General features: G+C 73.1%; 54 protein-coding genes (2 of these 54 only partly in view). 20 read left to right on the plus strand and 34 right to left on the minus strand.

Annotated elements, in window-relative coordinates:
* The 3 genes from A3Q37_RS09740 to A3Q37_RS09750 form a co-directional block, all read left to right on the plus strand.
* On the plus strand, window positions 1-1,248 hold the 3' portion of the coding sequence (locus A3Q37_RS09740; RefSeq protein ID WP_065480902.1) for a carotenoid oxygenase family protein. Its footprint begins 123 nt before the window's first position; only the last 1,248 of its 1,371 coding nucleotides appear in the window; its start codon lies off the left edge, out of view; the stop codon is at window positions 1,246-1,248.
* Between the two features lie 41 nt (window positions 1,249-1,289).
* Window positions 1,290-1,922, plus strand: coding sequence for an ABC transporter permease (locus tag A3Q37_RS09745; RefSeq protein ID WP_065480904.1), 633 nt, complete (start codon window positions 1,290-1,292; stop codon window positions 1,920-1,922).
* Between the two features lie 87 nt (window positions 1,923-2,009).
* On the plus strand, window positions 2,010-2,912 hold the full coding sequence (locus A3Q37_RS09750) for an MBL fold metallo-hydrolase (protein ID WP_065480906.1): 903 nt from the start codon (window positions 2,010-2,012) through the stop codon (window positions 2,910-2,912).
* Window positions 2,913-2,943: 31 nt separating this feature from the next.
* Here the strand turns inward: A3Q37_RS09750 and A3Q37_RS09755 are convergent, their stop codons facing one another.
* Window positions 2,944-3,270, minus strand: coding sequence for a chorismate mutase (locus A3Q37_RS09755; protein WP_065480908.1), 327 nt, complete (start codon window positions 3,268-3,270; stop codon window positions 2,944-2,946).
* Window positions 3,271-3,295: 25 nt separating this feature from the next.
* A complete protein-coding gene (locus A3Q37_RS09760) occupies window positions 3,296-4,174 on the minus strand; it encodes an AraC family transcriptional regulator (RefSeq protein ID WP_065481082.1) in 879 nt (292 codons plus the stop codon).
* Window positions 4,175-4,345: 171 nt separating this feature from the next.
* Here A3Q37_RS09760 and A3Q37_RS09765 point away from each other — a divergent pair, with 171 nt between their 5' ends.
* On the plus strand, window positions 4,346-6,187 hold the full coding sequence (locus tag A3Q37_RS09765; protein ID WP_065480911.1) for a beta-galactosidase family protein: 1,842 nt from the start codon (window positions 4,346-4,348) through the stop codon (window positions 6,185-6,187).
* 64 nt (window positions 6,188-6,251) lie between these two features.
* Here A3Q37_RS09765 and A3Q37_RS09770 read toward each other — a convergent pair whose 3' ends face one another.
* Window positions 6,252-7,022 (minus strand): trypsin-like serine protease, encoded by a 771-nt coding sequence (locus A3Q37_RS09770; protein ID WP_065480914.1) that lies wholly within the window; start codon window positions 7,020-7,022, stop codon window positions 6,252-6,254.
* A gap of 392 nt (window positions 7,023-7,414) precedes the next feature.
* On the opposite strand from A3Q37_RS09770, the gene A3Q37_RS09775 reads away from it, so the two are divergent.
* Together A3Q37_RS09775 and A3Q37_RS09780 are read left to right on the plus strand one after the other, a co-directional pair.
* On the plus strand, window positions 7,415-8,317 hold the full coding sequence (locus tag A3Q37_RS09775; RefSeq protein WP_176711385.1) for a hypothetical protein: 903 nt from the start codon (window positions 7,415-7,417) through the stop codon (window positions 8,315-8,317).
* 38 nt (window positions 8,318-8,355) lie between these two features.
* Entirely contained in the window at window positions 8,356-9,105 is a 750-nt protein-coding gene (locus tag A3Q37_RS09780) for an ankyrin repeat domain-containing protein (protein WP_065480925.1), read from the plus strand.
* Between the two features lie 36 nt (window positions 9,106-9,141).
* Here A3Q37_RS09780 and A3Q37_RS09785 read toward each other — a convergent pair whose 3' ends face one another.
* Window positions 9,142-9,702 (minus strand): GNAT family N-acetyltransferase, encoded by a 561-nt coding sequence (locus tag A3Q37_RS09785; protein ID WP_065480934.1) that lies wholly within the window; start codon window positions 9,700-9,702, stop codon window positions 9,142-9,144.
* Window positions 9,703-9,838: 136 nt separating this feature from the next.
* Window positions 9,839-10,792 (minus strand): SDR family oxidoreductase, encoded by a 954-nt coding sequence (locus A3Q37_RS09790; protein ID WP_065480937.1) that lies wholly within the window; start codon window positions 10,790-10,792, stop codon window positions 9,839-9,841.
* Between the two features lie 94 nt (window positions 10,793-10,886).
* Between A3Q37_RS09790 and A3Q37_RS09795 the strand changes: the two genes are divergently transcribed.
* Genes A3Q37_RS09795 through A3Q37_RS09810 form a run of 4 tightly spaced genes read left to right on the plus strand, consistent with a single transcriptional unit; the run spans window position 10,887 to window position 14,373 of the window.
* A complete protein-coding gene (locus A3Q37_RS09795) occupies window positions 10,887-11,636 on the plus strand; it encodes an enoyl-CoA hydratase family protein (RefSeq protein WP_065480940.1) in 750 nt (249 codons plus the stop codon).
* Between the two features lie 3 nt (window positions 11,637-11,639).
* Window positions 11,640-12,530 (plus strand): CoA transferase subunit A, encoded by an 891-nt coding sequence (locus A3Q37_RS09800; RefSeq protein WP_065480944.1) that lies wholly within the window; start codon window positions 11,640-11,642, stop codon window positions 12,528-12,530.
* Complete coding sequence (locus tag A3Q37_RS09805; protein WP_065480948.1) at window positions 12,527-13,276, plus strand: CoA-transferase subunit beta; 750 nt, start codon at window positions 12,527-12,529, stop codon at window positions 13,274-13,276. Before A3Q37_RS09800 ends, A3Q37_RS09805 begins: the two co-directional genes overlap by 4 nt.
* Window positions 13,276-14,373, plus strand: coding sequence for a nitronate monooxygenase family protein (locus A3Q37_RS09810; RefSeq protein ID WP_065480952.1), 1,098 nt, complete (start codon window positions 13,276-13,278; stop codon window positions 14,371-14,373). Before A3Q37_RS09805 ends, A3Q37_RS09810 begins: the two co-directional genes overlap by 1 nt.
* 306 nt (window positions 14,374-14,679) lie before the next feature.
* Here the strand turns inward: A3Q37_RS09810 and A3Q37_RS09815 are convergent, their stop codons facing one another.
* The 5 genes from A3Q37_RS09815 to A3Q37_RS09835 form a co-directional block, all read right to left on the minus strand.
* Complete coding sequence (locus A3Q37_RS09815) at window positions 14,680-16,323, minus strand: DEAD/DEAH box helicase (RefSeq protein WP_065480956.1); 1,644 nt, start codon at window positions 16,321-16,323, stop codon at window positions 14,680-14,682.
* Window positions 16,324-16,519: 196 nt separating this feature from the next.
* Window positions 16,520-16,723, minus strand: coding sequence for a cold-shock protein (locus tag A3Q37_RS09820; RefSeq protein WP_006123767.1), 204 nt, complete (start codon window positions 16,721-16,723; stop codon window positions 16,520-16,522).
* Window positions 16,724-16,907: 184 nt separating this feature from the next.
* On the minus strand, window positions 16,908-18,065 hold the full coding sequence (locus tag A3Q37_RS09825) for an acetyl-CoA C-acetyltransferase (protein WP_065480959.1): 1,158 nt from the start codon (window positions 18,063-18,065) through the stop codon (window positions 16,908-16,910).
* A 32-nt stretch (window positions 18,066-18,097) separates the two neighbouring features.
* The gene (locus A3Q37_RS09830; protein WP_065480963.1) at window positions 18,098-18,709 is read right to left on the minus strand and encodes a TetR/AcrR family transcriptional regulator; all 612 of its coding nucleotides are present in this window, start codon (window positions 18,707-18,709) and stop codon (window positions 18,098-18,100) included.
* Window positions 18,710-18,739: 30 nt separating this feature from the next.
* Window positions 18,740-19,522, minus strand: coding sequence for an SDR family oxidoreductase (locus A3Q37_RS09835; RefSeq protein ID WP_065480966.1), 783 nt, complete (start codon window positions 19,520-19,522; stop codon window positions 18,740-18,742).
* A 115-nt stretch (window positions 19,523-19,637) separates the two neighbouring features.
* Here A3Q37_RS09835 and A3Q37_RS09840 point away from each other — a divergent pair, with 115 nt between their 5' ends.
* Both A3Q37_RS09840 and A3Q37_RS09845 read left to right on the plus strand, forming a co-directional pair.
* The gene (locus tag A3Q37_RS09840; RefSeq protein WP_065480971.1) at window positions 19,638-20,783 is read left to right on the plus strand and encodes an acyl-CoA dehydrogenase family protein; all 1,146 of its coding nucleotides are present in this window, start codon (window positions 19,638-19,640) and stop codon (window positions 20,781-20,783) included.
* Window positions 20,783-21,820 (plus strand): acyl-CoA dehydrogenase family protein, encoded by a 1,038-nt coding sequence (locus A3Q37_RS09845; RefSeq protein WP_065480973.1) that lies wholly within the window; start codon window positions 20,783-20,785, stop codon window positions 21,818-21,820. Before A3Q37_RS09840 ends, A3Q37_RS09845 begins: the two co-directional genes overlap by 1 nt.
* A gap of 25 nt (window positions 21,821-21,845) precedes the next feature.
* Here A3Q37_RS09845 and A3Q37_RS09850 read toward each other — a convergent pair whose 3' ends face one another.
* The 6 genes from A3Q37_RS09850 to A3Q37_RS09875 all read right to left on the minus strand — a co-directional run bounded on the left by A3Q37_RS09850 (window position 21,846) and on the right by A3Q37_RS09875 (window position 31,246).
* Window positions 21,846-22,337, minus strand: a complete 492-nt coding sequence (locus A3Q37_RS09850; RefSeq protein WP_065480975.1) for a pyridoxamine 5'-phosphate oxidase family protein — start codon at window positions 22,335-22,337, stop codon at window positions 21,846-21,848.
* Window positions 22,338-22,392: 55 nt separating this feature from the next.
* Window positions 22,393-22,962, minus strand: coding sequence for a HutD family protein (locus tag A3Q37_RS09855; RefSeq protein WP_065480978.1), 570 nt, complete (start codon window positions 22,960-22,962; stop codon window positions 22,393-22,395).
* Complete coding sequence (locus A3Q37_RS09860; RefSeq protein WP_065480980.1) at window positions 22,959-23,711, minus strand: VWA domain-containing protein; 753 nt, start codon at window positions 23,709-23,711, stop codon at window positions 22,959-22,961. Before A3Q37_RS09860 ends, A3Q37_RS09855 begins: the two co-directional genes overlap by 4 nt.
* A gap of 276 nt (window positions 23,712-23,987) precedes the next feature.
* Window positions 23,988-25,448, minus strand: a complete 1,461-nt coding sequence (locus tag A3Q37_RS09865; protein WP_065480982.1) for a glutamate synthase subunit beta — start codon at window positions 25,446-25,448, stop codon at window positions 23,988-23,990.
* Complete coding sequence (gene gltB / locus A3Q37_RS09870) at window positions 25,441-30,000, minus strand: glutamate synthase large subunit (RefSeq protein ID WP_065480984.1); 4,560 nt, start codon at window positions 29,998-30,000, stop codon at window positions 25,441-25,443. The genes A3Q37_RS09865 and gltB overlap by 8 nt, the downstream gene beginning before the upstream one ends.
* A gap of 514 nt (window positions 30,001-30,514) precedes the next feature.
* On the minus strand, window positions 30,515-31,246 hold the full coding sequence (locus A3Q37_RS09875; RefSeq protein WP_065480986.1) for a VIT1/CCC1 transporter family protein: 732 nt from the start codon (window positions 31,244-31,246) through the stop codon (window positions 30,515-30,517).
* A 270-nt stretch (window positions 31,247-31,516) separates the two neighbouring features.
* Here A3Q37_RS09875 and A3Q37_RS09880 point away from each other — a divergent pair, with 270 nt between their 5' ends.
* The 7 genes from A3Q37_RS09880 (at window position 31,517) to A3Q37_RS09910 (ending at window position 39,933) form a co-directional block, all read left to right on the plus strand.
* Window positions 31,517-32,608 (plus strand): ADP-ribosylglycohydrolase family protein, encoded by a 1,092-nt coding sequence (locus A3Q37_RS09880; protein WP_065480988.1) that lies wholly within the window; start codon window positions 31,517-31,519, stop codon window positions 32,606-32,608.
* A 458-nt stretch (window positions 32,609-33,066) separates the two neighbouring features.
* Window positions 33,067-34,260 (plus strand): ADP-ribosylglycohydrolase family protein, encoded by a 1,194-nt coding sequence (locus A3Q37_RS09885; RefSeq protein ID WP_065481084.1) that lies wholly within the window; start codon window positions 33,067-33,069, stop codon window positions 34,258-34,260.
* Entirely contained in the window at window positions 34,187-35,380 is a 1,194-nt protein-coding gene (locus A3Q37_RS09890; RefSeq protein ID WP_065480990.1) for an ADP-ribosylglycohydrolase family protein, read from the plus strand. Before A3Q37_RS09885 ends, A3Q37_RS09890 begins: the two co-directional genes overlap by 74 nt.
* On the plus strand, window positions 35,377-36,987 hold the full coding sequence (locus A3Q37_RS09895; RefSeq protein WP_065480992.1) for an ADP-ribosylglycohydrolase family protein: 1,611 nt from the start codon (window positions 35,377-35,379) through the stop codon (window positions 36,985-36,987). The genes A3Q37_RS09890 and A3Q37_RS09895 overlap by 4 nt, the downstream gene beginning before the upstream one ends.
* Window positions 36,984-37,874, plus strand: a complete 891-nt coding sequence (rbsK, locus tag A3Q37_RS09900; RefSeq protein ID WP_065480994.1) for a ribokinase — start codon at window positions 36,984-36,986, stop codon at window positions 37,872-37,874. Before A3Q37_RS09895 ends, rbsK begins: the two co-directional genes overlap by 4 nt.
* Window positions 37,871-39,070: a CaiB/BaiF CoA-transferase family protein gene (locus A3Q37_RS09905; protein ID WP_065480997.1), complete on the plus strand. Its 1,200-nt coding sequence runs from the start codon at window positions 37,871-37,873 to the stop codon at window positions 39,068-39,070. The genes rbsK and A3Q37_RS09905 overlap by 4 nt, the downstream gene beginning before the upstream one ends.
* A complete protein-coding gene (locus A3Q37_RS09910; protein ID WP_176711386.1) occupies window positions 39,067-39,933 on the plus strand; it encodes a CoA ester lyase in 867 nt (288 codons plus the stop codon). Before A3Q37_RS09905 ends, A3Q37_RS09910 begins: the two co-directional genes overlap by 4 nt.
* A 64-nt stretch (window positions 39,934-39,997) precedes the next feature.
* On the opposite strand, the gene lgt is transcribed toward A3Q37_RS09910, so the two are convergent.
* The 11 genes from lgt to hisI all read right to left on the minus strand — a co-directional run bounded on the left by lgt (window position 39,998) and on the right by hisI (window position 49,282).
* On the minus strand, window positions 39,998-40,975 hold the full coding sequence (lgt, locus tag A3Q37_RS09915; RefSeq protein ID WP_065480999.1) for a prolipoprotein diacylglyceryl transferase: 978 nt from the start codon (window positions 40,973-40,975) through the stop codon (window positions 39,998-40,000).
* Between the two features lie 98 nt (window positions 40,976-41,073).
* Complete coding sequence (locus A3Q37_RS09920; protein ID WP_065481001.1) at window positions 41,074-41,994, minus strand: thioredoxin domain-containing protein; 921 nt, start codon at window positions 41,992-41,994, stop codon at window positions 41,074-41,076.
* Between the two features lie 75 nt (window positions 41,995-42,069).
* Window positions 42,070-42,882: a tryptophan synthase subunit alpha gene (trpA, locus tag A3Q37_RS09925; RefSeq protein WP_065481003.1), complete on the minus strand. Its 813-nt coding sequence runs from the start codon at window positions 42,880-42,882 to the stop codon at window positions 42,070-42,072.
* Window positions 42,879-44,165 carry a tryptophan synthase subunit beta gene (trpB, locus tag A3Q37_RS09930; RefSeq protein WP_065481005.1) on the minus strand — a complete coding sequence of 429 codons (1,287 nt, stop codon included), beginning with the start codon at window positions 44,163-44,165 and terminating at the stop codon, window positions 42,879-42,881. Before trpB ends, trpA begins: the two co-directional genes overlap by 4 nt.
* Before the next feature lie 143 nt (window positions 44,166-44,308).
* Complete coding sequence (gene trpM, locus A3Q37_RS35545) at window positions 44,309-44,521, minus strand: tryptophan biosynthesis modulator TrpM (protein WP_079137722.1); 213 nt, start codon at window positions 44,519-44,521, stop codon at window positions 44,309-44,311.
* Window positions 44,522-44,539: 18 nt separating this feature from the next.
* Window positions 44,540-45,349 (minus strand): indole-3-glycerol phosphate synthase TrpC, encoded by an 810-nt coding sequence (trpC, locus tag A3Q37_RS09935; protein WP_065481007.1) that lies wholly within the window; start codon window positions 45,347-45,349, stop codon window positions 44,540-44,542.
* Window positions 45,350-45,487: 138 nt separating this feature from the next.
* Window positions 45,488-45,976, minus strand: a complete 489-nt coding sequence (locus A3Q37_RS09940) for a DUF2752 domain-containing protein (protein ID WP_079137723.1) — start codon at window positions 45,974-45,976, stop codon at window positions 45,488-45,490.
* A 375-nt stretch (window positions 45,977-46,351) separates the two neighbouring features.
* Window positions 46,352-46,603 carry an HGxxPAAW family protein gene (locus A3Q37_RS09945; RefSeq protein ID WP_065481009.1) on the minus strand — a complete coding sequence of 84 codons (252 nt, stop codon included), beginning with the start codon at window positions 46,601-46,603 and terminating at the stop codon, window positions 46,352-46,354.
* Between the two features lie 112 nt (window positions 46,604-46,715).
* A complete protein-coding gene (locus A3Q37_RS09950) occupies window positions 46,716-47,390 on the minus strand; it encodes a TIGR02234 family membrane protein (RefSeq protein WP_065481011.1) in 675 nt (224 codons plus the stop codon).
* Window positions 47,391-47,404: 14 nt separating this feature from the next.
* A complete protein-coding gene (locus A3Q37_RS09955) occupies window positions 47,405-48,898 on the minus strand; it encodes an anthranilate synthase component I (protein ID WP_065481013.1) in 1,494 nt (497 codons plus the stop codon).
* A gap of 9 nt (window positions 48,899-48,907) precedes the next feature.
* Complete coding sequence (gene hisI / locus A3Q37_RS09960; protein ID WP_065481015.1) at window positions 48,908-49,282, minus strand: phosphoribosyl-AMP cyclohydrolase; 375 nt, start codon at window positions 49,280-49,282, stop codon at window positions 48,908-48,910.
* An 84-nt stretch (window positions 49,283-49,366) separates the two neighbouring features.
* Between hisI and A3Q37_RS09965 the strand changes: the two genes are divergently transcribed.
* A complete protein-coding gene (locus A3Q37_RS09965; protein ID WP_065481017.1) occupies window positions 49,367-49,999 on the plus strand; it encodes a TIGR03085 family metal-binding protein in 633 nt (210 codons plus the stop codon).
* A gap of 77 nt (window positions 50,000-50,076) precedes the next feature.
* Here A3Q37_RS09965 and A3Q37_RS09970 read toward each other — a convergent pair whose 3' ends face one another.
* From A3Q37_RS09970 to hisH, 7 genes are all read right to left on the minus strand, one after another.
* Window positions 50,077-51,333, minus strand: coding sequence for an MFS transporter (locus A3Q37_RS09970; RefSeq protein WP_065481019.1), 1,257 nt, complete (start codon window positions 51,331-51,333; stop codon window positions 50,077-50,079).
* A 55-nt stretch (window positions 51,334-51,388) separates the two neighbouring features.
* A complete protein-coding gene (locus A3Q37_RS09975; RefSeq protein WP_065481021.1) occupies window positions 51,389-51,976 on the minus strand; it encodes a transcriptional regulator in 588 nt (195 codons plus the stop codon).
* Window positions 51,977-52,042: 66 nt separating this feature from the next.
* Complete coding sequence (locus tag A3Q37_RS09980) at window positions 52,043-53,326, minus strand: CdaR family transcriptional regulator (RefSeq protein ID WP_065481023.1); 1,284 nt, start codon at window positions 53,324-53,326, stop codon at window positions 52,043-52,045.
* 213 nt (window positions 53,327-53,539) lie between these two features.
* A complete protein-coding gene (gene hisF / locus A3Q37_RS09985) occupies window positions 53,540-54,295 on the minus strand; it encodes an imidazole glycerol phosphate synthase subunit HisF (protein WP_006123807.1) in 756 nt (251 codons plus the stop codon).
* A complete protein-coding gene (locus A3Q37_RS09990; protein ID WP_065481027.1) occupies window positions 54,292-54,699 on the minus strand; it encodes a RidA family protein in 408 nt (135 codons plus the stop codon). Before A3Q37_RS09990 ends, hisF begins: the two co-directional genes overlap by 4 nt.
* Entirely contained in the window at window positions 54,696-55,421 is a 726-nt protein-coding gene (gene priA, locus A3Q37_RS09995; protein WP_006123809.1) for a bifunctional 1-(5-phosphoribosyl)-5-((5-phosphoribosylamino)methylideneamino)imidazole-4-carboxamide isomerase/phosphoribosylanthranilate isomerase PriA, read from the minus strand. Before priA ends, A3Q37_RS09990 begins: the two co-directional genes overlap by 4 nt.
* On the minus strand, window positions 55,421-55,906 hold the 3' portion of the coding sequence (gene hisH / locus A3Q37_RS10000) for an imidazole glycerol phosphate synthase subunit HisH (RefSeq protein WP_065481029.1). 159 nt of this gene lie beyond the right edge of the window; the window shows 486 of its 645 coding nt (coding positions 160-645); its start codon lies off the right edge, out of view — the gene reads right to left on this strand; it ends in the stop codon at window positions 55,421-55,423. Before hisH ends, priA begins: the two co-directional genes overlap by 1 nt.

The raw sequence follows: 55,906 nt of genomic DNA on the forward strand, positions 1-55,906 counted from the left end.
CACAACCCCAAGCCCGGTATCACCCCCACCCACTGGTTCAAGGGCAGCGGCATGGTCCACGGCATCCGCCTGCGCGAAGGCCGCGCCGAGTGGTACCGCAACCGCTGGGTCCACACCCCCGCCCTCGACGGCGCCCCCTACATGACCGACAAGGGCCCCGACCTCACCGCCAGCACCGCCGGCACCCACGTCATCGAGCACGCCGGACGCCTCCTCGCCCTGTGCGAGGCCAACCTCCCCTTCGAGCTCACCGCTGACCTGGAGACCGTGGGCGCCCACGACTTCGACGGCCGGCTGCGCACCGCCATGACCGCCCACCCCAAGGAGGACCCGGTCACCGGAGAACTCCATTTCTTCGGTTCCTCCCCGTTCCCGCCGTTCCTGACCTACCACGTCTGCGACGCCAAGGGCGAGCTCGTCCACAGCGCGGAGATCCCGGGGGCGACCGCGTCCCTCAAGCACGACTTCGCCCTCACCCGCCACCACGTGGTCTTCATCGAGGGCAACGTCACCTTCGACCCGGCCGAGCACTCAGGCATCCCCTACGGCTGGAGCGACACACAGCCTTCTCGTATCGGCGTCATGCCCCGGGGCGGGAACGGGGCCGGGCACATCCGGTGGTTCTCCATCGAACCCGGGAACATGCTGCACGTCGGCAACGCCTATGAGGACGGCCAGGGCCGGATCGTCCTGGAAGGGCCCACCGTCGACCGCGAGGGGTTCCGGCTCTCCTGGAACTGGTGGGTGGGCGCGCCGGGGCGCGGCGCGGAGCCCAACGCCCGGTCCTACACCCGCCGCTGGGTGATCGACATGGCCGCCGGAACCGTCGACGAGCAGATCATCGACGACCTCGCGGTGGAGTTCCCCACCCTCAACGAGGACTACCTGGGGGCCGAACACCGCTACCAGTACGCGGTGTCCTTCCCCGACCAGGAAGGCTACGGCGGCTACGGCGTGGTCAAGTACGACCGTGTCACCGGGGCCCGCCGCATCCACCGGGTCGGTGACGCGCGGCTGCCCAGCGAGGCCGTCTTCGTCCCCGCGGCGGGTGCGGCCGGCGAGGACGACGGCTACCTCCTGACCGTCGTCTCCGACCTCAAGCAGGACGCCTCACAACTTCTGGTCCTGGACGCCTCCGGGCTCGACCGGGTCGCCGCCGTCCACCTGCCCCGCCGGGTCACCGCGGGCATCCACGGTTCCTGGATCCCCGACGACGCCCTGGACGGTCCGGACGGTATCCGGCCCTGACGTACCCGTTTGCCCGCCCCTCTTGACCTCGAAGGACCCCTGTGACCAGTACCGCCACCGCCCCGCCGCCCGTCCCCACAGCCCTTCCGACGCCGCCGGCGCCTTCCGTCGGCGAGGTCGACAACCGCGCGGCCTACGTCAGTTTCGGACTCGCCTACGTGCTCGGCCACGGCGCCGCCGCGCTCTCCGAGGGCGACACCCCTTTGAACCGCCTGCCCGGCTGGCTGCCCGTGACGCTCCTCGGCACCGGGCTCGTGACCGGCGTCGTCCTGGCCACCCGCGCCGCCCTGCGGGCTCAGCGCGGGGCCGCCGCCCCGGACGTGCTGTCCGGCAAACTGCTCGGCGCCGCCTGGATCGTCGCGTTCACCGCCCTGTTCCTCGCCATCACGGGTCTCACGTCCGTCCTCGGCGAGCCGGAACTCCAGGAAGTCCTCTGGCCCGCCGGCTCCGGCCTGGTCGTCGGGCTGGTCTACCTCGCCGAGGGCTCGGTGCGCCGCAACCTGCTGCACTACGGTCTCGGCGTCTGGCTCGCCCTGGTCTCCACCGCGGCGCTCTCGCTCGCGTCCCCCGGCCTCTTCCAGGTCCTCGCGGTGGCGGGCGGCGGTGCGTATGCGCTCGCCGCCCTTCTCGAACACCGCCGCCTCCGCTCCCTCGCGCGGTCTTCCCGGAACTGACAGCCCGCCGTGGGGGCGAGTGCGCGGCACCCGCCCCCACGGCGGCCTTCTCCCTTTTCATGACGAGACCCAGAGGTTCGACCGACCATGAGCAGTACATCGTCCCCCGCCCCGTCCTGGACCGTCGGCGACGTCACCGTCCACCGCATCGACGAGATCCTCCTGCCGCCCTCCACCGGACCGTGGCTGCTGCCCGACGCCACCCCGGACCTCGTCACCGCACAGGACTGGCTGCACCCCCACTTCGCCGACCACGAGGGCACCCTCCACATCAACAGCCACAGCTTCGCGTTCGCCGTCGGCGGTCTGCGGGTCCTGGTCGACACCGGTATCGGCAACGGCAAGGAACGGGCCAACCCCGCCTGGCACAACCTGGACACCGGATATCTCCAGCGCCTCGCTTCCGCCGGATTCCCCCCGGACTCGGTCGACCTGGTGATCCTCACCCACCTGCACGCGGACCACGTCGGCTGGAACACGCGGTGTGCGGACGGTGAGTGGACTCCTACCTTCCCCCACGCCCGCTACCTCACCTCCCGCACCGAGCGGGAGTTCTGGTCCGATACCGCCATGGACGAAGCGCGCCGGCAGATGTTCCGCGACTCCGTGATCCCGGTCGAACGGGCCGGACTGCTCGACCTCGTCGACATCCACGCCGAGGGCACCGAGGTCGTCCCGGGCCTGCGCCTGCTCCCCACTCCCGGGCACACCCCCGGCCATATCGCCGTCGAGCTGACCAGCCGCGGCCGGACCGCTCTGATCACCGGCGACTTCCTCCACCACCCCGTCCAGTTCGCCCACCCCGGCATCGGCGCCTGTGTCGACATCGCCCCCGAACAGTCCGAGGCCTCGCGCCGCACGCTGCTGGCCTCGCTCGCCGGTACGGACACCCTCGTCCTGGGCACCCACTTCGCACCGCCCACCGCAGGCCGCGTCGTCGCCCATGACGGCGCCTACCGGCTCTCGCCCGTCCCCACCGGCTCGCCCTGATCTTCCGCGTGGTCGGTGGCCCGGAGGTTCGTCAGGCCCCGGCGCCGTTCTCCGCCTCCTCGGCGATGCGCTCGTGGTGGCGGATCACCTCGGCGATGATGAAGTTCAGCAGCTTCTCGGCGAACGCCGGGTCCAGGTTGGCGCTCTGTGCGAGCTCTCGGAGCCGGGCGATCTGGCGGGTCTCGCGGGCGGGGTCGGCGGGCGGCAGCTTGTGGTCGGCCTTGAGACGGCCGACCTGCTGGGTGGCCTTGAAGCGTTCGGCCAGCATGTGGACGACGGCGGCGTCGATGTTGTCGATGCTCTCGCGCAGCCGGTTCAGCTCGGCCAGGACGTTCGCGTCGATCTCGCTCGTACTCATGGTGAGCGAGCTTAGACGTCCGCCCTCACGGCCCGATCGTGGGTGGGTCGTCGGGGTCGGGCACCTGGTCGCTCCAGCCGCCGGGCACGCTGCGGCCCTGCTGTTCGCGGAAGCGGACGGGGGCGGTGCCGACCCGGCGGGCGAAGAGCCGGGAGAAGTAGGCGGGGTCGTCGTAGCCGACGCGGCGGGCCACGGCGGCGACCGGGAGGTCGGTGGCGGCGAGGAGTTCCTTGGCCCGGCCGAGGCGGATGCCGAGCAGATAGTCCTTGGGGCTGCACCCGGCGCCGCGCCGTACGGCGGTACGCAGTTCGGCGGGGGTCATGCCGTGCCGGGAGGCGTGCTGGGCGACGGTGAGCGGCTGGTAGGCGTCGCGGGCGAGCGCCTGGAGCACCGGGTCGCCGTCGGGGCCGATGTCGGCGCGGGCGCGGCGCAGGGAGACGAGGAGTTCATGGACGGCGGCCCCGGTCTCGACCTCCAGGAGGGGGTTGCCGCGGCGGGCGGCGCGCACGATGCGTGTGACGGCGGCGCGGGGGGCGGCGGTGTCGGCCAGCGGGACGAGGGGGCGGTCGGGTTCGATGTAGCCGAGTTCGGTGTACGTGGCGGTGGCGGGGCCGGTGAAGTCGACGAAGCTCTCGTCCCAGCCGGTGCCGGGATCGGCGCCGTAGTGGTGGGGGGTGCCGGGGGTCAGCCAGATGAGGCTGGGGCCGGTGACGGGGGTGCGGCGGCCGTCGGGACCCTTGAACCAGCCGGTGCCGGAGCTGACGATCACGGCGACGTGGTGGTCGAGGGTGCGGGGTCCGACGGTGGGCAGCGCGCCGTGCTGAAGGCCGACGCCGAGGCAGACGAGGCCCAGGCGGTGGTGGAGCGGGCTCGGGGTGAAGAAGCGCATCCAGGTGTGGTACATCGCGACCTTCCCCTTCCACATGGTCCTTCGCTGCCGGACCCGGCCGGTCCGTTGCGTCCAATCAACAGCGATCTTTGTCCATGGACCCGATGGACGCCAGAGGTGAAAGTGGTCGGACCAATCGACCCGGGGGCCGCCGGGTGCGGCCGAGCACAGGAGCGTAACTGCACCATGACCGACTTCACCGTGGGGGACGACGGCTTCCGGTCCGACGGGAGGCCCGTGCGGCTGCTGTCGGGCGCCCTGCACTACTTCCGGGTGCACGAGGAGCAGTGGGGGCACCGGCTCGCGATGCTCGCCGCGATGGGCCTGAACTGCGTCGAGACGTACGTGCCGTGGAATCTGCACGAGCCCCGGGAGGGCGAGGTCCGGGACGTCGGCGCGCTCGGCCGGTTCCTGGACGCGGTGGAGCGGGCGGGGCTGTGGGCGATCGTGCGGCCGGGTCCGTACATCTGCGCCGAGTGGGAGAACGGCGGCCTCCCGGTGTGGGTGACGGGCCGGTTCGGGCGGCGGGTGCGGACCCGGGACGCGGAGTACCGGGCGGTGGTGGAGCGGTGGTTCCGGCAGCTGCTGCCGCAGGTGGTGGCGCGGCAGGTGGCGCGGGGCGGGCCGGTGATCCTCGTCCAGGCGGAGAACGAGTACGGGAGTTTCGGCAGCGACGCGGTGTATCTGGAGTGGCTGGCGGGGCTGTTGCGGGAGTGCGGGGTGACGGTGCCGCTGTTCACGTCGGACGGCCCGGAGGACCACATGCTGACCGGTGGTTCGGTGCCGGGGCTGCTCGCGACGGCGAACTTCGGGTCGGGGGCGCGGGAGGGCTTCGCGGTGCTGCGCCGGCATCAGCCGAAGGGTCCGTTGATGTGCATGGAGTTCTGGTGCGGCTGGTTCGACCACTGGGGGGCCGAACCGGTGCTGCGGGACGCGGAGGAGGCGGCCGGGGCGCTGCGGGAGATCCTGGAGTGCGGGGCGTCGGTGAACGTCTACATGGCGCACGGCGGGACGAACTTCGCGGGCTGGGCCGGGGCGAACCGGGGCGGCCCGTTGCAGGACGGGGAGTTCCAGCCGACGGTGACGTCGTACGACTATGACGCGCCGGTCGACGAGTACGGGCGGGCCACGGAGAAGTTCCACCTGTTCCGGAAGGTGCTGGAGGGGTACGCGCAGGGGCCGTTGCCCGATGTGCCGCCGGAGCCGCGGGGCCTGGCCGGGCCGGTGCGGGCGGAGCTGACCGGGTGGGCGGGGCTCGGGGACGTACTGGAGGCGCTGGGCGATCCGGAGACGGAGTCGGGGGTGCCGCCGACGTTCGAGGAACTGGGCGTGGACCGGGGTCTGGTGCGCTACCGGGTGGCGGTGCCGGGGCCGCGCCAGGCGTATCCGCTGGGCGCGTCGGGGCTGCGGGACCGGGCGGTGGTGTACGTCGACGGGGTGCGGGCCGGGGTGCTGACCGAGGAGTCCGGCCCGCTGCCGGAGCCGGTGGCGGGACCCGCGGAGGTCGAACTGTGGGTGGAGTCGCTGGGCCGGGTCAACTACGGGCCGCGGCTGGGTGAGCCGAAGGGGATCACGGGCGGGGTGCTGCACGAGCGGCAGTATCTGCACGGGGTACGGGCCCGGGGGCTCCGGCTGGACGCCTTCGAGGCGCCGGGCGCGGTGGAAGCGGTTCCGTTCGGGCCGGTACCGGAGTCGGCGGGGGCGGGGGCGGCTGGTCCGGGGCCGGGCGACGCGGGGCTGACGGGGCTGTTCCGGGGGGCGTTCACGGTCGAGGGCGCGGCTGGTATCGGCCACGCGGGGCTCGAACTGCCGGGCTGGACGCGCGGGTTCGTCTGGGTGAACGGCTTCTGCCTGGGCCGGTACTGGTCGGCGGGCCCGCAGCGGATCCTGTACGTACCCGGCCCGGTGCTCCGCGAAGGGGCCAACGAGGTGTGGGTGCTGGAGCTGGAGGGCGCGGGCGAGCCGTGGGTGGAACTGGGCCCGGGGGCACCCGTTCGAGCGGGCACCCCCGGGGTGGTTCAGCCGTGATCAGCGGACCGGCGTCCGACGGCCGACCGGACCGGATCCGGGCCGGCCGGTCGCTCCGAGCGGGTCAGAGCGAGTCGGCGGCGGAGGCGATGTCGGCCGCGAAGTGCGAGACCTGGGCGTAGACACCCGGGTAGTTCGGGCGGGCACAGCCCTGGCCCCAGCTGACGATGCCGACCTGGACCCACTCGTCGGAGTCGTCCTTGCGGAACATCGGGCCGCCGGAGTCGCCCTGGCAGCTGTCGACACCGCCGGTGCCGAGGAGGCCGGCGCAGATCTCCTCGTCGGCGACGAGGTCGCCGCTGTAGGCGGACGAGCAGTCGGCGTCGGAGACGAAGGGCACGTCGGCCTTCAGCAGGTGGCGCTGCTGGCTGCCGCCCTCACGGTCGGCGCCCCAGCCCGCGACGGTGAAGGTGCCCTCGTCGTAGGTGCCGTCGGTGGCGATGTTCAGGGTGGGCTGGTCGATCGGCCGGTCGAGCTTGATCAGCGCCCAGTCCTTGCCGGTGCCGTTGTAGCCCGGGGCCTGGAGGACCTTGGTGGACTTGACCGTGATCGCGTCGGGCGACTGGAGGTCGGCGACGCCGCCGGTGACGGTGATCGAGGTGTCGTTGCCCGAACCGTCCACGCAGTGGGCGGCGGTGAGGACGATGTCCTGGGCGTAGAGCGAACCGCCGCAGCCCATGGAGAGCCGGACCATGAAGGGGAATTCGCCCTGCTCGGCGCGTTCCCCGCCGACGATCGGCTGGGGGGCGGCGGAGGCCGGCTGGAGGCTGACGGTCGCGAGGGCGACGGCGGCTATGGCGACGGAACACCTTTTCAGCGCGCTCAGAAGCTTCACAGATGCCTACTTTCGTGGGGGGATTTCGTGTGGGGGGTTGCTGTGGGAGGTTGCCGTACCGCGTTGCCGTGCAGGAGTTCCGGTACGAGGTACTGGACGTACGGGAAGCCCCGCGGAGGCGGAGTACGGGTCGTGCTGACGTACGGCAGTGCTGGTGTGCTGACGTGCTGTGGGGTGCGCGGTCCGGCACGCATGCCCCTGCCGGGTGACGGCCTCCGGCACGGAAACCGAATTGGTCATGTACCCGACAAGAACACTCCGATTATCGGTGCCGGGTGACCGCTGCCACAAGGTGCAGTTTTCGGCCAAGGTCTCAGGTGGCTTTCCGGCCGCTCTCCCCCGCCCGGCATACAGTGGAGATCCGTCGACCGTCGCGGATGGGGGATTCCGGCGTGACGAACAGTCCTCCGGGCGCACCCGTCGCCCATGGCTTCCCACACCTGGACACGGTCCGCTCCGCGATCACCGCGCTCTACCGGCGGCTGTCCGCGGACGGCGTCCGCAGCTACGCCACGAGCCTCGCGCCCGTCGACGCGGCGTTCGGGGACGAGGACGATCTGCACCTGGGAGCCCAGCGGGTGGCGCGCTCCCTGGTCCAGCATCTGCGCCTCCCCGACGCCCGGATGATCGTCGGCTTCCGGACGATGGAGCACGCGGCGAGCGTGGAACTGACGGCGGGCCCCGAGTACTTCATCGAGCTGAACGACCGCTTCCGCACCCATCGCAGGGACATCGGGGCGGCGCTCGCGCACGAGATCACCCATGTCCTGCTGCACCGGCTGGGCCTGGAGTTCCCCGGCACCCGCGCCAACGAGATCCTGACCGACACGACGACGGCCTACCTCGGCGCGGGCTGGCTGCTGCTGGACGCGTTCCGGGAGGACGCCACGTCCCGGCAGAAGCTCGGCTATCTGACGCCCGAGGAGTTCGGATACGTCCTGGCCAAGCGGGCGTTCGCCTTCGACGAGGACCCCTCCCCGTGGTTCACCAGCCCCCAGGCGTACACGGCGTACACGAAGGGGCGCCAGCGGGCGCTGGAGGATCTGCGCAGGCCTCCGCTGACCGCCGCGGGCTGGACGGGCCGCCGCCGCTACGCCAAGGACCGGCGGTACGCCCAGGACCACCCCGAGGCCGGCCCGGACCCGCATGTTCCGTACGTCTTCGAGACCGGCGCCGAGGGGCTGCGCGTCTCCTTCCCCTGCCCCACCTGCCACCAGCGCATCCGGCTCCCCGTCCGGGGCCGGGTCAGCGCACGGTGCGGGCTGTGCCGTACGCGCCTGGAGTGCGACACCTGACCTGGGGCGTTGTCCGTGGCCGGCCGTAGGGTCGAAGGATGACGAACGAGCCGATCAGGGACGAACCAAGCCTGTTCGACGCGCTGTACGAGGACGAGAACACGGTCGTACGCGCGCTGCGGGCGGGTGCGCGGGCCGAGGCGACCGACGAGGAAGGCACGACCGCGCTCTACACGGTGGCGGTCCAGGACCGCCCCGAGATGGTGCGGCTGCTGCTCGCGGCGGGGGCCGACCCCAACCGGGCGAGCGGGCCCGAGGCCGGCGATCTGCCGCTGTGCGGGGCGGCGTGCGGCGGGCACACCGAGGTGGTGGAGGCGCTGCTGTCCGCCGGGGCCCGGCCGGATCTGCGCGAGGAGTTCGGCTTCACCGCGCTGCGCTGGGCGGTCGGTCTGGGGCACGCCCCGACGGTCGAGGCACTGCTCGCCGGGGGCGCGGACCCGCTGCTGCCGGGTCCGCAGGGCGAGGCGATGCTGGTGCTGGCGGCACAGCGCGGCTCGGCGCGGACGGTACGGGCGCTGCTCGCGCACGGCGCGGCGGCGGAGGGACAGGAGTCCGCGGTGGCGTGCGCGCTGGCCGAGGCGCGGCGCATCGCGGGCCTCGATCCGGAGCGGGAGCTGCTGGGGCGGCTGGAGGAGATGTACGGCTCGGGGCTCGACACGGTGGTGCTCCGCGAACGGCGGGACGGCGAGGAGACCGTGGCGGTGGAGCTGCTCCGGGACGGGGTGCCACAGGCGGGGGTCGACCAGCACACGGGACACGCGGAGATCGTGGCGCTGCTGGAGGGGTGAGCGTGAGCGGGACCCGTCCCCTCCCCTCCTCTCCCCTCACCGACCGCGCTGCCACGCCTCCCGCGTCAGTTCGTACTCCACATCGCCGTGCTCGGAGCCCTCGATGGCCTCCGGCCAGTCCTCGAAGTAGGTCCGCACGAAGGTCAGTCCCGCCTTCTCCATCACGCGCCGGGATCCCGTGTTGACGGTCATGGTGTTGGCGGTGACACGCTGCACCCCGAGGTCGGTGAACCCCTTGTCGACCAGGGCGCGTGCGCCTTCGGTGGCGTATCCGCGGCCCCACGCGGCCCGGGCGAGCCGGTAGCCGAGCTCGACCACGGCGGGGTCGTGGTCGGCCAGGGGCCGGAGGCCGAACCAGCCGAGGAACACCCCCGTGCCCTTCTCCTGCGCGATCCAGTAGCCACGGCTGCCCGTGCACGGGTAGTCGTGCAGGAGCCTCGGCAGGGTCCGGTCCCGGATGTCCTCGGCGCTCGTGGGCCGGCCGCCGTTGATGTACCGCATGACGGCGGGGTCGTTGTCGAGCGCGAGCAGGTCGGGGGCGTCGGCGGCCGTGGCGGGGCGCAGGACGAGCCGGCCGGTCTCCAGGAAGGTGCGCATGGGGCGATCCTCACCAGGGCCGCCCGGACCGCGCCAGCGGATTTACGCGGGGGCGTCGGGGGGAGGCGGTGTCGCGACGGGCCTCAGGGGGGGTCCCGTACACCGCGCCCCTAATGCGACTCGTACACCGCACCCCTCACGGCGCCCCGTACACCCGCCCCGGCTTCTCCGCGTCCGCCAGCAGCCGGCGCACCGTTTCGCCCGCCTCGGCCGGGGATCTGCGCGCGCCCCGGTCGTCGGTGGGGCCGGGGCGCCAGCCCTCCATGACGGTGATGCGGCCCGCCTCGGCCTCGAAGACGCGGCCCGTCACCCCGTCGCTCGCGGCGGAGCCGAGCCAGACGACGAGGGGCGAGACGTTGGCGGGGGCCATGGCGTCGAACTCCCCCTCCCCCGGGGCCGCCATCGCCTCGGCGAAGGTCAGCTCGGTCATCCGGGTCCGGGCGGCGGGGGCGAGGGCGTTGACGTGGACCCCGTACCGGCCCAGCTCGGCCGCCGCGACCAGGGTCAGCGCGACGATTCCGGCCTTGGCGGCCGCGTAGTTGCCCTGGCCGACGCTGCCGAGGAGCCCGGCGCCGGAGCTGGTGTTGATCACCCGGGCGACCGGCGTGCGGCCCGCCTTCGTCTCGGCGCGCCAGTGGGCGGCGGCGTGCTTGAGGGGCAGGAAGTGGCCCCTGAGGTGGACCCGTACCACCGCGTCCCAGTCGTCCTCGTCCAGGTTGACCAGCATCCGGTCGCGCAGGAAGCCCGCGTTGTTGACCAGGGTGTCGAGGCGGCCGAAGGCGTCCAGGGCGGTGGCGACGAGGGAGGCCGCGCCCTCGGCGGTGGCGATGTCGCCGCCGTGGACGACGGCTTCGCCGCCCGCCGCCACGATCTCGTCGACGACCGCGCGGGCAGGTCCGCCGGAGTCCCCGGTGTGGATTCCGCCGCCGTCCGGTGCGACGCCGAGGTCGTTGACGACGACCCGGGCCCCTTCGGCGGCGAAGGCCAGCGCATGGGCCCGGCCGAGCCCGCGCCCGGCGCCGGTGACGGCGACGACCCGGTCCGCGCAGAGTCCGGCGCGGGGTGCGGTGGGTGCGGCGGGTGCGGTCATCTCATCTCCCGTGGAAGTGGGCCTGGTTGGCGGGCGGGGAGGCCTGCTACCGTCCACCTAACAAATGTTTGGTGGAAAGGTAGCTGATCCTCCGATGACTGTCTCCACCTCCTCCCCCGCCGGGACCGACGGCGTCCGCGTCGTCACCGTCGACCATCCGCCGGTCAACGCCCTGCCCGTACAGGGCTGGTACGACCTGGCCGACGCCGTACGCGCGGCGGGCCGCGATCCGGAGGTGCGCTGCGTCGTGCTGGCCGCCGAGGGGCGCGGCTTCAACGCGGGCGTGGACATCAAGGAGTTGCAGCGCGACCCGGGACACGCGTCCCTGATCGGCGCCAACCGGGGCTGCGCGGAGGCGTTCGCGGCGGTGTACGCGTGCGAGGTGCCGGTCGTCGCGGCGGTACGGGGGTTCTGCCTGGGAGGCGGCATCGGGCTCGTCGGGAACGCCGACGCGATCGTGGCGAGCGAGGACGCGGTCTTCGGCCTGCCGGAGCTGGACCGGGGCGCGCTCGGCGCCGCGACCCATCTCGCCCGGCTGGTCCCGCAGCATCTGATGCGCACGCTGTACTACACCTCGCGGACCGTCACGGCCGCCGAACTGCACGCGCACGGCTCGGTCTGGCGGGTGGTCCCGGCCGCGCAACTGATGTATTACGCCCTGGAGTTGGCGAGCGAGATCGCCGCCAAGGACGGCCATCTGCTGCGGCTGGCCAAGGCCGCGCTCAACGGCATCGACCCCGTCGACGTACAGCGCAGCTACCGCTTCGAGCAGGGGTTCACCTTCGAGGCGAACCTCGCCGGGACCGCCGCCCGGGTCCGCGACACCTTCGGCAAGGAGGCCTGAGCCGTGACCACTGCCCCGTACACGCGCGACAAGACGATGACGCCCGAGGAGGTCGTCGACCGGCTGAGCAGCGGGATGACGGTCGGGATCGGTGGCTGGGGGTCGCGCCGCAAGCCGATGGCCCTGGTCAGGGCGTTGCTCCGGTCGTCGGTCACGGATCTCACGGTGATCTCCTACGGCGGCCCGGACGTCGGTCTGCTCGCCGCGGCGGGGCGGATCCGCCGTCTGGTCACGGCGTTCGTGACGCTCGACTCGATCCCGCTGGAGCCGCACTACCGGGGGGCACGGCAGCGCGGGGCGTTCGCGCTGACGGAGATCGACGAGGCGATGTTCATGTGGGGGCTGCACGCGGCGGCGAACCGGCTGCCGTTCCTGCCGGTGCGGGCGGGGCTCGGTTCGGACGTCATGCGGGTCAACCCCGAGCTGCGGACGGTGACTTCGCCGTACGAGGACGGGGAGGAGTTCGTCGCGATGCCCGCCCTGCGGATGGACGCGGCGCTGGTCCACCTCAACCGGGCGGACCGGCTCGGCAACGGCCAATATCTGGGCCCCGACCCGTACTTCGACGATCTGTTCTGCGAGGCGGCGGACGCGGCGTACGTATCGTGCGAACGCCTGGTGGAAACGCGGGAGTTGACCGAGAGCACGGGGGCGCTGCCGACCCTCCTCGTCCAACGGCACTCCGTCACCGGTGTCGTGGAGACGCCCGGCGGGGCGCACTTCACGTCCTGCGTACCCGACCATCCGCGCGACGAGCCGTTCCAGAGGGCGTACGCGGCCGCGGCGGCGGACCCCGCGGCCTGGGCGGAGTTCGCGGCGCGCTTCCTGCCGCCGGACGGCGACGAGAAGAGCTACCGGGAAGCCGTCCGCATCTGGCACGAGGAGCAGAAATGAACGCGTCCGCCGTGGGGAGCATCACCCGTGCCGAGTACTGCGTGATCGCCTGCGCGGAGGCCTGGCGGGGCGACGGGGAGATCCTGGCCAGTCCGATGGGCGCGGTGCCGTCGGTGGGGGCGCGGCTGGCCCGGCTGACCTTCGCCCCCGATCTGCTGCTCACCGACGGCGAGGCGACGCTCGTCGGCCCGGACGGTGAGTCGGAGGGCTGGCTCCCCTACCGCAGACATCTGGCCCTGGTGACGGGCGGACGGCGGCACGTGATGATGGGCGCGAGCCAGATCGACCGCTTCGGCAACCAGAACATCTCCTGCATCGGCGACTGGGAGCAACCGGCCCGCCAGCTCCTGGGCGTACGCGGAGCACCGGTCAACACCCTCAACAACCCCGTCAGTTACTGGATCCCCCGGCACTCCCCCCGGGTCTTCGTCGAACGCGTCGACATGATCTGCGGGGTCGGGTACGACAGTGCGCGGGCGTCCGGCCCGTCGGCCACCCGCTTCCACCGCATCCCCCGAGTGGTGAGCGACCTCGGGGTCTTCGACTTCGCGACGCCGGACCGTTCGATGCGGCTGGCCTCGCTCCACCCCGGCGTCACGGTCGACCAGGTCCGCGAGGCGACGGGCTTCGCGCTCACGGTCCCCGCCGACGTCCCGTACACCCGCGACCCCTCCCCCGCCGAACTCGCCCTGATCCGCGAGGTCATCGACCCCGCCCGCACCCGGGACCGGGAGGTCAGGGCCTGATGCGCACCGCCCTGACCGACCTCGTCGGCGTCCGGTACCCGATCGTGCAGACCGGGATGGGCTGGGTGGCGGGCCCCCGCCTGGTCACCGCGACCGCACGGGCCGGGGCGCTCGGCATCCTGGCCTCGGCGACCATGACGCCGAACCAACTGCGGTCCGCCGTACGGGAGGTGAGGTCCCGGACCGCCGCGCCGTTCGGGGTGAACCTGCGGGCGGACGCGGGGGACGCCCGGGAGCGGGTGCGGATCATCGTGGAGGAGGGTGTACGGGTGGCGTCGTTCGCGCTGGCCCCGTCGAGGGAGCTGATCGCGGAGCTGAAGGACGCGGGCGTGGTCGTCGTCCCGTCGGTGGGGGCCCGGCGGCACGCGGAGAAGGTCGCGGCGTGGGGTGCGGACGCGGTGATCGTGCAGGGCGGCGAGGGCGGCGGCCACACGGGCGAGGTCGCCACCACGGTCCTGCTGCCGCAGGTGGTGGACGCGGTGGACATCCCGGTGGTCGCGGCGGGCGGCTTCCACGACGGGCGGGGCCTGGTGGCGGCGTTGGCGTACGGGGCGGCGGGGGTCGCGATGGGCACGCGTTTCCTCCTCACCTCCGACTCGACGGTCCCGGACGCGGTGAAGGCCCGCTACCTGGCGGCGACCGCGAAGGACATCACGCTGACGCGTGCGGTGGACGGGCTGCCGCACCGGATGCTCCGTACGGAGATGGTGGCGGAGCTGGAGGGCGCGGGCCGGCTGCGCGCCCTGTACGGGGCGGTGCGCCGGGCGTCCCGCTTCCGCCGGCTGTCCGGCCTGAGCTGGCCGGACATGGTCCGGGACGGGCTGGCGATGCGGCAGGGCAAGGACTTGAGCTGGAGCCAGGTGCTGCTGGCGGCGAACACGCCGATGCTGCTGAGAGCGGCGATGGTGGAGGGCCGGACGGACCTGGGCGTCATGGCCTCGGGCCAGGTGGCGGCCCTGATCGAGGACCTGCCGAGCGTGGCGGAACTGGTGGAGGGGGTGATGGCGGAGGCGGAGCGGACTTGTGCGGCCCTGGGTGCGATGTCCCGCCCGCGGCTTGAGACCCGGGCCGCCCCTTCAAGCCCGTCCGGCGATTGAGGACATCTTTTACCCGAAGCCGAGGACGGGGCCGGCCAATTCGGACCGGACCGGCCCCATCAAGCCCGTCCGGCGTTTGAGGACATCTTTTACCCGAGGCCAAGGACGGGGCCGGCCAATTCCAGCCCGTCCGGCGATTGAGGACAAAGCCCCGTCCCGGGGCTTCCGGGGCTCTGCCCCGGACCCCGGTCCTCAATCGCCGGACGGCTTGAAGTGCCCCGGTCCGCAACCGTCGAGGGCTTGAAAGTGGCCCGGTCCGCAACCGTCAGGGGCTTGAAGTGCCGCCGGACGGCTTGAAAGGCCCCGCTACGCGGCCCGGCGACGCCGCGCAGGCGCACCAGACCGCGCAGGCGCACCGGAGCGCGCCGCACCGCCCTGCGCACCGGCACCGGCACCCGCACCGCCCCCCGATCCCCGCCGCCCCCGCCCCCGGCTCCCGGAGCGCACCGCTCCACCGCCGGAGCCGGAGCCCGAACCGCCCGACCGGGCCCGCTGCTTCGGCGGCGTCGGCTGCGGGACCTCGATCACGATCGCGACGCCCGACGGCTCACGCGCACCCGTGATCCGGCTCAGCTCCTCGTCGCCGGACGTGACTCGGGTGGTGCGCGGCGCGATCCCCGCGTCCTGCATCAGCCGGTTCATCTCCCGCTTCTCGTCGGGCAGCACCAGCGTGACGACGCTGCCGGACTCCCCGGCGCGCGCCGTACGGCCACCCCGGTGCAGGTAGTCCTTGTGGTCCGTCGGCGGGTCCACGTTGACGACCAGGTCCAGGTCGTCGACGTGGATGCCGCGCGCCGCGACGTTCGTCGCGACGAGCGCGGTGACCTGCCCGTTCTTGAACTGGTCCAGCGTCCGGTTACGCTGCGGCTGGGACCGCCCGCCGTGCAGCGCGGCCGCCCGGACCCCGCTGGCGAGCAGCCGCTTGGCGAAGCGGTCGGCGGCGCGCTTGGTGTCGACGAACATGATCACGCGGCCGTCGCGGGCGGCGATCTTCGTGGCGACGGCCTTCTTGTCGGTCTCGTCCAGGACGTGGAGCACATGGTGCTCCATCGTGGTGACCGCACCGGCGGACGGGTCGACGGAGTGCACGACCGGGTCGGTGAGGAACATCCTGACGAGCCGGTCGATGTTCTTGTCGAGGGTCGCGGAGAACAGCATCCGCTGCCCGCCCGGCTCGACCTGCTTGAGCAGGGCGACGACCTGCGGCATGAAGCCCATGTCGGCCATCTGGTCGGCCTCGTCGAGGACGGTGATGGCGACCTCGTCCAGCCGGCAGTCGCCGCGCTCGATGAGGTCCTTGAGCCGGCCCGGGGTGGCGACGAGCACTTCGGCGCCGCGCCGCAGGGTGGCGGACTGCTTGGTGATCGACATGCCGCCGACGACGGTGGCGAGCCGCAGGTTCACGGCGGTCGCGTACGGGGTCAGCGCGTCGGTGACCTGCTGGGCCAGCTCGCGGGTGGGGACGAGGACCATGGCGAGCGGGGCGCGCGGCTCGCTGCGGCGGCCGGCGGTGCGGGCCAGCAGCGCCAGGCCGAAGGCGAGCGTCTTGCCGGAGCCGGTGCGGCCCCGGCCGAGGATGTCGCGGCCGGCCAGCGAGTTCGGCAGGGTCGCGCCCTGGATCGGGAACGGCTCGGTGACGCCCTGCGCGGCGAGGGTCTTCAGCAGCGCGGCGGGCATGTCCAGATCGGCGAAGGCGTCGACGGACGGCAGCGCGGGGGTCACGGTCTCCGGCAGAGCGAACTCGGCGGGCGCCGCGACGGCGGGCTTGCGGCGGGCCGAGGGCTTGGAGCCGCCCTGGTTCCGGGAGCGGGGTGCGCCGCCCCGGCCGTTCGCGGGGGCCTGGGAGCCGGCGCCCTGGCCGCGGCCCCGGCCACGGGCGGGCCGGGAGCGGGGGGTGCGGTCCTGGCGTTCGGAACGATCGGACCGGCCAGAGCGTTCGGAGCTGGTCATACGGAATTGCCCTCCTGGGGGATTCCTGGGCAACTGCCGAATGGGTTACTGCGATGTGCGGCCCGGCCGTTCGGGTGCGCCCCCAGGATGTGCGCACAGAACGGGTCGGTGACGACAGGTCGTCGCTCGGACAGCACAAACCGGGGCCCGCACCTTCACGGTGCGGGCCCCGGTCAGCGAGGTACGCGTCCGACGATCAGGCCGGGACGATGTTCTCCGCCTGCGGGCCCTTCTGGCCCTGCGTGACGTCGAAGGAGACCTTCTGGCCCTCCTGGAGCTCACGGAAGCCGGAGGCGTTGATGTTGGAGTAGTGGGCGAAGACGTCGGCGCCGCCGCCGTCCTGCTCGATGAAGCCGAAGCCCTTTTCCGAGTTGAACCACTTCACGGTACCGGTGGCCATGTCATTCTCCTAAAACAGGTGCAGTGCCGGAAATCCGCACTGTACGGATTCCAAGTCGCCGCATTGAGCCCCATCCGGAGAAAGCCGGAAAACAATAAAGCGCCTGACGAAGCATTCCCGTCAGGCGCACATAAAGTTCATGGGTACCAAAACTGCAACGGGACCACCCTAGCACGTCCACCGCTCAGAGCCGCTCGACGATGGTGACGTTGGCCTGTCCGCCGCCCTCGCACATGGTCTGGAGCCCGTAGCGGCCGCCGGTGCGTTCCAGCTCGTGGAGCAGGGTCGTCATGAGCCGGGCGCCGGTGGCGCCGAGCGGGTGGCCGAGCGCGATGGCGCCGCCGTTGACGTTGACCCGCTCGGGGTCGGCGCCGGTCTCTTTTAGCCAGGCGAGGACGACCGGGGCGAACGCCTCGTTGATCTCGACGAGGTCGATGGCGTCGATGGTCAGGCCGGTCTTCTCCAGGGCGTACGCGGTGGCGGGGATCGGGGCCGAGAGCATCCGGATGGGGTCCTCACCCCGTACGGACAGGTGGTGGATGCGGGCCCGGGGGGTGAGGCCGTGTTCGGCGACGGCCCGTTCCGAGGCGATGAGCAGGGCGGCGGCCCCGTCGGAGACCTGGGAGGAGCAGGCGGCGGTGATGGTGCCGCCCTCGACGACGGGGCGCAGTCCGGCCATTTTCTCCAGGGTGGTGTCGCGGCGCGGCCCCTCGTCGGCGGTGACGTTCCCGTACGCGACGGTCTCGCGGGCGAAGCGGCCCTCGTCGAGGGCGCGGACGGCCCGCCGGTGGGAGGTGAGGGCGAACTCCTCCATGTCCCGGCGGCCGATGCCCCACTTCTCGGCGATGAGCTGGGCGCCGTGGAACTGGTTGACGGGGGCGTCGCCGTACCGGGCGCGCCAGCCCTCGCTGCCCGCGTACGGCCCCTGGGTGAGGCCGAGGGGTTCGGCGGCCTGGCGGGAGGCGAAGGCGATGGGGATCTGGGTCATGTTCTGGGTGCCGCCCGCGACGACGAGGTCCTGGGTGCCGGAGAGGACGCCCTGGGCGGCGAAGTGGAGGGCCTGCTGGGAGGAGCCGCACTGCCGGTCGACGGTGACGCCGGGGACCTCCTCGGGCAGTCCGGCGGCGAGCCATGACGTACGGGCGATGTCGCCGGCCTGCGGTCCGACGGTGTCGAGGCAGCCGAGGACGACGTCCTCGACGGCCGCCGGGTCGACGCCCGAGCGGGCGATCAGCTCGCGCAGCACATGGGCGCCGAGGTCGGCGGGGTGGACGGCCCCGAGGCCTCCTCCGCGCCGTCCGACGGGGGTGCGTACCGCTTCGACGATGTAGGCCTCGGCCATGGCTGCTGCTCCTCGGTCGTCAAGAGAGGTGGCTAGACACGCAAAGCAATGCCGTCCAGCACCATCGAGAGGTACTGGCGGGCGATCTCCTCGGGGCTGTGGTGTCCGCCGGGCCGGTACCAGGAGGCGGCGACCCAGACGGTGTCGCGGACGAAGCGGTAGGTGAGGCGGATGTCGAGGTCGTCGCGGAAGACGCCTTCGGTGACGCCGCGTTCCAGGGTGCCGAGCCAGGCCTTCTCGAACTTGGTCTGCGAGTCGGCGAGATAGGCGAAGCGCGGCTGGACGGCGAGGTGCTTGGACTCCTTCTGGTAGATCGCGACGGCGGGGCGGTGCCGGTCGATCTCCCGGAAGGACTCGGTGACCAGGGCCTCGATGGTCTCGCGGGGGCCGAGGCCGGCCGCCAGGACCTCGTCGTAGCCCTGCCAGAGCTCGTCGAGGAAGGTGGAGAGGATCTCGTCGAGCATCGATTCCTTGGAATCGAAGTGGTAGTAGAGGCTGCCCGCGAGCATCCCGGCCTCATCCGCGATGCGGCGCACGGTGGTGGCGTTGTATCCCTGGGCGGCGAAGACCTCGGCGGCGGTGGCGAGCAGTTCCCGGCGTCGCTCCGGCGTGGGGGTCACCTGGGGCTTCTTCTTGGTAGGCACCCGGCCATTGTCCGCCCGCCGCCCGGGTGTTCACGCATGCTGGCTGCTGACGGGGACGACCTCGCCGGTCATGTACGAGGAGTAGCCGCTGGCGAGGAAGACGATGACGTTGGCGACCTCCCAGGGTTCGGCGTACCGGCCGAAGGCCTCCTTCCCGGTGAGTTCGGCGAGGAGTTCGGTGGAGGTGACCTTGGCGAGGTGGGGGTGCATGGCGAGGCTGGGGGCGACGGCGTTGACGCGTACGCCGTAGTCGGCGGCCTCGACGGCGGCGCAGCGGGTGAGGGCCATGACACCGGCCTTGGCGGCGGCGTAGTGGGCCTGGCCGCGCTGGGCGCGCCAGCCGACGACGGAGGCGTTGTTGACGACGGCGCCGCCCCGCCCGGCGGCCTTGAGGGAGCGGAGGGCGGCGCGGGTGCAGCGGAAGGTGCCGTTCAGGGTGACGTCGAGGATCTTCGTCCACTGGTCGTCGGTCATCTCGGTGAGTTCGGCGGTGCCGCCGAGGCCGGCGTTGTTGACGACGATGTCGAGGCCGCCGTGGGTGCGCTCGGCGTGGGCGAACAGGGCGGCCACCTGGTCCTCGTCGGTGACGTCGCAGGTCAGGGCGGTGACGCGGTCGGGGCCGAACTCTTCGGCGAGGGCATGGGCACTCTCCTTCAGCCGCCGGGCGTGGGCGTCGCTGACGACGACGCGGGCGCCCTCCTCCAGGAACCGGCGGGCGGTGGCCCCGCCGATCCCGGCTCCGGCGGCGGCGGTGACGACGGCGGTGCGGCCGGTCAGCAGTCCGTGTCCCGGCAGGTACGGCGGTGCGCTCATCGACCCATCCCCACGGCTTCTAAGCATGACTCCTCGACGGTGCTTGAGCCGTACGTTAACCTACCAAACACTTGTTAGGGAACAGTCAACGGTGCGGCACCGGAAGGCGGACCCCATGGATCTGGAGCAGACGGCACGGACCGAGGCGCTGCGGACCGAGGCCCGGGCCTGGCTGCGGAAGCACGTACCGGTCCGGCCGCTCCCCTCCCTGGAGACCGAGGAGGGGTTCGCCGCGCACCGGGCGTGGGAGGCGGAGCTGTACGAGGGCCGGTGGTCGGCGGTCTCCTGGCCCGAGGAGTACGGGGGCCGGGGCGCGGATCTCTTCGGCTGGCTGGCGTTCGAGGAGGAGTACTGGGCGGCGGGCGCGCCGGGCCGGGTCTCGCAGAACGGGGTCAGCCTCCTCGCCCCGACCCTGCTCGCCCACGGCACGGCGGAGCAGCGGGCCCGGGTGCTGCCCCCGATGGCGAGCGGCGAGGTGATCTGGGCGCAGGCCTGGTCGGAGCCGGAGGCCGGGTCGGACCTGGCGGCGCTGCGGTCGCGGGCGGTGCGGACGGAGGGCGGCTGGCTGCTGTCGGGGCAGAAGACGTGGTCCTCCCGGGCGGCGTTCGCGGACCGGGCGTTCGGGATCTTCCGTACGGACCCGGGGGCCGCGAAGCCGCACCGGGGGCTGACGTATCTGATGTTCGGGCTGCGGGAGCCCGGGGTGACGGTCCGTCCGATCGGGCGGCTGGACGGGAAGCCGGCGTTCGCCGAGATCTTCCTCGACGAGGTCTTCGTACCGGACGAGGACATCATCGGGGAGCCGGGGCAGGGCTGGCGCATCGCGATGTCGGCGACCGGCGACGAGCGCGGGCTCACCCTCCGCTCCCCCGGCCGCTTCCTGGCCGCCGCCGACCGGTTGACGGCGCTGTGGCGTCGGGCGGGCGATCCGGCGGACACGGCGTTACGGGACCGGGTGGCGGACGCGGTGATCGGGGCGCGGGCGTATCAGCTGTTCACGGCGGCCTCGGCGGCGCGGTTCGCGGCGGGCGCGGCGCTCGGTCCTGAGTCCAGCCTGAACAAGGTGTTCTGGTCCCGATACGACATCGCGCTGCACGAGACGGCGCTCGACCTGCTCGGCCCGGACGCGGAGGTGGCGGACACCGCGTGGGCGGAGGGGTACGTCTTCGCGCTCGCCGGGCCGATCTACGCCGGGACGAACGAGATCCAGCGCGACATCATCGCCGAGCGGCTGCTCGGCCTGCCGAAGGGGCGGCGCTGATGCGTTTTCTGCTCACCGACGAGCAGCGGGAGTTCGGGCGTTCCCTGGACGCGCTGCTGGCGGCGGCGGACACCCCGGCGGTCCTGCGGGCGTGGGCGGCCGGGGACCACGGTCCGGGGCGGGCCCTGTGGGGGCGGCTCGCGGACGCGGGGGTGTTCGCGCTCGCGGTCCCGGAGGCGTACGGGGGTGTCGGCCCGCTGCCCGTGGAGGCGGCCGTCGCCTGCGTCGAGCTGGGACGGCACGCGGTGCCCGGCCCGGTGGCGGAGACCCTGGCGGCCGGGGTGCTGCTGGCCGGGGCGGGCGGGCCGGTGGCCGAGGAGTGGCTGCCGGGGATCGCGTCGGGGGCGGTGGTGTCGCTGACCCTGGAGGGGTACGGCCCGTACGCCCCGGACGCGGACGCGGCGGACGCGATGCTCACGGTGACCGGCGGCGAACTGCGGCTCGCCCCGGGCCCCGGGAAGCCGATGGCGTCGGCGGACCCGGCGCGCCGGCTGTTCCGGCCGGAGCCGGGCGGCGCCCCGGTCGCCAAGGGCCCGGCGGTACGGGCGGCGGCACGGGCGGCGGGCGACTGGGCCGCCTTCGCCACGGCGGCCCTGGCGCTGGGCTGCGGGGAGGAGCTGCTGCGGGCGACCGTGGCGTACGTGAAGCAGCGCACCCAGTTCGGCGTGCCCGTCGGCTCCTTCCAGGCGGTCAAGCACCGCCTCGCGGACACCCTGCTCGGCCTGGAGTTCGCCCGCCCGCTGCTGTACGGGGCGGCGGTGGAGCTGGCGTCGGGGCTCTCCGGGGCCGGGGAGGCGGAAGCGGGACCGGGACCGGCCACAGAGGCGCCCGGGACCGGAGCCGGGGCGGCGGTCGCGGCGGCGAAGGTGGCGGCGGGCGAGGCGGGGTACGCGGCGGCCCGCACCGCGCTGCACCTGCACGGCGCGGTCGGCTACACCGAGGAGCTGGACCTGGCGTGGTGGCTGCGCCGGGCCCGGCCGCTGCGGGACGCCTGGGGGACGCCGTCCGCGTGCCGGGCCCGGGTGCTGGCGGGGTGAGTGCCCCTGCGGCCTCGGGGGCCGGTCACTTCCGGCGTACGGTGCGCAGCGGCTGCCCCGGCCGCCAGGACTGGATGACCAGCTCATCGTTGTCGAGCCCGATACGGACCACCTCGGTCAGCTCCGTACGGAAGAGGTGGAAGGGCTCGGGCGGGGTGGCCTCCTCGATGAAGCGGGCGATCACCTCCGGGTCGGTGATCTCCACGGCCCGGCCGCTGACCCGGACGTCGCCGTCGTTCATCTCGGCGTCGGGGCCCGGGTTGGCGTGGAGCGCGAAGCGCGGGTCGCGGCGCAGGTCCAGGGCCTTGCGGGAGTCCGGCATCATGCCGAGCAGCAGCTCACCGAAGCGGAAGTCGGCCTCCAGGCCGGTGACCCGGGGCGAGCCGTCCTTCCGCAGGGTGGCGAGGACATGGTGCTTGTAGAGGCGGAAGCGGCGCCGGACGGTGTCGGCGAAGCCGGGTTCGGCGGTGGCGAAGCCGTCCCAGGAGAGGGGTGCGGAAGACGTCATGGGCGTCATGGAACACTGGATACCCGACACCTTCTGTCCGATTTCCCCGGCCGTTCGCGGACTCTCACCCGGCCGAGAAGGTGATCAGCACCGCCTGGCCCATCGTCCGCAGAACGCCGGGTGACTCCCCGGCCGCGAGGACCGCGTCGTAACGGTCCAGCCGGACACCGCCGCCCCCGCCCTCCAGTTCCGCGCCGTCGTCCAGGGAGACGGCGAGCACCGCTCCGCCCTCCGGGGGCAGCAGGCGGACCGTGCCGCAGACGACGGCGGTCTCCGCCCGCGTACGGTCCCTGCGGTACATGACGTTGAGATTGACGACCGGGCCGCCCAGCAGGAAGCCCTCGGTGGGCAGATCACCGGGGAAGCCGTGCGGCCACAGCGGCTCGTCGACGATGTGGTGCTCGCCGCCGACGACGAGGTCCATGCCCGGGCCCTCGACCACGGTGAGGATGCGGTCCACACCGGGAAAGGCGGAGAACGGCCCGTCGGCGGTGACGTCCGCGAGACTGACCCGCCAGTCGAAGGCGTCGGCCCCCGCGCCCTCGGGTCCGGCGGCGATCTCCCGGACGATCCCGCCGCCGTTCTTCCAGGGCACGGGGGTGCGGTCGGCGGCGCGCAGGATCCGTACGGTCACCGGACGATCCCCTGCTCGCGGGCGGCGGCCAGCCAGAGCGGGAACTCGGCGACGAGCCGGTCGTACAGCTTGCGGTCCGGGACCTTGCGGGGGTCGAGGCCCGCGTGGAAGTACCCGGCGTTGTCGACGGGCCGCTTGGCGGGGACGGCCAGGCCGTCGAGCTTGCGCAGGAAGTCGAACTGGTTGCTGCGGGTGTTGCCGAAGCCGACGAACTGCCAGAACAGGGGCAGCTTCGCGGCCTTGCAGAGATAGCGTTCGGCGGCGAGCTTGTTGATCGGCCCGCCGTCGGTCTGGAAGACGACCAGGGCGGGTGCGGTGGAGCCGCTGTCGAGGTAGTGGTCGATGACGGCGTCCATCGCCAGGTGGTAGCTCGTCTTCCCCATGTGCCCGAGGCCCGCCACGATCTTGTCGATCCGGCCGTGGTGGTTGTCGAGGGCGATGTCGGTGACCGCGTCGACGTCGGTGGAGAAGAAGACGACGGGGACCGTGCCGTCGTCGTCGAGGTGGGACGACAGGCCCAGGACCCGGTCGGCCAGCGCCTGGACGCTGCCGTCCTGGTAATAGGGCTTCATCGAGCCGGAGTAGTCGAGGACGAGGTAGACGGCGGCACGTTGACCGCCCAGGCCGTGCTTCTCCAGCGAGACCCCGGCGCTCTTGTAGAGGCTGACCAGGGCCGGGGCCGTCTCCTGCACCTTGGTCAGGCTGATGGCCGGGCCGCTCCTGCCCACGGCCGTGTCCGCACCGCGCATGACGGCTCCCCCCACTCGGCGTTCCGCGTTCCGCGGAGTGACGAGCCTAGGCCACGGCCGGGCCCTGGGCACACAGCCCTCCGTGCCGGTTCGCCATCTGCTGTCGGCCGTAGGCGGTTCGGTGCTGGTGTACCTGCGGCCCCCGGACGCGCCACGGCGCCCACTGAGTCCGGTCGGGGACAGGCGGGCGCCGCGTTCAGTTCCGCACGCCGTTGTACGGGACGTATCAAGGGGGCTCCCCCGGGCCGCGTGGCCCAGGGGGAACCCGGGTGGTGCTCAGACCAGCAGGGAGCGGTCCGTCGGGCGGATCGGGGCCGGCAGGGCGCTGGTCCCGGTCAGGAAGCGGTCGACTCCGCGGGCGGCGGAGCGGCCCTCGGCGATCGCCCAGACGATCAGCGACTGGCCGCGTCCCGCGTCACCGGCGACGAAGACGCCGTCGACGTTGGTCGCGTAGCTCTCGTCGCGGGCGACGTTGCCACGCTGGTCGAGCTCCAGGCCGAACTGCTGGACCAGACCGTTGGACTGGTCGGTTCCGGTGAAGCCCATGGCGAGGGTGACGAGCTGCGCGGGGATGCGCCGCTCCGTGCCGGGCTTCTGCTCCAGCTTACCGTCCTTGAACTCGACCTCGACCAGGTGGAGGGCCTGGACGTTGCCGTCCTCGTCGCCCTCGAAGTGGGTGGTGGAGACGGAGTAGACCCGCTCGCCGCCCTCCTCGTGCGCGGAGGTGACCTTGTAGAGCATCGGGAAGGTCGGCCAGGGCTGGTTGGCGTTCCGCTCCTCACCCGGCTTCGGCATGATCTCCAGCTGGGTGACGGAGGCCGCGCCCTGGCGGTGGGCGGTGCCCACGCAGTCGGCGCCGGTGTCGCCGCCGCCGATGACGACGACGTGCTTGCCGCCCGCGTGGATCGGGGCGACGGTCAGGTCGCCCTCCTGCACCTTGTTGGCGAGCGGCAGGTACTCCATCGCGAAGTGGACGCCGTTCAGCTCACGGCCGGGGACCGGCAGGTCGCGGGAGACGGTGGCACCGGCCGCGATGACGACCGCGTCATAGCGGCGGCGGAGCTTGGCGGCGTCGATGTCCTGGCCGATCTCCACCCCCGTACGGAACTTGGTGCCCTCCAGGCGCATCTGCTCGATGCGGCGGTTGATGTGCGACTTCTCCATCTTGAACTCGGGGATGCCGTAGCGGAGGAGGCCCCCGATGCGGTCCGCGCGCTCGTAGACGACGACGGTGTGGCCGGCCCGGGTCAGCTGCTGGGCGGCGGCGAGACCCGCCGGGCCCGAGCCGATGACCGCGACGGTCTTGCCGGAGAGGCGCTCGGGCGGCTGCGGGGTGACGTCCCCGCTGTCCCACGCCTTGTCGATGATGGAGACCTCGACGTTCTTGATGGTCACGGCGGGCTGGTTGATGCCGAGCACGCACGCCGACTCACAGGGGGCCGGGCACAGCCGCCCGGTGAACTCCGGGAAGTTGTTCGTGGCGTGCAGCCGCTCGGACGCGGCGGTCCAGTCCTCGCGGTAGGCGTAGTCGTTCCACTCGGGGATGAGGTTTCCGAGCGGGCAGCCGTTGTGGCAGAACGGGATGCCGCAGTCCATGCAGCGGCCGGCCTGCTTGCTGATGATCGGGAGCAGCGAGCCCGGAACGTAGACCTCGTTCCAGTCCTTGACGCGCTCGGCCACGGGGCGGGTCTTGGCGACCTCGCGTCCGGTGGTCAGGAAGCCCTTGGGGTCAGCCATGGGTCGCCGCCTCCATCATCTTCTCGGTGGTCTCCTGCTCGGAGAGACCGGCGAGCTCAGCGGCGTCCTTGGCGGCGAGCACTGCCTTGTACGTGGACGGGATGATCTTGCTGAAGCGGGTCACGGCCGTGTCCCACTCGGCGAGGAGCTTCTCGGCGACGGTGGAGCCGGTCTCCTCCTGGTGGCGACGCACGACGTCGTGCAGCCACTGCTTGTCGGTGTCGTCCAGCTCCTCGACCGCGCCGAGGTTGCCGACGTTGACGTGGTCGCGGTTCAGGTCGATGACGTACGCGACGCCGCCCGACATACCGGCGGCGAAGTTGCGGCCGGTCTCGCCGAGGACGACCGCGTGGCCGCCGGTCATGTACTCGCAGCCGTGGTCGCCGACGCCTTCGGAGACGACGAGGGCGCCGGAGTTGCGGACGCAGAAGCGTTCGCCGGTGCGGCCGCGGAGGAAGATCTCGCCGCCGGTCGCGCCGTAGCCGATGGTGTTGCCGGCGATGGTGGAGTACTCGGCGAGGTGGTCGGCGCCCCGGTCCGGGCGGACGATCACGCGGCCGCCGGAGAGGCCCTTGCCGACGTAGTCGTTCGCGTCGCCCTCCAGGCGCAGGGTGATGCCGCGCGGCACGAACGCGCCGAAGGACTGGCCGGCCGAGCCGGTGAAGGTGATGTCGATGGTGTCCTCGGGCAGGCCGGGGCCACCGAACTTCTTGGTGACCTCGTGGCCGAGCATCGTGCCGACGGTCCGGTTGATGTTGCGGATCGCGACCTGGGCGCGGACCGGGCGGGCGGCCTCGGCGCTCTCGGCGCCCAGCGCGTCGGCGGCCAGCTTGATGAGCTGGTTGTCGAGCGCCTTCGTCAGACCGTGGTCCTGCTCGATGATCCGGTGGCGGACCGCGCCCTCGGGCAGCTCGGGCACGTGGAAGAGCGGGGCGAGGTCGAGGCCCTGCGCCTTCCAGTGGGTGACGGCCCGGTCGGTGTCGAGGAGTTCGGCGTGGCCGACGGCCTCCTCGATGGAGCGGAAGCCCAGCTCGGCGAGGAGTTCGCGGACCTCTTCGGCGATGAACTCGAAGAAGTTGACGACGTACTCGGCCTTGCCGGAGAACCGGTCGCGGAGCACCGGGTTCTGGGTGGCGATGCCGACCGGGCAGGTGTCCAGGTGGCAGACGCGCATCATGACGCAGCCGGAGACGACGAGCGGCGCGGTCGCGAAACCGAACTCCTCGGCGCCCAGCAGCGCGGCGATGACGACGTCGCGGCCGGTCTTGAGCTGGCCGTCGGTCTGCACGACGATGCGGTCGCGCAGACCGTTGAGCAGCAGGGTCTGCTGGGTCTCGGCGAGGCCGAGCTCCCAGGGGCCGCCCGCGTGCTTGAGGGAGGTGAGCGGGGACGCGCCCGTTCCGCCGTCGTGGCCGGAGATGAGGACGACGTCCGCATGCGCCTTGGAGACACCGGCGGCGACCGTGCCGACGCCGACCTCGGAGACCAGCTTCACGTGGATGCGGGCCTGCGGGTTGGCGTTCTTCAGGTCGTGGATCAGCTGCGCGAGGTCTTCGATGGAGTAGATGTCGTGGTGCGGCGGCGGCGAGATGAGGCCGACGCCGGGCGTCGAGTGACGCGTCTTGGCGACCCACGGGTAGACCTTGTGGCCGGGCAGCTGGCCGCCCTCGCCGGGCTTGGCGCCCTGGGCCATCTTGATCTGGATGTCGTCCGCGTTGACCAGGTATTCGCTGGTCACACCGAAGCGGCCGGAGGCGACCTGCTTGATGGACGAGCGGCGCTCCGGGTCGTACAGGCGCTCCGGGTCCTCGCCGCCCTCGCCGGTGTTGGACTTGCCGCCGAGCCGGTTCATCGCGATGGCGAGGGTCTCGTGGGCCTCGCGGGAGATGGAACCGTACGACATGGCGCCGGTGGAGAAGCGCTTGACGATCTCGGAGGCGGGCTCGACCTCGTCGACGGAGATCGGGGCCCGGTCGGAGGTGAAGCCGAAGAGGCCGCGGAGCGTCATGAGCCGCTCGGACTGCTCGTTCACCCGGTCCGTGTACTGCTTGAAGATGTCGTAGCGCCGGTTGCGGGTGGCGTGCTGGAGGCGGAAGACCGTCTCCGGGTCGAACAGGTGCGGTTCGCCCTCGCGCCGCCACTGGTACTCGCCGCCGATCTCCAGCGCGCGGTGGGAGGCCGCGATGCCGGAGGCGGGGTACGCCTTGGTGTGCCGGGCGGCGACCTCCTTGGCGATGACGTCCAGGCCGGCGCCGCCGATCTTGGTGGCGGTGCCGTTGAAGTACGTGGCGACGAACTCCTCGTCGAGGCCGACGGCCTCGAAGACCTGGGCGCCGCGGTAGGAGGCGACGGTGGAGATGCCCATCTTGGACATGACCTTGAGGACGCCCTTGCCGAGCGCGTAAATCAGGTTCCGGATGGCCTGCTCGGCCTCGATGTTCTCGATGAACGTCCCGGCGCGGACCAGGTCCTCGACGGACTCCATGGCGAGGTACGGGTTGACCGCGGCGGCGCCGTAGCCGATGAGCAGCGCGACGTGGTGGACCTCGCGGACGTCCCCGGCCTCGACCAGCAGGCCCACCTGGGTGCGCTGCTTGGTGCGGATGAGGTGGTGGTGGACGGCGGAGGTGAGCAGCAGCGACGGGATCGGCGCCAGCTCGGCGTCGGAGTGCCGGTCGGAGAGGACGATGAGGCGGGCGCCGTCCTCGATGGCGGCGTCGACCTCGGCGCAGATCTCCTCGATCCGCGCGGCCAGCGCGTCACCGCCGCCGCCGACCCGGTAGAGCCCGGCCAGGGTGGCGGCCTTCATGCCCGGCATGTCGCCGTCGGCGTTGATGTGTATCAGCTTGGCGAGCTCGTCGTTGTCGATCACCGGGAACGGCAGTGTGACGCTGCGGCAGGTGGCCGCGTTCGGCTCCAGGATGTTGCCCTGGGGGCCGAGCGAGGAGCGCAGCGAGGTGACGAGCTCCTCGCGGATGGCGTCCAGCGGCGGGTTGGTGACCTGGGCGAAGAGCTGGGTGAAGTAGTCGAAGAGCAGCCGGGGGCGCTCGGAGAGCGCGGCGATCGGCGAGTCGGTGCCCATGGAGCCGAGCGGCTCGCCGGCGGTGCGGGCCATCGGCGCGAGGATGACGCGCAGCTCTTCCTCGGTGTAGCCGAAGGTCTGCTGGCGGCGGGTGACCGAGGCGTGGGTGTGCACGATGTGCTCGCGCTCGGGCAGGTCGCTCAGCTCGATCTCGCCGGTCGCCAGCCACTCCTGGTAGGGCTGCTCGGCGGCGAGGGACGCCTTGATCTCGTCGTCCTCGATGATGCGGTGCTCGGCGGTGTCGACGAGGAACATCTTGCCGGGCTGGAGGCGGCCCTTGCGGACGACCTTGGCGGGGTCGATGTCGAGGACGCCGACCTCGGAGGAGAGGACGACGAGGCCGTCGTCAGTGACCCAGTAGCGGCCGGGCCGCAGACCGTTGCGGTCGAGGACCGCGCCGACCTGGACGCCGTCGGTGAAGGTGACGCAGGCCGGGCCGTCCCAGGGCTCCATCATCGTGGAGTGGTACTGGTAGAAGGCGCGCCGGGCCGGGTCCATGGAGTCGTGGTTCTCCCACGCCTCGGGGACCATCATCAGCACCGAGTGCGGCAGCGAGCGGCCGCCGAGGTGGAGCAGCTCCAGCACTTCGTCGAAGGAGGCGGAGTCGGAGGCGTCCGGGGTGCAGACGGGGAAGATCCGGTCGAGCTGCGCCTGTCCGAAGAGCTCGGAGGCGAGCTGCGACTCGCGGGCCTTCATCCAGTTGCGGTTGCCCTTGACCGTGTTGATCTCGCCGTTGTGCGCGACGAAGCGGTACGGGTGGGCCAGCGGCCAGCTGGGGAAGGTGTTGGTGGAGAACCGGGAGTGGACCAGGGCGACCGTGGAGGCGAAGCGGCGGTCGGAGAGGTCCGGGAAGAACGGCTCCAGCTGCCCGGTGGTGAGCATGCCCTTGTAGACGAGGGTGCGGGCGGAGAGCGAGGGGAAGTACACCCCGGCCTCACGCTCGGCGCGCTTGCGCAGGACGAACGCCTTGCGGTCCAGGACGATGCCGGCGCTCTCGCCGTCGGCGACGAAGACCTGGCGGAAGGTGGGCATGGTGGCGCGGGCGCCGTTGCCGAGAAGTTCGGGGGTGACCGGGACGTCGCGCCAGCCGAGGACCTTCAGGCCCTCCTGGGCGGCGATCTTCTCGATCGTGCGGACGGCCTCGGTGGAGTCGTCGGCGGGGAGGAAGGCGATGCCCACGGCGTACGAGCCGGCCTCGGGAAGCTCAAAAGGGGTCTCGGCGCGCAGGAAGGCGTCCGGGACCTGGCAGAGGATGCCGGCGCCGTCGCCGGAGTCGGGCTCGGAGCCGGTGGCGCCGCGGTGTTCGAGGTTGCGCAGTACGGTCAGCGCCTGCTCGACCAGCTCATGGCTGGCCACACCGGTCAGAGTGGCCACGAACCCGACGCCACAGGCGTCGTGCTCGTTACGGGGGTCGTACATCCCCTGCTGGGCGGGGCGACCGTCCATGGGCGACCAGGCGTCGATACGCATCGGCTCTCCCGTCGTCGTCGTGGCATTTGCGGTGCCGAGGGACGACGTTGGCCCTCTGCGAAATTTCGTGCAGGTTACATGATGGGGCGCTTCTCAAGAAGCGGAAGGCTTGTTCCAACATACGGACACCGTGGTGACCGGAAGTGACTGGGTGACCAGAGGTGACCGGCTCGACCAGGGGGTGGGTCGCTGTCGGAACGATCGGCGCCCGGGGAGTCGCAGAGAGCAGGCGTCGTTGCCTGCGGTGCTTACGGCTCTTGCCCGGCGGCACGGGAAACGAAACCACCGAGTAACGGCTACTTATGTGTAGCCCTGCATAGCGTCTCATTTTACGACTGTGGAGCCCATCACGCCCAGTGGGCGGCGCCAAGACGTACGTCACACGCGTTGCGGGGCGGTTGCGCCGTTCGGGCGGCCCGGTTACGCCGTTCACCGGGCCGCGTGCGGGGGGCACCCCACCGAGCCACCCACCGGGCGGCCCGCGGACGTCACCTCACCGGGCCGCCCGCGAGGGTCACCCGACGGCGACGCCGAACAGGGTGCCGAGTCCGTACGTCATCGCGGCGGCCGTACCGCCGAGGACCAGCTGACGCAGTCCGCTGAACCACCAGCTGCGGGCCGTCACCCGGGCCACGACCGCGCCGCAGGCGAAGAGGCCGATGAGCGCGAGCAGCACGGCGGGCCACAGGGCGCTCGCGCCGAGGAGGTAGGGCAGGACGGGCAGCAGGGCGCCCAGCGCGAACGCGCCGAACGACGAGACGGCGGCGACCAGCGGCGAGGGCAGTTCGCCGGGGTCGATGCCCAGCTCCTCGCGGGCGTGGATCTCCAGCGCCTGCTCCGGGTCGCGCGACAGCTGCCGGGCGACCTCGCGGGCCAGCGGGGCATCCACGCCACGGGACTCGTAGAGCGCGGCCAGCTCGGCCATCTCGTCCTTGGGGTGCTTACGGAGTTCGCGGCGCTCGACGGCGAGCTCGGCCTCGACCAGTTCGCGCTGCGAGGCGACGGAGGTGTACTCGCCCGCCGCCATGGAGAACGCCCCGGCGGCGAGACCCGCGAGCCCGGTGATCACAATGGTCTGCTGGGACACCGCGCCGCCGGCGACGCCGGTCATCAGGGCGAGGTTGGAGACCAGACCGTCCATCGCGCCGAAGACGGCGGGACGCAGCCAGCCACCGTTGACATCACGGTGGGTGTGGTTGTCCCGGTGCGCCTCGTGCACCACGGCGTCGGTCACGATGAGGGCCACGACTCACTTCTCCCCTGCTGAGTACAACTTTCGACAAAGTCCAAAGTACGCTGTCCGAGCGATCACCGCCAGCAAGGCAAGGCTGCCCTACACCCCTTCTGACCTGCGAAGAAAGGGCAGCCTCAGCTTCCTCGGCCGTCACCCTCCTGGCCCCTTTCCCGCCGATTCCCGCCTCCCTTCGCACCCCACGGGGGACAGATGCGGACAGGGCCCGCCGAAGGCCCCGGTCCGACTCGGGCGGACCCGCCGGACGAGCGGAAGGGCGACGCGATGAACACGGCCATCGGCCACGACCGGGCCAGGGGCGCACTGCTGGGACTGGCGGTCGGGGATGCGCTCGGCGCACCGGCGGAGAACCTGCGGCCCTCCGAGATCCGCCGCCGCTGGGGGCGGATCGAGGGGTTCGTGAGCGACGACCCGGCGGGCACCGACGACACGGAGTACGCGATCTTCTCCGGGCTGCTGCTGGCCCGGCACGGCTCCGCGCTCGACGTCACCCATGTGGAGCGGGCCTGGCACCACTGGATCGCCGATCTCGACGAGGGCCCGTTCCGAGGGGCCGGGTTCAGCGAGCGCGGCACGCTGGAGAATCTGCGCCGGGGCCTGGCCGCGCCGATCTCGGCCCAGCACCGGCACGCCTGGAGCGACGGGCTCGCGATGCGGGCGGCGCCCTTCGGGGTGTTCGCGGCGGGCCGCCCCGCCGAGGCGGCCCGGCTGGTCGCGGTGGACGGCCGGGTCAGCCACGAGGGCGAGGGGATCTACGGGGGCCAGGCGGTGGCGGCCGGGGTCGCGGCGGCGATGGTCGGCTCGGGCCTCGCCTCGGTGATCGCGGCCGCGCTCTCGGTGGTCCCGATGGACTCCTGGACGGCCCGCTCGCTGCGCCGGGCGGTGGCGGCGGCCCAGCGCCCCTACCCCGACCGCCTCACGATGGAACGGGCGGTGCGCTCGGCGGTGGTGATCGCCGGCTACCCCTGGACGGACCTGGCGCCGGAGGCGGTGGGCCTGGCGTTCGGGGCGTTCACGGCGGCGCGCGGGGACTTCCGGACGGCGGTGCTCACGGCGGTCAACATGGGCCGGGACGCCGATACGACGGCGGCGGTGGCGGGGGCGCTGGCCGGGGCGCTGCACGGGGAGAACGCCATCCCCCCGGACTGGGCGACGGCGATCGGCCCGGTCCGCGGGAGCTGCCTGCCCTCGATGCGCGGCTACCACGTGCTGGACATCGCGGACCTGTTGACGCCGGACGACCCGGGGGCGGCGGAGCCCCCGCAGGAGCGGGGCGGCGGTCGCGAGCCGTCGGCCGTACGGGACATGGCGTCGGTGGCCGCCACCTTCGCGCCCGTACGGGAGGAGCGGCGATGACCGCGGCGCGCGAGGCGGCCGGGGCTCCGGGGACACCCACGACGGCCACAACCGGCGGAACAGCCGGAAGCCACACGACGACGACCGCGGCACACCAGGCCACCGGCGCTCCGGCGGCACCCACAACCGCCACCAGCGGAACGCCCGGAAGCCACACGACGACCGCGGCCCGCAAGGCCACCGTCACTCCGGGGACACCCACGACCACCGCCACCGGCGAAACGGCCAGAAGCCACACGACGACGACCACAGCACACCAGGCCACCGGCGCTCCGGGGACACCCACAACCACCGCCACCAGCGAAACGGCCAGAAGCCACACGACGACGACCACAGCACACCAGGCCACCGGCGCTCCGGGGACACCCACAACCACCGCCACCAGCGAAACGGCCAGAAGCCACACGACCACGGCGCGCCAGGCCACCGGGGCCCCCGTCCCCACCCGCCGGGCCCGGATCGAGGGGCTGTTGCTCGGGCTGGCCGCCGGGGATGCCGCCGGGTGGCCCGCCGCGCGGCATCGGGCGGCTCGGATGCCCGAGTGGACGCGGCGGCTCACCCGGGAGCTGGACACCTTCGCCGAGCAGAACGCCACCACCACGCTCCCCGTGCCCATCGCCCTCAACCAGCCGCCCGAGCCGCTGCGGCTCGGGCCGTCCGACGACGCCGAGTGGGCCGCGTTCGCCGCTCGTACGGTGCTGGCGGCGGCCGCCGACGAGGCGGACGGCCTCTCCCCCGGCCGCCGGATGCGGGACGCGGTCGACCGGGCCTGGAACGCGCTCGCCGCCACCGTCGCCGCCGCCAGCGCCCGGGCCCCCGAGGTCGAGGCGGCCGTCCTCCCGCTGCGGGCCCGGATCTCCGTGCGGGCCGGGCTCGGCAACCTGGCCGCCGGGCTGCGGCCGCCCGCCACCGGGCACGACAACCCGCACTACTTCGACGACGCCGCCTGCGTCCGGGCGGCCGTCCTCGCCGTGGTCCACCCGGGCGATCCGGCGGAGGCGGCGGCCCTCGCGGAGTTCGACGCCCGCTACACCCAGGACGGCGACGGGGTGCACGGCGCCCGGGCCGTGGCCGCCGCGATCGCCGTGGCGCTGACCGGGGCGGACGTCGACACCGTGGTGAACGCCGCCCTCGACCGGCTCCCCGAGGGCACCGAGATCGCCCGCAACGCCGTGCACGCGGTTCGCCTGGCCCGGGAGTTCGCGGACGAGCCGGCCGGGGCGTTCGCCCTGGTCCCGGTGTTGGAGCACCAGATCGTGGACCACGTCTACAGCTACGGGATCGCCGCCGCCGAGACCGTACCCGTCGCGCTCGCCCTCACCACCGCCGCCCGGGGCGAGATCGCCCAGGCCATCCCGGCCGCCGCCTGCCTCTCCCGGGTCGCCGACTCCGCGCCCGCCCTGGCCGGGGCGCTGACCGGGGCGATCGGCTCGGTCACCGCCGTACCGGCCGGCTGGCGCGAGGCGTGCCGGACGCTCGCGGGCTGCGCGCTGCCCCGACTCGCGGGCACGGACCTGATCGAACTCGCCGGGCTGCTGGCAGCCACGGAACCAGCCCTCCCGGGTGGACAATTCCGGCATGACGCCCACAACGGCCACAGCTCCCGCCGCCTCGACCCCGCAGACCTCCCCCTCCGCTCCCGGACTGGATGACCGCTTCACCCGGGCCCTCGTCGGCGCGGCCGTCGGCGACGCGCTCGGCGGCCCGGTCGAGGGCTGGACCCCCGAGCAGATCGCCGAGCGCCACGGCGGCCGGGTGACCGGGATCGTCGGCCCCTGGTACGGCGAGGACTGGCGCACCGCGCGCCCCATCGCTCCGTACCACAAGGGCGACGGGCACGTCACCGACGACACCTTGATGACCCACGCCCTGATCCGTGTCTACGAGAAGGTCCGCGACCACCTCGACGCGTACGCCGTCGCCGACCATCTCGTACCGGATCTGCTCTCGCCACGCTGGATCCCGGAACTGGAGGCCGAGGCGCTGCCGCTCCAGCGGATCTTCCTGGCGGAGAAGTGGATCGTGGCCCGGCTGCACTACGGGCACGTGGACCCGCGCGAGGCCGGTGCGGGAAACATCGTCAACTGCGGGGCGGCGATGTACATGGCCCCGGTCGGCCTGGTCAACGCCGGGCACCCGGAGGCCGCGTACGCCGAGGCGCTGGAGGTCGCGGCCCCGCACCAGTCGTCCTACGGGCGCGAGGCCGCCGGGGTGTTCGCGGCCGCCGTCGCCGCCGCCTGTCACCCGGGCGCGACGCCCGACGCGGTGATCGACGCCGCCCTCGCGCTGGCCAAGGACGGCACACGGTCCGCGATCGAGGAGGTCTGCGAAGTCGCCTCGCACCACGACGACTTCGAGTCCGCGCTCGCCCCGCTGCGGGCGGCGGTGGAGCCCTTCGACACGGTCGGCCCCGACTACCGCTCCCCCGCACTCGGCGCCCGCCGCCCCTCCCGGCTGCACGCCATCGAGGAACTGCCCATCGCGCTGGGCATGTTGCTGGTCGGGGGCGGCGACTACCGGCGTACGGTGCTGGGTTCGGTGAACTACGGCCGGGACTGCGACTCCATCGCCACGATGAGCGGGGCGCTCGTGGGCGCGCTGGGCGGCGAGATCCCGGCCGACTGGGCGGAGACGGTCGCGGAGGCGAGCCGCCTGGATCTGCACACCCCGGCCCGGGCGCTGGCGCGGGTGGCCCGGGAGGTCTTCGCCCGCGATGTGGAGCGACGCGCGGCCCACGAGGAGGCGTTCACCGCGCTGGCCGGTGAGCGGTGAGCACCCACCGGCCCGTCCGTCTCACCTGGGTGCAGCCCGAGGATCTCGTCGGGCACGAGCTGCGGCAGGCCGCGCAGGACAGCCGGGACGCCCGGGAGATCGAGGAGCGATGGTACGCGGCCGGGGGCGCCCCCGCCCCGGACCGCGCGGGCGCGTCCGAACCGCCCGCACCGCCGCGGCTGCGGGCGCTTGCCGGGGAGCTGCTGGACGAACTCGCCACGTTGGATTCGCCGTTGGCCGCCGATGAGCCGACCGAGCTGGACGCGATCGTGGCCGCCTGCCCGCACTGGCCCGGGCCGCCCGAGGCCGCGCTCGGCGTCGGAGACCGTACGCCCGTCGCCGACCGGGACGGAACGGCCGTGGCGGACCGCGCCCAGGCACCCGCCGGCCGGGACGGAAGCGGCTTCGCAGGCCGCGACCGGGCGCCCGCCGGACCGCACCGCACCCGCGCCACCGGCCAAGAGGGGACGGCCTGCGGCGACCGGGGCGGGACGGCCGTCATCGGCCAGGGCAGGCCCCCCGGATTCGGCCCGGGCCAGAGGCCCCCCATCACCCACGCCCGCCTCCACGCCGCCTGGCTCGGCCGGGCGGTGGGCTGTCTGCTCGGCAAGCCGGTGGAGAAGCTGCCGCTGACCGGCATCCGCGCCCTCGCCCGCGCCACCGGCAACTGGCCCCTCACCACCTGGTTCACCGCACACGGCGTGCCCGCCGACCTGCTCGCCGCCCACCCCTGGAACCGCCGCTCGGCCCCCACGTCCCTCGCCGAGAACATCGACGGCATGCCGGAGGACGACGACCTCAACTACCCGTTGCTCACCCTGCTGTTGCTCCAGCGGCACGGGCGCTCCTTCACCACCGCCGATCTGGCCCGGCTCTGGCTGGACGAGCTTCCCGCCGGGCGCACCTTCACCGCCGAGCGCATCGCGTACGGCAATCTCCTGGCCGGCGTCGAACCCCCGGAGACCGCCCGCCGCCGCAACCCGTTCCGGGAGTGGATCGGCGCGCAGATCCGGGCCGACGTGCACGGCTGGACCCACCCCGGCGACCCGGCCGGGGCCGCCGCCCAAGCACACCGGGACGCGGTGCTGACCCATACCGGCAACGGGGTGTACGGCGCGATGTTCACCGCCGCCGCGCTCGCCGTCGCGGCCGGGGGCGAGAGCGATGTGCACGGCTGCCTGGCCGCCGGGCTGCGGGTGGTGCCGCCGCACTCGCGGTACGCCCGCGCGGTCCGGCTCGGCATCGAAACAGCGCGCACGGAAAGGGAGTTCGACACTGTCGTGGACCGGCTGCACGCCGTCTACGCCGACACCCACCACTGGGTGCACGTGCTGCCCAACGCCGCGCTGCTCGCCGCCGCCCTCACCCACGCCGACGGCGACTTCACCCGGTCGGTCGGCAACGCGGTCTCCGGCGGCTGGGACACCGACTCCAACGGGGCCACCGCCGGATCGATCGCCGGACTGCTGGCGGGCACCCCGGACGCCCTGCCGCACCACTGGACCGCCCCGCTGAAGAACCGGCTCGCCACCTCCGTACCCGGCTTCGACCGGGTCGGCTTCGACACCCTCGCCGCACTGACCCATCAGGAGGCTCTGCGCCCATGACCCGCATCGCGGTGCTCGGCAGCACCAATATGGACCTCGTCGCCTACACGGCCCGCGCCCCCGGACGCGGCGAGACCGTCACCGGACGGGAGTTCCGGACGATCCCCGGCGGCAAGGGCGCCAACCAGGCCGTGGCCGCCGCCCGCGCGGGCGGCGAGGTGATGATGATCGGCGCGGTCGGCGACGACGCGTACGGAACACAGCTGCGCGAGGGCCTCGAACACGCCGGGGTGGACACCGACCTCCTGCACACCGCCGAGGGCCCCAGCGGCACCGCGCACATCGTCGTCGACGACACCGGGTCCAACGCGATCGTGGTGGTCCCCGGGGCGAACGGCGTCGTCACCGCGCTCGGGCCCGGGGAGATCGCGGCGATCGCCGCGTCCGAGATCCTCCTCATGCAGCTCGAACTCCCCCTGTCCGCCGTCGTCGAGGGCGCCCGCGCGGCCCGGGCCCAGGGCGTGCGGACCATCCTCACCCCCGCCCCCGTACAGCCGCTTCCGGATGAACTCCTCGACCACATCGACCTGTTGGTCCCCAACGAGCACGAGGCCGCCGAGCTGTCCGGGCAGGACGAGCCGCACGCCGCCGCCCAGATCCTGCTGCGCCGGGTCCCCGAGGTCATCGTCACGCTCGGCGCGAAGGGCTGCCTGTACGCGGCCCGGGGCGGCGAACCGGTGCTCTTCGAGGCCCCTTCGGTGACCGCCGTCGACACGACCGGGGCCGGGGACACCTTCGTCGGGACGCTGGCCGTGGCGCTCGGCGAGGGGCGGCCGGTGGCCGAGGCGGTGGCGTTCGCGTCGTCCGCCGCCGCGCTCTGCGTCCAGAAGCCGGGCGCGTCCACATCCATGCCCTACCGCAGCGAGATCGAGGCCGAGGCCGTATGAGCAGCACGACAGCGGGACCCCTGACCGGGCTGAAGGTCATCGACCTGGCCACCCTCTTCGCCGGACCGCTCGCGGCCACCATGCTCGGGGACTTCGGCGCCGATGTGATCAAGGTGGAGCACCCCCGTAAGCCGGACCCCTCGCGCGGGCACGGGCCCGCCAAGGACGGGGTCGGCCTGTGGTGGAAGCTGCTCGGCCGCAACAAGCGCGCCCTGACGCTGGATCTGTCCGCACCCGGCGGCCGGGACGTGCTGCTCCGGCTGGCCGCCGAGACCGACGTCATCGTCGAGAACTTCCGGCCGGGGACCCTGGAGCGCTGGGGGCTCGGCCCCGAGGAGCTGCACGCCGTCAACCCGCGGCTGGTGCTGGCCCGGGTCACCGGCTTCGGGCAGTCGGGACCGTACGCGCACCGCCCCGGCTTCGGGACGCTCGCCGAGGCGATGAGCGGGTTCGCGGCGATCACCGGGGAGCCGGACGGGCCGCCGACGCTGCCGCCGTTCGGTCTTGCGGACTCCATCGCGGCGCTGGCGACGGCGTACGCGGTGATGGCGGCGCTCGCCGGGCGCGAGAAGACCGGCGAGGGGCAGGTGGTGGACCTGGCGATCATCGAGCCGATCCTGACGGTGCTGGGCCCGCAGCCCCTCTGGTACGACCAGCTCGGTTACGTCCAGCCGCGCACCGGCAACCGCTCGCGCAACAACGCCCCGCGCAACACCTACCGCACCGCCGACGGCCACTGGGTCGCGGTCTCCACCTCCGCCCAGTCGGTCGCGGAGCGGGTGATGCGGCTGGTGGGCCGCCCGGAGCTGATCGAGGAGCCGTGGTTCGCCTCGGGCACCACCCGCGCCGAGCACACCGAGGAGCTGGACGGGGCGGTCGGCCACTGGATCTCCCGGCACAGCCGCGAGGAGGTGCTGAACGGCTTCGAGAAGGCGGAGGCGGCCGTCGCGCCGATCCATGACGTACGGGAGGTGATGGAGGACCCGCAGTACCGGGCGCTGGGCACGATCGCCGAGGTCGACGACCCGGAGCTGGGGCCGCTGCGGATGCAGAACGTCCTGTTCCGGCTCTCGGAGACCCCGGGCGGGATCCGGTGGGCGGGCCGCCCGCACGGTGCGGACACCGAGGAGATCCTGGCCGGGCTCGGCCTCTCGGAGACGCGGATCGCGGCGCTGCGGGACCAGGGGGCGCTGTGACCGGCTGCGACACGCCCCTCCCTCCGCTGCCGGAGGACCCGGAGGCCGACCCCGGCCGGCCGCCGCTGACCTGGCTGTACGTGCCCGGGGACCGGCCGGAGGTGGTGACCAAGGCGCTGGGTTCGGGGGCGGACGTGGTGATCGTCGACCTGGAGGACGCCGTCGCCCCGGACCGTAAGGAGTACGCCCGCTCCGCCACCGCCGAACTCCTCGGCGACCAGGTGACCGCCGCCCCCGACGCCGTACCGGTCCATGTCCGGGTGCACGGCGAGGACGACATCCGGGCGCTGGCGGGGCTGCCGGGTCTGGGCGCGTTCCGGCTGCCGAAGATCACCCATGCGGTCTCGGTGCACCATGTGGCGGCCGTGGCCCCGGGCGTACCGCTGTATCCGCTGCTGGAGTCGGCGCTCGCGATCGAGCACGCGTACTCGATCGCCTCGGCGCATCACGCGGTGCGGGGCATCGCCCTGGGCGAGGCGGATCTCCGGGCCGATCTGGGCGTACGGGAGGACGCCGGGCTGGACTGGCCGCGCAGCCGGGTCGTGGTGGCGGCCCGGGCGGCGGCCCTGCCACCGCCGGTCCAGTCGGTGTTCCCCGACGTCCGGGACCTGGACGGACTGTGGGCGTCCTGCGTACGGGGGCGGGGGCTCGGGCTGCTGGGGCGGGCGGCGATCCATCCGCGCCAGCTGGAGGTGATCGAGCGGGCGTTCCGGCCGACGGCCGAGGAGATCGAGGCGGCCGAGCAGATCGTCGCGGCCTCGGCGGTGGAGGCGGGGGCGCTGGCGCTGCCGGACGGGCGGTTCGTGGACGCGGCGGTGGTGGCGTCCGCCCGCCGTACGATCGCGCTCGCCGGGCGGGCCTGAGACTGCGGGCCCGCCCGGCGAGCGGGAGGTGGTGCGGGGTGCGCCCGGGGAGGGCGCCGGGGGGTCAGCCCTTCTCGGCCGCTGCTTCGGTGCTCTCGGCGGTGAGGTCCTTGCCCGGCTCGTCCTTGCTGAGCGGGTCCTTCTTCGCGTCGGCGTCCTCGGCGTCCGTGTCGGCGGCGTCCGCCTTCGCGGAGCCGTCCGTGTCGGAGTCCTTGCCGGGGGTGGTGTCCCGGTCGGGCTCGACGATCTCCTCGCGGCCCGGGCGCAGCTTCGCGGAGACCACGATGTAGACGACGGCGAGGACGAAGACGATGATCGCGGTCCACACGTTCAGGCGGAGGCCCAGGATGTGGTGGGCCTCGTCGACCCGCATGTACTCGATCCAGCCGCGGCCCGCGCAGTAGGCGGCGACGTACAGCGCGAACGCCCGTCCGTGGCCGAGCGTGAAGCGGCGGTCGGCCCAGATGACCAGCAGCGCCACACCGATGCACCACAGCGACTCGTACAGGAAGGTCGGGTGGTAGGTCCCGGCGACCCGGTTCGCGCCGTCGCTGATCTCCACCGCCCAGGGGAGGTCGGTGGGCTTGCCGTACAGCTCCTGGTTGAACCAGTTGCCCCAGCGGCCGATGGCCTGGGCGATGGCGATGCCCGGGGCCAGCGCGTCGGCCCAGGCGGGCAGTGGGATGCCCCGGCGGCGGCAGCCGATCCACGCGCCGACGGCACCGAACGCGATCGCGCCCCAGATGCCGAGGCCGCCCTGCCAGATCTTGAACGCGTCGACCCAGTTCTCACCCTCGCTGAAGTACAGCTGGTAGTCGGTGATCACGTGGTAGAGCCGCCCGCCGACGAGGCCGAAGGGCACCGCCCAGACGGCGATGTCGGCCACCGTGCCGGCTTTGCCGCCCCGGGCGATCCACCGCTTGTTGCCGAGCCAGACAGCGACGAAGACACCGATGATGATGCAGAACGCGTAGCCGCGGAGCGGGATCGGGCCGAGCTCGATCACGCCGGTCGACGGACTGGGAATGGAGGCAAGATTCATGGCGAGGTCGACGCTACCTTGCCGGGCGGTGGGTACGGCAAGCCACCCGGCAACTTCTGGGTAACGAGGACCGCGTCACGGGCGGCCGCGGAACGCGGTCAGGAACCGGCGGCGGACGAGGGCGCGACCGGGGTGGTGGCCCCTTCGGCCGGGGTGGACGCGGCGCCGGACCCGTCGGCCGAGGCGGACGGGGCCGTGGATCCTTCGGCCGGGGTGGCCGTGCCCGGCTTCTTGCCCTTGTTGGCCTCGGCGACCCACTTCTTCAGGTTCTCCGGGGAGATCTGCTCGTCGCCCTTGGCCGGGAAGACGGACTCCCCGTTGAGCAGCACCGTCGGCGTGCCCTGGAAGCCGCCCTCGCGGAACGCCGTGTCGGACTTCTTCACCCAGCTGTCGTGCTCGCCGTCCTCCACACAGCTGCGGAAGCCCGGCGTGTCGAGCCCTTCGACCTTCCCGGCCAGCTCGATCAGCCGGCTGTTCTTGCCGAAGGCGTCGTCCGGCTCGGGAGGCTGGTTGCTGAAGAGGACGTCGTGATACGGGGCGAACTTGCCGGCGTCCTGGGCGCAGGCGGCGGCGTTGGCGGCGCGCAGCGAGCCGGTGCCGCCGAAATTGCCGTCGATGATCGTGGCCAGGTGGTACTCCACCCGGATCTGGCCGTCGTCGGCGAGCTCGGTGATGGTGTCCCGGAAAGCGTTCTCGAACTGGGCGCAGACCGGGCAGCGGAAGTCCTCCCAGACCGTGAGGGTGGACGGGGCGTCGGCCGCGCCGACCGGCACGGTCAGGGCGTCCTCGCCGATCGCGCCGGACGGGGCGACCGCCGGGCCGGAGGCGGAGTCGCCGCCGTCGTCCTTGCCCGCGTTGGCCGCGATCAGGCCGACTACGGCGGCCAGGCCGAGCACCCCGACCACCGCCGAGGCGACGATCAGCGTCCGGCGGCGCTTCTCGCGCCCCTTCTCCCGCTCGCGCCGCTGGGCCAGGCGCTCGCGCGCGCTTCTGTTTCCCTCAGGGATCTTGTCGCTCACACCCGGGGAACGAACCGGGGAGGCACCTCCGCGCCTCCCCGGTCCACAATCCACCCATTCGGGTGGTTCACGGGCTCAGCGCTTTCGAACACCTTCGGCCAGTTCGCCCGCCAGGGAGCGGACGGCGTCGAGGCCGGCGGCCTCGTCGGGGGCGTCCAGCACGGCCTTGACGAAGGCCGAGCCGACGATCACGCCGTCGGCGAATCCGGCGACCTCGGCGGCCTGGGCCGCGTTGGAGACGCCGAGGCCGACGCAGACCGGCAGGTCGGTGGTGGCGCGGGTGCGTCCCACCAGCTCCTGGGCCTGGGCGCCGACGGAGGCGCGGGTGCCGGTGACGCCCATCAGGGACGCGGCGTAGACGAAACCGCTGCCGGCCGCCGTGATGGTGGCGAGGCGGGCGTCCTGGCTGCTGGGGGCGACGACGAAGACGGTGGCGAGACCGTGCTTCTCGGCGTGCTCGCGCCACAGCGCGGACTCCTGGACCGGCAGGTCGGGCAGGATGCACCCGGCGCCGCCCGCTTCGGCCAGCTCGGCGGTGAAGCGCTCGACGCCGTAGCGGTCGATGGGGTTCCAGTACGTCATGACGAGGATCGGGACGCCGGTGGCCTCGTACGCCTCGCGGACCGTACGCATCACGTCGGCGATCTTGACGCCGCCGCGCAGGGCGATGTCGTCGGCGGTCTGGATGACCGGCCCGTCGAGGACCGGGTCGCTGTGCGGGAGCCCGACCTCGACGACGTCGGCGCCGCCCGCGACGACGGCCTTGACCGCTTCGATGCCGCCGTCGACGGTCGGGAAGCCCGCCGGGAGGTAGGCGATGAGCGCCGCCCGGTCCGCGGCCTTCGCTGCGGCCAGGGTGGTGTTCAACAGCTCGATGTTGCCGCTCACTTGGCGTCCCCCTCGATCTCGGCGCGGTCGCTGTCGGCGTCCGCCTCGACGACGGCGTCGGTGTCGTAGAGCCCGAAGTAGCGGGCGGCGGTGTCCATGTCCTTGTCACCGCGGCCGGACAGGTTGACGAGGATCAGCCCGTCCTTGCCCAGCTCCTTGCCGAGGTCCAGGGCCCCGGCGAGCGCGTGGGCGCTCTCGATGGCCGGGATGATGCCCTCGGTGCGGGACAGCAGGCGCAGGGCCTGCATGGCGGCGTCGTCGGTGACCGCGCGGTACTCGCCGCGCCCGATGTCCTTGAGGTAGGAGTGCTCGGGGCCGATCCCCGGGTAGTCCAGCCCGGCCGAGATGGAGTACGGCTCGGTGATCTGGCCCTCGTCGTCCTGGAGGACGTACGACCGCGAACCGTGCAGGATGCCCGGCTCCCCCGCGGTCAGGGTCGCCGCGTGCTCGCCGGTCTCCACGCCGTGCCCGGCGGGCTCGCAGCCGATCAGGCGGACGTCGGCGTCCGGGATGAAGGCGTGGAAGAGGCCGATGGCGTTGGAGCCGCCGCCGACGCAGGCGACCGCCGCGTCGGGGAGACGCCCGGCGCGCTCCAGGAGCTGGCGGCGGGCCTCGACGCCGATGACCCGGTGGAAGTCGCGGACCATCGCGGGGAAGGGGTGCGGGCCCGCGACCGTACCGAAGAGGTAGTGCGTACGGTCCACGTTGGCGACCCAGTCGCGGAACGCCTCGTTGATGGCGTCCTTCAGGGTCCGCGAGCCGGACTTCACGGCGACGACCTCGGCGCCGAGCATCCGCATCCGGGCCACGTTCAGGGCCTGGCGCTGGGTGTCGATCTCGCCCATGTAGATGGTGCAGTCGAGGCCGAAGAGGGCGCAGGCGGTCGCGGTGGCGACGCCGTGCTGGCCGGCTCCGGTCTCGGCGATGACGCGGGTCTTGCCCATGCGCTTGGTGAGCAACGCCTGGCCCAGCACGTTGTTGATCTTGTGCGAGCCGGTGTGGTTCAGGTCCTCGCGCTTGAGGAAGATCCGGGCCCCGCCCGCGTGCTCGGCGAAGCGCGGGACCTCGGTCAGCGCGCTGGGGCGGCCCGTGTAGTTCACCATCAGCTCATTGAGCTCGGCGGCGAACGCCGGGTCGGCCTTGGCCTTGTCGTACTCGACGGCGACCTCGTCCACGGCGGCGACGAGCGCCTCCGGGATGAACTTGCCGCCGTACGCGCCGAAATAGCCTTCGGCGCTGGGGGTCAGACCCTCGGGGTCCGGAATGAAGAATTCGGACGTCATGCGACGTGCTCCTTGGCATGGCAACGGGTGGGTTCACCGTATGCGCGGAGCGGCGAGCGCCACCGGGACCGGCGTGCGGTCGGGGCGGTGCGGTCGTACGTACGAAAGTGCTGCGGGTACTGCGGTACGTCGGCCGGGGCTCGCTACTGCGCGGACCCCGGGCGCCATCGCATGCCGTTGACCTGGCCGGGCTCGTCCCCGATGACGTACCGGACACGCCGTCCGTGCACGCGCCGGGCGGGGGCGCGGCAGCCGCGCGGCCGGCAGCCGCGCGCCAGCGGGGCGTGCGGGTCCCGGGCCGGGCCCCCGGCGGGGCCGAGGCCCGGCCGGGTACGAGGCACGGGACGTCCGGTCATGGTCGCTGTCGTCCCCGGTCAGCCGCGGCCGTGGCGGAGGGCCGGGTGGGCGCCCGCGGCGACCAGGTCGGCGACGGCGGCGCGCGGGTCGCGGCCGGTGACCAGGGACTCGCCGACCAGGACGGCGTCGGCGCCGGCGTTGGCGTACGCGATCAGGTCGTGCGGGCCCCGGACGCCGGACTCGGCGACCTTGACGATGTGGTCGGGGATCTCGGGGGCGACCCGCTCGAAGGTGGAGCGGTCGACCTTGAGGTCCTTCAGGTTGCGCGCGTTGACCCCGATGATCTTGGCGCCGGCGTCCACGGCGCGCTCCGCCTCCTCCTCGTCGTGCGCCTCGACGAGCGGGGTGAGCCCGATCGACTCGGCGCGCTCGATGAGGGAGACCAGGGCCTCCTGGTCGAGGGCGGCGACGATCAGCAGGGCGAGGTCGGCGCCGTAGGCGCGGGCCTCCCACAGCTGGTACGAGGTGACGATGAAGTCCTTGCGCAGGAGCGGGATGTCGACCTTGGCGCGGACGGCCTCCAGATCGGCGAGCGAACCGCCGAAGCGGCGCTCCTCGGTGAGGACCGAGATGACGGACGCGCCGCCCGCCTCGTAGTCCGCGGCGAGCGCGGCCGGGTCGGCGATGGCGGCCAGGGCCCCCTTGGAGGGCGACGAGCGCTTGACCTCGCAGATGACGGTGACGCCCTCGCCGCGCAGGGCGGCGACTCCGTCCTTGGCCTGGGGGGCGCGGGCAGCGCGCTCCTTCAGCTCGTCGAGGCTGACGCGCGCCTGTCGCTCCGCGAGGTCGGCGCGTACGCCGTCGATGATCTCGTCGAGCACACTCACGCGAGCGGCCCCCTTCCGGAACGGTGAATAGGGAACAGGATCAGCCGTACCGATGGTATCCGCAGGAGGGCCCGGGGCTCGCATCCGGCCACGCCGCGTCCCAGTACCTGGGCAATTCGTCGGGCCGCCCCGGGGGATTCAGGGGGCTAGCGCCGAGCCGAACGGCAGATTCCGGACGACGGTGAAGAGCAGCAGGACGGCGCCCACGCCCCACCACCAGGCGGGTGCCAGGCCGATGCGCAGGGGCTTTCCGCGCCAGGCCCGGACCAGCCAGAGGACCCAGACGGCGGCGAAGAGGAAGTAGCCGGCGGTGGCGATCGCGTTGGCGGAGAACGCGGCGCCGAGGTCGCCGTGGATGAAGGCGTGGGCGCTGCGGAGGCCGCCGCAGCCGGGGCAGAACACGCCGGTGAGCTTGAGCAGGGGGCAGACGGGGTAGTGGCCGGGGTCGTTGGGGTCGACGGTGCCGACGTAGGCGAAGGCGCCGACGACGGCGGCAAGGATCCCGATGGGCGTGCCGAGCCGCCGTACCCGGCCGCTCCGGCCCTCCTGGTCTCCCTGGCCTGTCGGGCCGCCCACCCAGCCCGTCCGGCGTTTGAGGACGGAACCGGGGCTGTGGGCTCCGTGCACCTGCGAGGTTCCTTCGCCCGAGGGGCCGGCGGGCTGCGGGCTCTCCCCGCCGAGGGTTCCGTCCTCAAACGCCGGACGGGCTGGAATGGCGAGGGTCCCGTTCTCACGCGCCGGACGGGCTGGAATGTCCGGGGTCCCCGTGGCAAGGGTTCCGTCCTCAATCGCCGGACGGGCTGGGGTGTCCGGGGTCGGGCAGACCGTCAACGGTAGGTTCCAGGGGCCTACGCCCTGGGGGGCGGGGTCCGGGGGCTCGGGTGCGGCGGGGGTCGGGGTGGCGTCCACCCGGTGATTGTCTCCCGGCGACGCGAAAAGGCGCAGCCCCACCGGGGCTGCGCCTGTCTGCGTGTCGGTCGCCGGGACGGTCCGGCACCCCGGTCAGTGGGAGATCTGCGCCTGCCCGGCCCGCGCCCTGGCCTCGGCCATCTCGGCCGACTCCTTCTGCGCGCCGAGACCGGCGGCCCGCATGGCGAGGCCCACGAGTCCGCCGCCGAAGACCACGGCGACACCGACCCAGAAACCGAGCGGGTTGGCCGCGACCATGAAGACGCCTGCGACGCAGAAGCCGATGAACGAGATGATGACACCGGTCCAGGCGGCCGGGGTGTGTCCGTGGCTCGTGCCCGCCATGAGTTGCTCCTCGTTGGTGTTGCGCTGTGGGTGACGCTGTAGGTGGGGCCGCCGCCCGGGGGACGGCTCGGGTCCATTGTCCCGTACGGGGCCGCCGGGGGTGAGCGTGGGGTCACGCCTCGCGCGTCGGGTCCTCGCCGCGGTCCAGGGCCTTCCACAGGTCCTCGGGCCGGTCGGGGTCGGGCGCGGTGCGGGGCGCCCTGCCGGGGCGGGGGGTGCCGTCGCGCTCGTACTTTCCGGACATGGCCGGCCAGCGGCTGCCGTAACGCAGGGCGAGGAGCCCGGCCAGCAGGATCAGCAGGCCGCCGACGGCGGTGACGTACGGCCAGGCGGTGTGGCTGAGGGCGTGGATGGTGGCCGCCGCGTCGCCGGTGGTTCTGGCCGCCTCCTCGTCGAGGGCCGTGCTGTCGGACGCGCCGGCCCAGGCGCTGAGGGCGGCGCCGAGGCCGCTGAGGGCCAGGAGCGCGGCGACGACCCGGCGCCCCGCGCCGCGTACGGCGAAGACGGCGACGAGGGCGGCGAGCCCGACGATGGCGAGGGCGGCGGGAACGCCCGTGACGTCCCGGCCGTCGGCGGTCAGCGGCAGCGCGCCGCCGCCGGTGGCCGCCCGGCCCTCGGCCCAGGTCTGCCCGGAGGCGAGGAGGACGACGGTCGCGCCGGCCGCGCCCAGGAGCAGACCGGCCGCGAGGGAGCGGCGACCGTCTGCGGAGTCGGGCGCGGCGCCGGACGCGGAGTCGGCGGTACGGGCACGGGGCTGGGGTACGGGGACAGCACTCACGCCTTCCACTATCCCTTACCGGTTCAGCGGTCGTGGAGCCGGTTGGCCGTATGGACGGCGCGGAGCACGGCCGCCGCCTTGTTGCGGCACTCGGTGTCCTCGGCGACCGGGTCGGAGTCGGCGACGACACCCGCTCCGGCCTGCACGTACGCGGTGCCGTCGCGGAGGAGGGCGGTGCGGATGGCGATGGCGGTGTCGGAGTCCCCGGCGAAGTCGAGGTAGCCGACGCAGCCTCCGTACAGTCCGCGGCGGCTCGGCTCCAGCTCCTCGATGATCTGCATCGCGCGGGGCTTGGGGGCGCCGGAGAGGGTGCCCGCGGGGAAGCAGGCGGTGAGGACGTCGAAAGCGGTGCGGTCCTCGGTGACGCGGCCGGTGACGGTGGAGACGATGTGCATCACGTGGGAGTACCGCTCGATGGACATGAAGTCGACGACCTCGACGCTGCCCGGTTCGCAGACCCGGCCCAGGTCGTTGCGGCCGAGGTCGACGAGCATCAGGTGCTCGGCGCGCTCCTTGGGGTCGGCGAGCAGTTCCTCGGCGAGCGCCTGGTCCTCCTGCGGGGTGGCGCCGCGGTGCCGGGTTCCGGCGATCGGGTGGACCATGGCCCGGCCGTCCTCGACCTTGACGAGGGCCTCGGGGCTGGAGCCGACGACGTCGAACCCGTCGAAGCGGAAGAGATACATGTACGGGGACGGGTTGGTGGCCCGCAGGACCCGGTAGACGTCCAGGGCGCTCGCGGTGCAGGGGGTCTCGAAGCGCTGGGAGGGGACGACCTGGAAGGCCTCGCCCGCCCGGATGCGCTCCTTGATGTCGTCCACGGCGTCCTGGTAGGCCTCGCCGCCCCACAGGGCGGTGTACGGGGGCAGCTCGGACGGGGGCAGGGGGGCGGGGGCGTTCTCGACCGGGCGGCGCAGGTCGCGCTCCATCGCGTCGAGGCGGGCGACGGCGTCCGCGTGGGCCTCGTCGACGCCGGTGGCGAGGTCGTTGTGGTTGATCGCGTTGGCGATCAGCAGGACGGTGCCGTTCTGGTGGTCGAGGACGGCGAGGTCCGAGGTGAGGAGCATGGTCAGCTCGGGCAACTTCAGGTCGTCGCCACCGTGCTCGCCGATCTTCTCCAGGCGGCGCACGATGTCGTAGCCGAGGTAGCCGACCATGCCGCCGGTGAACGGCGGGAGGCCCTCGTCCACGACCAGGTCGCGCGGGGTGTGCAGGGTCTCGACGGTGGCGCGCAGCGCGTCCAGCGGGTCGCCGGCCACGGGGACGCCGACGGGCGGGGTGCCGAGCCAGTGGGCCGCGCCGTCGCGGGTGGTGAGGGTGGCGTCGCTGCGGACGCCGATGAAGGAGTACCGCGACCAGGTGCGGCCGTTCTCGGCGGACTCCAGCAGGAAGGTGCCGGGGCGTTCGGCGGCGAGCTTGCGGTACAGGCCGACCGGGGTGTCGCCGTCCGCGAGGAGGCGGCGGCTGACGGGGACGACGCGCCGGTCGACGGCCAGCTTGCGGAAGGTGTCGAGATCCATGGCCGGACCTTAGCTGTCGAGGAGGACGTCGGCGTCGAAGCAGGTGCGGTCGCCCGTGTGGCAGGCGGCGCCGGTCTGGTCGACCTTGACGAGGACGGTGTCGGCGTCGCAGTCCAGGGCGACGGACTTCACGTGCTGGACGTGGCCCGAGGTGTCGCCCTTGACCCAGTACTCCTGGCGGCTGCGCGACCAGTAGGTGCAGCGGCCCGTGGTGAGGGTGCGGTGCAGCGCCTCGTCGTCCATCCAGCCGAGCATCAGCACCTCACCGGTGTCGTACTGCTGGGCGATGGCCGGGACCAGGCCGTCGGCGCCGCGCTTGAGGCGGGCGGCGACGGCGGGGTCGAGACTGCCGACGGGTGGGGTGGGGCCGGGCGTGCTGGTCATGGACCCATTGTGCCGTGGCGCCAAGCGATTTCCGGCCGGACGTCCACTGGGCGGACATGCGGTGACGGTCGTACGCTGGCGGGCATGTCGACCCATGCGAAGCGTGAACGTCTTCTGCTCGCCGATCTGTTGGAAGCGGCCGGTCCCGAGGCCATGACCCTGTGCGACGGCTGGAAGACCCGCGATCTGGCCGCCCATGTGGTGGTCCGCGAACGCCGCGCGGACGCGGCGGGCGGGCTGCTGGTGAGTGCGCTGAAGGCCCGGCTGGAGCGGGTGCAGGCGGAGTTCGCGGCGAAGCCGTACGAGGAACTGATCCAGCTGATCCGGACCGGGCCGCCCCGGTTCTCCCCGATGTCCCTCAAGCAGATCGACGAGGCGGCCAACACGGTCGAGTTCTTCGTCCACGCGGAGGATGTGCGGCGGGCCCAGCCCGACTGGTCGCGCCGCGAGCTGGACCCGGTCTTCGCCGATGTGCTCTGGTCCCACACGGAGAAGACCTCCCGGCTGCTGGGCCGCAGGTCCCCGGTGGGGCTGGTGCTGCGCCGCCCGGACGGCCGGACGGCGGTCGCCCACAAGGGCACCCCGGTGGTGACGGTGACCGGGGAGCCGGCCGAGCTGCTGCTGTACGCGTTCGGCCGCCAGGACGCGGCGGATGTGCGGGTGGAGGGCGACGAGGCGGCGGTGGAGCGGCTGCGGAAGGCCGAGCTGGGGATGTGACGCGGGGCGCGTGACGGGGCCGGTGGTCCGGCGGGCATCCGGCCGGGGCCGCCACCCCCGGCCGGACGTTTACCGGGTCAGCGGGGCAGTTCCGCGCGGCGGAGTCCGGCAAGGGCGAGCCCCATCACGCCTCCGGACGCGCACACGGCCGCGCTGACCGCGAAGACCGGCCCGGTGCCCCAGAGGGCGACGGCGGCCCCGGTGGCGGGGTAGCTCAGCGGGGCGATGGCGTAGGTGAAGAACGTCGATACGGAGGTGACCCGGCCCAGGTACGCCGGGTCGGCGGCGGTCTGGACGAGGGCTCCGCACAGTGCCCCGGCCAGCCCGGCGGTGAGGCCGACGAACCCGGCGATCGCGGCGGCGAGGGCCACCGTGGGGACCTGGGCCAGGGCGGCGATGCCGATGGCGCCGACGAGCGCCATCAGGCACATCACGAGCCCGGCGCGCGGCACCCGGCCCCGGACGGCGAGGACGAGGGCGGAGCCGGCCGCCCCGCCGGCGAATCCGGCGACGATCCAGCCCATGCCGGCCGCGCCCCAGCCGCGCTGCTCGGAGAGCAGGATGAGCCCGAGGTTGAGCGGCCCGACGAAGCCGAGCTCGCTGAGGGCTATGACGAGCATCAGAGGGCCGAGCAGGGAGTGGCGGCGGATGTACCGGAGCCCGCCGACGAGGTCGTGCCAGGCGTTGGGGGTCTTCCCGGCGGCCGCTGCCTCACCGGAGGTCTCCGGCTCGGGCAGCGGTCTGATCCGCAGGCTCAGGAGCAGCGGCAGGGACAGGGCGAAGAGCACGCCAGCGGCGGCGAAGGCGAGCGAGGGGCCGCCGGTCGCCACGGCGACCCCGCCCATCGGCGCGCCGATGATCGAGGAGCCGCGCGCGGCCAGGGCCCGCAGGCCCTGGATCCGGGCGAGCTGGTCCGGGGTGCTGATCCGGGGCGGCAGCGCTCCGACGGCGGGCAGGAAGAGGGCGTCGACCGCACCGAAGAGCAGGGCGACGGCCACCAGAACGCCCACGGTGGGCGCGGTGAGGACCAGGATCGCGGCGAGCGCGAGGACCAGGACGGCGCGGGCGGCGTCGCTGCCGATGACGACACGGCGGGGCCCGAGCCGGTCCGCGAGCACTCCCCCGCCGAGCATGAGGAGGGCCCGGGGCAGGGAGCCGGCGGCGAGGACGAGGCCGGTGCCGGAGGCGCTGCCGGTACGGGCGGCGGCCCAGGCGAGGGCCATGAAGTAGACGCTGTCGCCGATCATCGACGCGGTGTACGCACCGAGCCAGCGGAGGACGTTCGGGTCGCGGTGTGCGGGGCGTTCGAGGGTTTCCACGGCGGGGGCGGTCATGGGTTCGTCCCTAAAGAGGTGAGGCGGTCCGGAGAGGCGGTGCAGGGCTCGGGGCTCACGGTCGGAAGGGGAATCCGTACGTGTGCAGGGCGACGCTCTCCCGGCCCTCCGTGTCGCCCGCGTCGTCGCGGGCGCGGCCCGCTTCCTCGTAACGGTCGATCAGCGCGCCCATTTCCCGGCTGAGGGCGGCCAGTTCCGCGGCGGTGAGCCTCAGGAGGTTCTCCGAGCTCCAGGAGGCGCTGCGCCATTCCGTGTCCCAGGTGTGCCGCGCTTCCTGGTGGGCGCGGTAGAGCTCGACGTGCTGGTCGAAGGACATGCGGTTGGCGGCGGCGTAGACGGCCGCCCTGTCCGGCGCGTCGTCGAAGTCCGAATCGCTGAAGGTCAGACCTCGGGAGGACGGCTGCCACCAGCGTTCCCGGCCGTCGGTGCCCTGGCCCTCGGCCGGTTCGATCAGTCCGTGGTCGGCGAGCTTGCGCAGGTGGTAGCTGACGAGGGAGACCGCCTCGTCGACCTGTTCGGCGAGCTGGGAGGCGGTGGCGGTGCGCTTGATGTGCAGGGCGCGGTAGAGCCTCAGGCGCAAGGGGTGGCCGATCGCCTTGAGGGTGTCGAGGTCGGAGACGCGGCGTCGTTCTTCACTGGGCATGACACGACCGTAGATGCACAGGAAAAGTTGCGCAAGAAGAATTGCACAATATTTGTTGTGGAGTTTTCAGGTGCTGCCGAGCAGCCGCCGCCCCGCCAGCGCGAGCGAGACCTCCACCGCGTCCCGGGGCCGGGTCAGACAGCGGCCGGTGAGCTGTTCGAAGCGGCGGAGGCGGTTGAGGACGGTGTTGCGGTGGCAGTACAGCCGCGCGGCCGCCCGCTGCGCCGAGCCGTCCGCGTCCAGCCAGGCGGTGAGGGTCTCCACGATGACGTCCCGGTCGGCGGGGTCCAGCCGGTCCAGCGGGCCCAGCACCCGGTCGGCGAGGGCTCCGGCGAGCGACGGGGACGACACGACCAGGGCGTCCGGGAGGTGCTCGTCGAGCAGGACGGTCCCCCCGGAGGCCGGGCAGGCGCGCAGCGCGGTCTCCGCCAGCCGCCGGGCGTCGCCGAGGGCGGCCAGGCCGTCCACGGCAGAGCCGATCCCGGCCCGGACCCCGGCCGGTACGTCCAGCGCGGCGGCCAGCTCGCTCAGCTCGCCGGGCGAGCCCGCCAGCGGCAGGATCGCGAACTCGGCGTCCTGGCCCGGATGCCAGAGCACCACCACCTCCGGGGCGGCAGGCAGCGTCAGCGCGGGGCGGGCGGCGGACCCGGGCCCGCGCGGGCCACCGGCCACCGCCAGCACCGCATACCGCCCCTGTTCCGGCAGCCCCAGCATCTCCGCCGCCTCCGCCAGGTCCGCGATGCGGGCGGTCCCGTCGAGCAGGGCGGCGACCATCAGGCGCTGGCGGTTCTCGCGGCGCCAGGACAGGCGTCGTTCGGCCTGCCGGTAGGCGTCCGCGACGACCGCGCAGTGCTCGTCGACGAAGTTCCACACATCGGCGGCGACATGGACGAGCAGCCGGATGTCGTCGGGGTCGCGGCGGGCGGTCTCGTCCACGAGGTCCTGCCAGACCATCGCGCCGCCCATCCGGAAGGCGTGCAGGACCGCGTCGAGCGGTACGCCCTGCTCGGCGCGGATCTCGCCGATCCAGCGGGAGGTGCGGTGGGCGGACTCGCGGAACTCGCGGGGCTGGATCAGGGAGCCGACGTTGTGCCGCAGCGAGTGGTGGACCTCCTGCCAGACCTCGGCCCGGTCGGAGTCGATCGCCGTCCGGTAGGCGGGCTCCTGGGCGTACAGGGCCTCGACGAGGCGGTCGGTGAGGGCGGGCAGCGACGCGACCAGGACCCGGGCGGCCCGGTGCAGCACCTCGACGGCCTCGCGGTCGGCCAGGGACCGGAAGCGGTGCGGCAACGGCGGTACCGGAGAGGGGCCGTGCAGCGCCCCGATCCGCGAACGTACGACCTGTGGCATGGCGGCCTCCACCGGGAATCGGCCGGCCGCGCGAGCGGCGGGCGCGGCGCACCGGCCCGGGCGGGGCGCGAGCGCGGCGAGACGATCCTGACGCCCGCAGAATGACATACCGCCCAGTCGGTACCTAGAGGTCTGCGCGGAACTCGTCATCACGGTCTCGCAACCCCCGGGGAGCGTTCGGCCCGGCGCCCCCGAGGGCACCGGGCCGAACGGTCAGCGGACCGGGTGACCCGCGTCCCGCAGCGCGCCCTTGACCTCGGAGATCCGCAGGTCGCCGAAGTGGAAGACGGACGCGGCGAGCACCGCGTCGGCGCCCGCCTCGATCGCCGGGGCGAAGTCGGCGAGTCGGCCCGCGCCGCCGGAGGCGATGACGGGGACGGTGACGTGCTTGCGTACCGCCTCGATCATCTCGGTGTCGTAGCCGTCCTTGGTGCCGTCAGCGTCCATCGAGTTGAGCAGGATCTCGCCCGCGCCCAGCTCGGCGGCCCGGTGGGCCCATTCGACGGCGTCGATGCCGGTGCCCTTGCGGCCGCCGTGGGTGGTGACCTCGAAGGTGCCCTCCGGGGTGCGGCGGGCGTCGACCGAGAGCACCAGGACCTGGCGGCCGAAGCGTTCGGCGATCTCGCGGATGAGGTCGGGGCGGGCGATGGCGGCGGTGTTGACGCCGACCTTGTCCGCCCCGGCGCGCAGCAGCTTGTCGACGTCCTCAGGCGTGCGGACGCCGCCGCCGACGGTGAGCGGGATGAAGACCTGCTCGGCGGTGCGGCGGACCACGTCGTACGTCGTCTCGCGGTCGCCGCTGGAGGCGGTGATGTCGAGGAAGGTCAGCTCGTCGGCGCCCTCGGCGTCGTACAGCTTGGCCATCTCGACGGGGTCGCCCGCGTCGCGCAGATTCTGGAAGTTGACGCCCTTGACGACCCGGCCGTTGTCGACGTCCAGGCAGGGGATGACCCGTACGGCGAGCGTCACTTCGCGCCTCCTCGGTAGGCCTCGACCTCGACCTCGACGACCAGGCTCGGGTCCACGAAACCGGACACAATGATCATCGAGGCGGCGGGGCGTACGGCGTCGAACAGCTCCTTGTGCGCGCGGCCGACCTCGTCCACGTCCCGGGCGTGCGTGATGTACATCCGGGTACGGACGACGTCCTCGCGGCCCAGGCCCACCTGCTCCAGCGCCGAGAACGCGACGTCGAAGGCCGTGACGGTCTGCTCGTACGGGGAGCCCGCGGAGATCTGGCCGTTGACGACCGAGGTGCAGCCGGCCACCAGGACGAGCCCGTTGGGAAGCTCCACCGCGCGCGAGTAGCCGAACCTCTCCTCCCAGGGGGCGCCGGTCGAGATCCGGCGCACAGCGGAAGCGGCGTCCGTCATACGGCGACCGCCTTGAGCGCCTCTTCCAGCGTGAACGCCTTCGCGTACAGCGCCTTGCCGACGATCGCGCCCTCGACGCCTTCGGGGACGAGGAGGGAGATCGCACGGAGGTCGTCCAGCGACGAGACTCCGCCGGAGGCGACGACCGGGCGGTCGGTGACGGCGCAGACATCGCGCAGGAGGCCCAGGTTGGGGCCTTCCAGGGTGCCGTCCTTGGCGATGTCGGTGACGACGTACCGCGCGCAGCCCTCGGCGTCGAGGCGGGCCAGCGTCTCGTAGAGGTCGCCGCCGTCGCGGGTCCAGCCGCGGCCGCGCAGGGTGGTGCCGCGGACGTCGAGGCCGACGGCGATCTTGTCGCCGTGCTCGGCGATGACCTTGGCGACCCACTCGGGGGTCTCCAGGGCGGCGGTGCCGAGGTTGACGCGGCGGCAGCCGGTGGCGAGCGCGGCCTCCAGCGAGGCGTCGTCGCGGATGCCGCCGGACAGCTCGACCTTGATGTCCATGGCCCCGGCGACCTCGGCGATCAGGGCGCGGTTGTCGCCCGTGCCGAAGGCGGCGTCCAGGTCGACGAGGTGCAGCCACTCGGCGCCGGCGGACTGCCAGGCGAGGGCGGCCTCCAGCGGGGAGCCGTAGGAGGTCTCGGAGCCGGACTCGCCGTGGACGAGGCGCACGGCCTGCCCGTCACGGACGTCGACGGCGGGGAGCAGTTCAAGCTTCGGCATTACAGCGTCTCGATCCAGTTGGTCAGCAGCTGGGCGCCGGCATCGCCGGACTTCTCGGGGTGGAACTGGGTGGCCCACAGCGCGCCGTTCTCCACGGCGGCCACGAACCGTTCGCCGTGCGTGGACCACGTGACCTTGGGGGCACGGATCTTGGCGTTGGTGACTTCGAGGGTCCACTCGTGCGCCGCGTAGGAGTGCACGAAGTAGTAGCGGGCCTCGGGGTCCAGACCGGCGAAGAGCCGGGAGTCCTCGGGGGCGTCGACGGTGTTCCAGCCCATGTGCGGGACGACGTCGGCCTTCAGGGGGCCGACCGTGCCGGGCCACTCGTCCAGGCCCTCTGTCTCCACGCCGTGCTCGATGCCGCGCTCGAAGAGGATCTGCATGCCGACGCAGATGCCCATGACGGGGCGGCCGCCGGCCAGCCGGCGGCCGACGATCCAGTCGCCGCGGGCCCGCTTCAGCCCCTCCATGCAGGCGGAGAACGC

This window comes from Streptomyces sp. PTY087I2 (assembly GCF_001687325.1).
In the GTDB taxonomy this organism is placed as follows: Bacteria; Actinomycetota; Actinomycetes; order Streptomycetales; family Streptomycetaceae; genus Streptomyces.

Coding starts and splice junctions, on each gene's coding strand:
- A3Q37_RS09955 (WP_065481013.1), bottom strand. CDS start 48,898: ATGGATCTCGACACCTTCCGCAAGCTGGCCGTCGACCGGCGCGTCGTC.
- A3Q37_RS09990 (WP_065481027.1), bottom strand. CDS start 54,699: ATGACGGACGCCGCTTCCGCTGTGCGCCGGATCTCGACCGGCGCCCCC.
- A3Q37_RS09945 (WP_065481009.1), bottom strand. CDS start 46,603: ATGGCGGGCACGAGCCACGGACACACCCCGGCCGCCTGGACCGGTGTC.
- A3Q37_RS09820 (WP_006123767.1), bottom strand. CDS start 16,723: ATGGCCACCGGTACCGTGAAGTGGTTCAACTCGGAAAAGGGCTTCGGC.
- A3Q37_RS09795 (WP_065480940.1), top strand. CDS start 10,887: ATGACTGTCTCCACCTCCTCCCCCGCCGGGACCGACGGCGTCCGCGTC.
- trpM (WP_079137722.1), bottom strand. CDS start 44,521: ATGACCGGACGTCCCGTGCCTCGTACCCGGCCGGGCCTCGGCCCCGCC.
- priA (WP_006123809.1), bottom strand. CDS start 55,421: ATGCCGAAGCTTGAACTGCTCCCCGCCGTCGACGTCCGTGACGGGCAG.
- A3Q37_RS09890 (WP_065480990.1), top strand. CDS start 34,187: ATGACGCCCACAACGGCCACAGCTCCCGCCGCCTCGACCCCGCAGACC.
- A3Q37_RS09905 (WP_065480997.1), top strand. CDS start 37,871: ATGAGCAGCACGACAGCGGGACCCCTGACCGGGCTGAAGGTCATCGAC.
- A3Q37_RS09785 (WP_065480934.1), bottom strand. CDS start 9,702: ATGCGCACCTTCCTGGAGACCGGCCGGCTCGTCCTGCGCCCCGCCACG.
- A3Q37_RS09790 (WP_065480937.1), bottom strand. CDS start 10,792: ATGACCGCACCCGCCGCACCCACCGCACCCCGCGCCGGACTCTGCGCG.
- A3Q37_RS09845 (WP_065480973.1), top strand. CDS start 20,783: ATGCGTTTTCTGCTCACCGACGAGCAGCGGGAGTTCGGGCGTTCCCTG.
- lgt (WP_065480999.1), bottom strand. CDS start 40,975: ATGAATCTTGCCTCCATTCCCAGTCCGTCGACCGGCGTGATCGAGCTC.
- A3Q37_RS09810 (WP_065480952.1), top strand. CDS start 13,276: ATGCGCACCGCCCTGACCGACCTCGTCGGCGTCCGGTACCCGATCGTG.
- A3Q37_RS09815 (WP_065480956.1), bottom strand. CDS start 16,323: ATGACCAGCTCCGAACGCTCTGGCCGGTCCGATCGTTCCGAACGCCAG.
- A3Q37_RS09755 (WP_065480908.1), bottom strand. CDS start 3,270: ATGAGTACGAGCGAGATCGACGCGAACGTCCTGGCCGAGCTGAACCGG.
- rbsK (WP_065480994.1), top strand. CDS start 36,984: ATGACCCGCATCGCGGTGCTCGGCAGCACCAATATGGACCTCGTCGCC.
- gltB (WP_065480984.1), bottom strand. CDS start 30,000: ATGCGTATCGACGCCTGGTCGCCCATGGACGGTCGCCCCGCCCAGCAG.
- A3Q37_RS09850 (WP_065480975.1), bottom strand. CDS start 22,337: ATGACGCCCATGACGTCTTCCGCACCCCTCTCCTGGGACGGCTTCGCC.
- trpB (WP_065481005.1), bottom strand. CDS start 44,165: ATGACGTCCGAATTCTTCATTCCGGACCCCGAGGGTCTGACCCCCAGC.
- A3Q37_RS09780 (WP_065480925.1), top strand. CDS start 8,356: ATGACGAACGAGCCGATCAGGGACGAACCAAGCCTGTTCGACGCGCTG.
- A3Q37_RS09980 (WP_065481023.1), bottom strand. CDS start 53,326: ATGCCACAGGTCGTACGTTCGCGGATCGGGGCGCTGCACGGCCCCTCT.
- A3Q37_RS09750 (WP_065480906.1), top strand. CDS start 2,010: ATGAGCAGTACATCGTCCCCCGCCCCGTCCTGGACCGTCGGCGACGTC.
- A3Q37_RS09865 (WP_065480982.1), bottom strand. CDS start 25,448: ATGGCTGACCCCAAGGGCTTCCTGACCACCGGACGCGAGGTCGCCAAG.
- A3Q37_RS09835 (WP_065480966.1), bottom strand. CDS start 19,522: ATGAGCGCACCGCCGTACCTGCCGGGACACGGACTGCTGACCGGCCGC.
- A3Q37_RS09840 (WP_065480971.1), top strand. CDS start 19,638: ATGGATCTGGAGCAGACGGCACGGACCGAGGCGCTGCGGACCGAGGCC.
- A3Q37_RS09765 (WP_065480911.1), top strand. CDS start 4,346: ATGACCGACTTCACCGTGGGGGACGACGGCTTCCGGTCCGACGGGAGG.
- A3Q37_RS09760 (WP_065481082.1), bottom strand. CDS start 4,174: ATGTACCACACCTGGATGCGCTTCTTCACCCCGAGCCCGCTCCACCAC.
- A3Q37_RS09965 (WP_065481017.1), top strand. CDS start 49,367: ATGTCGACCCATGCGAAGCGTGAACGTCTTCTGCTCGCCGATCTGTTG.
- A3Q37_RS09825 (WP_065480959.1), bottom strand. CDS start 18,065: ATGGCCGAGGCCTACATCGTCGAAGCGGTACGCACCCCCGTCGGACGG.
- A3Q37_RS09860 (WP_065480980.1), bottom strand. CDS start 23,711: ATGCGCGGTGCGGACACGGCCGTGGGCAGGAGCGGCCCGGCCATCAGC.
- A3Q37_RS09805 (WP_065480948.1), top strand. CDS start 12,527: ATGAACGCGTCCGCCGTGGGGAGCATCACCCGTGCCGAGTACTGCGTG.
- A3Q37_RS09880 (WP_065480988.1), top strand. CDS start 31,517: ATGAACACGGCCATCGGCCACGACCGGGCCAGGGGCGCACTGCTGGGA.
- hisI (WP_065481015.1), bottom strand. CDS start 49,282: ATGACCAGCACGCCCGGCCCCACCCCACCCGTCGGCAGTCTCGACCCC.
- A3Q37_RS09975 (WP_065481021.1), bottom strand. CDS start 51,976: ATGCCCAGTGAAGAACGACGCCGCGTCTCCGACCTCGACACCCTCAAG.
- A3Q37_RS09970 (WP_065481019.1), bottom strand. CDS start 51,333: ATGACCGCCCCCGCCGTGGAAACCCTCGAACGCCCCGCACACCGCGAC.